The 57,671-nt window shown below is 62.6% G+C and carries 43 protein-coding genes, 1 tRNA gene and 3 pseudogenes (2 of these 47 only partly in view); 28 read left to right on the forward strand and 19 right to left on the reverse strand.

What is annotated here, in order from left to right:
• On the forward strand, positions 1-161 hold the end of the coding sequence (argC, locus tag HQ394_RS18675) for an N-acetyl-gamma-glutamyl-phosphate reductase (RefSeq protein WP_190261447.1). Its footprint begins 904 nt before the window's first position; 161 of the gene's 1,065 nt are visible here — the last part of the coding sequence; its start codon lies beyond the left edge, outside the window; it ends in the stop codon at positions 159-161.
• Between the two features lie 65 nt (positions 162-226).
• Here the strand turns inward: argC and HQ394_RS18680 are convergent, their stop codons facing one another.
• Positions 227-2,023 carry an alkaline phosphatase family protein gene (locus tag HQ394_RS18680; RefSeq protein ID WP_190261448.1) on the reverse strand — a complete coding sequence of 599 codons (1,797 nt, stop codon included), beginning with the start codon at positions 2,021-2,023 and terminating at the stop codon, positions 227-229.
• 456 nt (positions 2,024-2,479) lie between these two features.
• Between HQ394_RS18680 and cysG the strand changes: the two genes are divergently transcribed.
• The 4 genes and pseudogenes from cysG to HQ394_RS18700 all read left to right on the forward strand — a co-directional run.
• Entirely contained in the window at positions 2,480-3,889 is a 1,410-nt protein-coding gene (gene cysG / locus HQ394_RS18685) for a siroheme synthase CysG (RefSeq protein WP_190261449.1), read from the forward strand.
• Between the two features lie 25 nt (positions 3,890-3,914).
• Entirely contained in the window at positions 3,915-4,226 is a 312-nt protein-coding gene (locus tag HQ394_RS18690; protein WP_190261450.1) for a DUF2849 domain-containing protein, read from the forward strand.
• A pseudogene (locus tag HQ394_RS18695) lies at positions 4,213-5,870 on the forward strand (nitrite/sulfite reductase). The gene HQ394_RS18690 and the pseudogene HQ394_RS18695 overlap by 14 nt, the downstream one beginning before the upstream one ends.
• 148 nt (positions 5,871-6,018) lie before the next feature.
• Positions 6,019-7,134, forward strand: a pseudogene (locus tag HQ394_RS18700) (phosphoadenylyl-sulfate reductase); the annotation flags it as partial.
• A 198-nt stretch (positions 7,135-7,332) separates the two neighbouring features.
• Here the strand turns inward: HQ394_RS18700 and glnA are convergent.
• A complete protein-coding gene (gene glnA, locus HQ394_RS18705; RefSeq protein ID WP_317628969.1) occupies positions 7,333-8,721 on the reverse strand; it encodes a type I glutamate--ammonia ligase in 1,389 nt (462 codons plus the stop codon).
• Between the two features lie 122 nt (positions 8,722-8,843).
• Positions 8,844-9,182 carry a P-II family nitrogen regulator gene (locus HQ394_RS18710; RefSeq protein ID WP_190261453.1) on the reverse strand — a complete coding sequence of 113 codons (339 nt, stop codon included), beginning with the start codon at positions 9,180-9,182 and terminating at the stop codon, positions 8,844-8,846.
• 374 nt (positions 9,183-9,556) lie between these two features.
• Between HQ394_RS18710 and HQ394_RS18715 the strand changes: the two genes are divergently transcribed.
• The 5 genes from HQ394_RS18715 to rpe all read left to right on the forward strand — a co-directional run bounded on the left by HQ394_RS18715 (position 9,557) and on the right by rpe (position 13,895).
• Positions 9,557-9,632: transfer RNA gene (locus tag HQ394_RS18715), tRNA-His, on the forward strand.
• 291 nt (positions 9,633-9,923) lie between these two features.
• On the forward strand, positions 9,924-10,871 hold the full coding sequence (locus HQ394_RS18720; RefSeq protein ID WP_223292141.1) for a phosphoribulokinase: 948 nt from the start codon (positions 9,924-9,926) through the stop codon (positions 10,869-10,871).
• A 121-nt stretch (positions 10,872-10,992) separates the two neighbouring features.
• Entirely contained in the window at positions 10,993-13,020 is a 2,028-nt protein-coding gene (tkt, locus tag HQ394_RS18725; RefSeq protein ID WP_223292142.1) for a transketolase, read from the forward strand.
• A gap of 84 nt (positions 13,021-13,104) precedes the next feature.
• Positions 13,105-13,215 carry a fructose-bisphosphate aldolase gene (locus tag HQ394_RS20295; RefSeq protein WP_223291727.1) on the forward strand — a complete coding sequence of 37 codons (111 nt, stop codon included), beginning with the start codon at positions 13,105-13,107 and terminating at the stop codon, positions 13,213-13,215.
• Positions 13,216-13,223: 8 nt separating this feature from the next.
• On the forward strand, positions 13,224-13,895 hold the full coding sequence (gene rpe / locus HQ394_RS18730; protein ID WP_223291728.1) for a ribulose-phosphate 3-epimerase: 672 nt from the start codon (positions 13,224-13,226) through the stop codon (positions 13,893-13,895).
• Here rpe and HQ394_RS18735 read toward each other — a convergent pair.
• The 3 genes from HQ394_RS18735 to HQ394_RS18745 form a co-directional block, all read right to left on the reverse strand.
• The gene (locus tag HQ394_RS18735; RefSeq protein WP_223291729.1) at positions 13,888-14,403 is read right to left on the reverse strand and encodes a universal stress protein; all 516 of its coding nucleotides are present in this window, start codon (positions 14,401-14,403) and stop codon (positions 13,888-13,890) included. The genes rpe and HQ394_RS18735 overlap by 8 nt on opposite strands.
• A gap of 9 nt (positions 14,404-14,412) precedes the next feature.
• Positions 14,413-15,147, reverse strand: a complete 735-nt coding sequence (locus tag HQ394_RS18740) for a TIGR02186 family protein (protein WP_190261457.1) — start codon at positions 15,145-15,147, stop codon at positions 14,413-14,415.
• A 189-nt stretch (positions 15,148-15,336) separates the two neighbouring features.
• Complete coding sequence (locus HQ394_RS18745; protein ID WP_190261458.1) at positions 15,337-15,870, reverse strand: NUDIX hydrolase; 534 nt, start codon at positions 15,868-15,870, stop codon at positions 15,337-15,339.
• A gap of 201 nt (positions 15,871-16,071) precedes the next feature.
• On the opposite strand from HQ394_RS18745, the gene HQ394_RS18750 reads away from it, so the two are divergent.
• On the forward strand, positions 16,072-16,389 hold the full coding sequence (locus HQ394_RS18750; protein WP_223291730.1) for a BrnA antitoxin family protein: 318 nt from the start codon (positions 16,072-16,074) through the stop codon (positions 16,387-16,389).
• A gap of 644 nt (positions 16,390-17,033) precedes the next feature.
• Here the strand turns inward: HQ394_RS18750 and HQ394_RS18755 are convergent.
• The 5 genes from HQ394_RS18755 to HQ394_RS18775 form a co-directional block, all read right to left on the reverse strand.
• Entirely contained in the window at positions 17,034-19,049 is a 2,016-nt protein-coding gene (locus HQ394_RS18755) for a tetratricopeptide repeat protein (protein WP_223291731.1), read from the reverse strand.
• A 647-nt stretch (positions 19,050-19,696) separates the two neighbouring features.
• Complete coding sequence (gene fbaA / locus HQ394_RS18760) at positions 19,697-20,773, reverse strand: class II fructose-bisphosphate aldolase (protein WP_190261460.1); 1,077 nt, start codon at positions 20,771-20,773, stop codon at positions 19,697-19,699.
• A 171-nt stretch (positions 20,774-20,944) separates the two neighbouring features.
• Positions 20,945-21,967, reverse strand: coding sequence for an amino acid ABC transporter substrate-binding protein (locus HQ394_RS18765; protein ID WP_223291732.1), 1,023 nt, complete (start codon positions 21,965-21,967; stop codon positions 20,945-20,947).
• 103 nt (positions 21,968-22,070) lie between these two features.
• Positions 22,071-22,607: a hypothetical protein gene (locus HQ394_RS18770; RefSeq protein WP_190261462.1), complete on the reverse strand. Its 537-nt coding sequence runs from the start codon at positions 22,605-22,607 to the stop codon at positions 22,071-22,073.
• Positions 22,608-22,639: 32 nt separating this feature from the next.
• On the reverse strand, positions 22,640-23,125 hold the full coding sequence (locus tag HQ394_RS18775; protein ID WP_190261463.1) for a hypothetical protein: 486 nt from the start codon (positions 23,123-23,125) through the stop codon (positions 22,640-22,642).
• A gap of 400 nt (positions 23,126-23,525) precedes the next feature.
• On the opposite strand from HQ394_RS18775, the gene HQ394_RS18780 reads away from it, so the two are divergent.
• From HQ394_RS18780 to HQ394_RS18795, 4 genes are all read left to right on the forward strand, one after another.
• Positions 23,526-23,900, forward strand: a complete 375-nt coding sequence (locus HQ394_RS18780; protein WP_190261464.1) for a response regulator transcription factor — start codon at positions 23,526-23,528, stop codon at positions 23,898-23,900.
• A gap of 1,126 nt (positions 23,901-25,026) precedes the next feature.
• Positions 25,027-26,085: a 3'-5' exonuclease gene (locus HQ394_RS21640; RefSeq protein ID WP_456151653.1), complete on the forward strand. Its 1,059-nt coding sequence runs from the start codon at positions 25,027-25,029 to the stop codon at positions 26,083-26,085.
• Positions 26,086-26,149: 64 nt separating this feature from the next.
• Positions 26,150-26,431, forward strand: a complete 282-nt coding sequence (locus HQ394_RS18790) for a hypothetical protein (RefSeq protein ID WP_190261466.1) — start codon at positions 26,150-26,152, stop codon at positions 26,429-26,431.
• Positions 26,428-29,184 (forward strand): sensor histidine kinase, encoded by a 2,757-nt coding sequence (locus tag HQ394_RS18795; RefSeq protein WP_190261467.1) that lies wholly within the window; start codon positions 26,428-26,430, stop codon positions 29,182-29,184. The genes HQ394_RS18790 and HQ394_RS18795 overlap by 4 nt, the downstream gene beginning before the upstream one ends.
• A gap of 31 nt (positions 29,185-29,215) precedes the next feature.
• Here the strand turns inward: HQ394_RS18795 and HQ394_RS18800 are convergent, their stop codons facing one another.
• Both HQ394_RS18800 and HQ394_RS18805 read right to left on the reverse strand, forming a co-directional pair.
• On the reverse strand, positions 29,216-29,857 hold the full coding sequence (locus tag HQ394_RS18800; RefSeq protein WP_190261468.1) for a TetR/AcrR family transcriptional regulator: 642 nt from the start codon (positions 29,855-29,857) through the stop codon (positions 29,216-29,218).
• A 101-nt stretch (positions 29,858-29,958) separates the two neighbouring features.
• Positions 29,959-31,092: an NADH:flavin oxidoreductase/NADH oxidase gene (locus tag HQ394_RS18805; protein ID WP_223291733.1), complete on the reverse strand. Its 1,134-nt coding sequence runs from the start codon at positions 31,090-31,092 to the stop codon at positions 29,959-29,961.
• A gap of 508 nt (positions 31,093-31,600) precedes the next feature.
• Here HQ394_RS18805 and HQ394_RS18810 point away from each other — a divergent pair.
• Both HQ394_RS18810 and HQ394_RS18815 read left to right on the forward strand, forming a co-directional pair.
• Entirely contained in the window at positions 31,601-33,412 is a 1,812-nt protein-coding gene (locus HQ394_RS18810; RefSeq protein ID WP_190261470.1) for an ABC transporter ATP-binding protein/permease, read from the forward strand.
• A gap of 277 nt (positions 33,413-33,689) precedes the next feature.
• Positions 33,690-34,586: a 2Fe-2S iron-sulfur cluster-binding protein gene (locus tag HQ394_RS18815; protein ID WP_190261471.1), complete on the forward strand. Its 897-nt coding sequence runs from the start codon at positions 33,690-33,692 to the stop codon at positions 34,584-34,586.
• Positions 34,587-34,694: 108 nt separating this feature from the next.
• On the opposite strand, the gene HQ394_RS18820 is transcribed toward HQ394_RS18815, so the two are convergent.
• Complete coding sequence (locus HQ394_RS18820; RefSeq protein WP_190261472.1) at positions 34,695-35,795, reverse strand: WD40/YVTN/BNR-like repeat-containing protein; 1,101 nt, start codon at positions 35,793-35,795, stop codon at positions 34,695-34,697.
• The gene (locus HQ394_RS18825; RefSeq protein ID WP_223291734.1) at positions 35,792-36,070 is read right to left on the reverse strand and encodes a MoaD/ThiS family protein; all 279 of its coding nucleotides are present in this window, start codon (positions 36,068-36,070) and stop codon (positions 35,792-35,794) included. Before HQ394_RS18825 ends, HQ394_RS18820 begins: the two co-directional genes overlap by 4 nt.
• A 128-nt stretch (positions 36,071-36,198) precedes the next feature.
• Between HQ394_RS18825 and HQ394_RS18830 the strand changes: the two genes are divergently transcribed.
• Complete coding sequence (locus tag HQ394_RS18830; RefSeq protein ID WP_190261473.1) at positions 36,199-36,564, forward strand: hypothetical protein; 366 nt, start codon at positions 36,199-36,201, stop codon at positions 36,562-36,564.
• Between the two features lie 87 nt (positions 36,565-36,651).
• Here HQ394_RS18830 and HQ394_RS18835 read toward each other — a convergent pair whose 3' ends face one another.
• Entirely contained in the window at positions 36,652-37,743 is a 1,092-nt protein-coding gene (locus HQ394_RS18835; RefSeq protein ID WP_190261474.1) for an AI-2E family transporter, read from the reverse strand.
• Between the two features lie 498 nt (positions 37,744-38,241).
• Here HQ394_RS18835 and HQ394_RS18840 point away from each other — a divergent pair, with 498 nt between their 5' ends.
• The 6 genes from HQ394_RS18840 to HQ394_RS21645 all read left to right on the forward strand — a co-directional run bounded on the left by HQ394_RS18840 (position 38,242) and on the right by HQ394_RS21645 (position 48,743).
• Complete coding sequence (locus tag HQ394_RS18840; RefSeq protein ID WP_190261475.1) at positions 38,242-39,606, forward strand: hypothetical protein; 1,365 nt, start codon at positions 38,242-38,244, stop codon at positions 39,604-39,606.
• On the forward strand, positions 39,603-41,330 hold the full coding sequence (locus tag HQ394_RS18845) for a tetratricopeptide repeat protein (RefSeq protein WP_190261476.1): 1,728 nt from the start codon (positions 39,603-39,605) through the stop codon (positions 41,328-41,330). Before HQ394_RS18840 ends, HQ394_RS18845 begins: the two co-directional genes overlap by 4 nt.
• A gap of 3 nt (positions 41,331-41,333) precedes the next feature.
• On the forward strand, positions 41,334-41,996 hold the full coding sequence (locus tag HQ394_RS18850; protein WP_190261477.1) for an acetyltransferase: 663 nt from the start codon (positions 41,334-41,336) through the stop codon (positions 41,994-41,996).
• Between the two features lie 7 nt (positions 41,997-42,003).
• Positions 42,004-44,406, forward strand: coding sequence for a glycosyltransferase family protein (locus HQ394_RS18855; RefSeq protein ID WP_190261478.1), 2,403 nt, complete (start codon positions 42,004-42,006; stop codon positions 44,404-44,406).
• A gap of 107 nt (positions 44,407-44,513) precedes the next feature.
• Positions 44,514-45,626 carry a DegT/DnrJ/EryC1/StrS family aminotransferase gene (locus HQ394_RS18860; RefSeq protein ID WP_190261479.1) on the forward strand — a complete coding sequence of 371 codons (1,113 nt, stop codon included), beginning with the start codon at positions 44,514-44,516 and terminating at the stop codon, positions 45,624-45,626.
• A 2,370-nt stretch (positions 45,627-47,996) separates the two neighbouring features.
• Positions 47,997-48,743, forward strand: a complete 747-nt coding sequence (locus HQ394_RS21645) for a formylglycine-generating enzyme family protein (protein WP_456151654.1) — start codon at positions 47,997-47,999, stop codon at positions 48,741-48,743.
• A 200-nt stretch (positions 48,744-48,943) separates the two neighbouring features.
• Here the strand turns inward: HQ394_RS21645 and HQ394_RS18870 are convergent, their stop codons facing one another.
• Positions 48,944-49,807: a hypothetical protein gene (locus HQ394_RS18870; RefSeq protein WP_190261480.1), complete on the reverse strand. Its 864-nt coding sequence runs from the start codon at positions 49,805-49,807 to the stop codon at positions 48,944-48,946.
• A 142-nt stretch (positions 49,808-49,949) separates the two neighbouring features.
• Positions 49,950-52,124 carry an alpha-amylase family glycosyl hydrolase gene (locus HQ394_RS18875; protein ID WP_190261481.1) on the reverse strand — a complete coding sequence of 725 codons (2,175 nt, stop codon included), beginning with the start codon at positions 52,122-52,124 and terminating at the stop codon, positions 49,950-49,952.
• 192 nt (positions 52,125-52,316) lie between these two features.
• Between HQ394_RS18875 and HQ394_RS18880 the strand changes: the two genes are divergently transcribed.
• From HQ394_RS18880 to HQ394_RS21650, 4 genes and pseudogenes are all read left to right on the forward strand, one after another.
• Positions 52,317-52,649, forward strand: a complete 333-nt coding sequence (locus tag HQ394_RS18880; protein ID WP_190261482.1) for a YnfA family protein — start codon at positions 52,317-52,319, stop codon at positions 52,647-52,649.
• Between the two features lie 272 nt (positions 52,650-52,921).
• Positions 52,922-54,145, forward strand: coding sequence for an ABC-three component system protein (locus HQ394_RS18885; RefSeq protein ID WP_190261483.1), 1,224 nt, complete (start codon positions 52,922-52,924; stop codon positions 54,143-54,145).
• Positions 54,146-54,204: 59 nt separating this feature from the next.
• Positions 54,205-54,629, forward strand: a pseudogene (locus HQ394_RS18890) (three component ABC system middle component).
• A 1,247-nt stretch (positions 54,630-55,876) separates the two neighbouring features.
• Positions 55,877-56,575, forward strand: coding sequence for a DUF3732 domain-containing protein (locus HQ394_RS21650; RefSeq protein WP_456151655.1), 699 nt, complete (start codon positions 55,877-55,879; stop codon positions 56,573-56,575).
• 569 nt (positions 56,576-57,144) lie between these two features.
• On the opposite strand, the gene kaiC is transcribed toward HQ394_RS21650, so the two are convergent.
• On the reverse strand, positions 57,145-57,671 hold the end of the coding sequence (gene kaiC / locus HQ394_RS18900) for a circadian clock protein KaiC (RefSeq protein WP_456151461.1). The gene runs 1,075 nt beyond the window's last position; only the last 527 of its 1,602 coding nucleotides appear in the window; its start codon lies off the right edge, out of view; its stop codon occupies positions 57,145-57,147.

Genomic DNA, 57,671 nt, shown 5'->3' on the forward strand with positions numbered 1-57,671 from the left:
GCATCGGCGTGTTCGCCGATCGGTTGCCAGGCCGCGCCATCTTGCTGTCGGTGATCGACAATCTGGTCAAAGGTGCGTCCGGACAGGCGGTGCAGAACATGAACGTCGTCTGCGGCCTGCCGGAGACCATGGGCCTCGCGCAGGCGCCAATTTTCCCTTAGCCGCGTGGAACAAAAAAGCCGGCCGACATGAAGCCGGCCGGTGCAGTCGGTCAGGTCGTTTGCGACTAGGCGCGCGGCGGCAGCGGGTGCGGTCGCGGTGCCGAAAAATCGAACAGGTTCATCAGATCACCGATCGCCGGCCCGTTGACCGGAGCGTAGGGGTTTTTGGAACTCTCGACCGGGTTCGGCAGGTTGTCGCGGCTGCGGTTGGATATCGTCGGCAATTGCCAATTCGCCTCGATGAACTTCAGCAGTGAGACGTGGTCGTAATAGGTGTGGTCGACATAACCCGCTTTGCTATAGGGGGAGACGACGATCAACGGAATACGAGTGCCATCACCGAAGAAGTCAAGCGCCTGAATATACCCTGAATCATAGTAGCCGCCGCCTTCGTCAGTGGTGATGAAGATTGCGGTATCACTCCAAATACTCTGGTTTTTCTTTACCTGATCGATCAGATCGCTGATGAATCGCTCGTACTGGTCTGTAGTTGAATCGGCGGGATGACCGGCCAGTGCTTCGAATGGCCGGACGAACGACACCGCCGGCAACGTACCTTGCTGCAGGTCATTGAGAAATGCGCCGTAGTTCTGCAGGTTCGTCGCCTGCTTGGTGGTCATGATGCTGGCATAACCCGTCAGCGGATCGCAGATGCCGCAATAGGAATGAAACAGCAGCGGCACGCCATTGACGTTGGTGGCGAAGACGGTCGTATCGTCGCCGCGGTCGGCCGAGTAGTATTTCCACGAGACGTTGTGCGCGGTCATGACGTTGGCGATCGTCGGAATGGTCTGTGGCGGCAGGACAAATTTGTCCGAGCCCAGCGTCTTGGTTGTCCCGTCCTCGTTCCAATACATGTTGTAGTTGTTGACTAGATAGTAGTGCCCCGGCGCGCAGTTGGCGTTGCTGACATGCTGCGCCTGCAACTGCTCCTTCACGCCGGCGACGCCAGCAGCCCCGTTGTCGGAACAATTGACGTACGAGCCGCCGCTGTAGCCGTCTTGCTTGTAGTAGTTGTTCGTTCCTTTTACCGGGTTGGGATTCTCGATCTGGTTGCCATAAGGAACACCTGCGGAACCGTCCGGATTGGTGAAAAAAGCGGCATCACCTGAAACCAGTGCCTGGAAATTTGCACCGGTGCCACCCATGATCGCCTGATGGTAATTGTCGCTGATGGCGAAACGGTCAGCCAATCGCCTGAAAGTCAGCGCATCCGCGTGATGCGGCTTCCCCGCCGCGTCGACGTAAGGGTTCATGTTGTAGAACCCCATGGAGATTGCGCCTTCTTGCGGATTGAAGCCGCCTGCCGGGGAGGNGCTGCCGTTGGAGCCGGTGCCGATGGTCTCCTCGACCCAGACAAACTTGTCCAACTTGCCGCCATCCACGTCCTGCCACATTTGAAAGAAGCGATGGACGGGATCGCCAGTGTAGGCGGCGTAAGGCACATACCAGCTGATCTGGTAGGGACCGTTTGGCAGGTTGGCCGGGAACCGGGTGTCGGGAACACCCTGCGGCAGGCCGATGCCATAGGTGGTATAGGGCTGAGGCAGTGTGTCGTAGGTCCCGGCCGTCTGCGTCTTCGCCTTATACTTGAGCGTGTCCTTGCCGTAGTTCTGCGCGGCGAGGGCAAAATTTGGGCCGGGGGACCCATCAGCGTTGACGATGCCCTTGCTCAAGAGATTGTCAATGGTCTGTCCCGGCAGCGGCTGATAGGTGCCAAACAGATTGTCGAAGGTGTGATTTTCACCGACAACAATGATCACGTGTTTAATTGGTGTCGTCGTGGCGGCAAACGCGATAGCACAGGGTGAAACAGCGGCGAGCAACGCCGCCGAAAGGCAAACGGGGCTAAGCAATCGCATCCTGAAACTCCTTCACGAATGTGCGAAGCACATCGTATCTGGACGAAATAGATACCCCAGCACCGCAAGAAAACTGCGACCTTCCCCTCCAGGCAATGCTGCAGTAACGCAGCAAATGCCTGTTACTCCCATTTCATATTGACGGAGATACCTGCAGATTAGCCCTGCAATTTCCTTTTGGTTAACATATCTTCATTGTTTGACAGGCCGGCGTCTTCCCGGTGAATTTTCCGTGTCAAGCGATTTGGCATGCGCGATGCTTGGTCGGGTGTGACCTCGGTCGTTTGGCTCTTCGAACCGCACAGAACCCTGTCCCACACGCTAAGCTCGCTAATATACAGTTGATATTTGTACTTGTTACGCAATCTACAGCAAACTATATATAGTTTTGTAACAATCTACGGCGCGCATGGTGTTATTTGCGTGGCCGTCGACTGCTTCTGGAGGTCGAGCGCCATGCGCTATCTGCCAATCTGTCTTGACCTCACGGGCCGCGACACCCTGGTGGTTGGCGCCTCCGATGCCGTCGCCCGCAAGGCACGGCTACTGTTAAGCGTCGGTGCGAGCGTCACCGTGATTGCCGCCGATAAACCCGGCCGCGACATGGCGGCGCTGGTCGATGGGAACGCGCTGACGCTGCATAGGCGTTCATTTACCGAAGCCGATGCCATCGGCCGAGCGATGGTCATCGTCGATACCGGCGATCGGACGCTTGACGCCAGCGTTGCCGCGGCGGCCCGCGCTGCCGGTGCGGCGGTCAACGTCATCGACGCGCCGGCGCTGTCCACCTTCATCATGCCGGCGATCGTCGATCGTGACCCGATCACCGTTGCCATCTCCAGCGCCGGGACGGCGCCGTTGCTGGCGCGGCAAATCCGCGCCCGGATCGAGGCGATGCTGCCGGCGAACCTGGGCCAGCTTGCGCTGTTCGCCGAGCGCTTTCGCCATGCTGTCGCCGCGGTTCGCCCCGATGGCCGGATGCGCCGCCGGTTTTGGGAGCGGTTCTTCAATGGACCGATCGCCACCCTGGTACTCCGTGGCGAGGGCCGGCGGGCACGGGAGCAGATGTTGGCCGCCATCAACCGCGTTGACGAGGATGCGTTGGCCTGCCGTGGGCAGGTTGTCATCGTCGGCGCTGGTCCCGGCGATGCCGAGCTGTTGACGCTCAAGGCCGCACGTGCCCTGCAGGAGGCGGACGTGATTGTTTACGACCGCCTCGTCGGCGCCGACGTGCTGGACCGCGCCCGGCGCGACGCCGAGTTCATTTACGTCGGCAAGGCCAAGGGCAGTCATGCCCGTAGCCAGGCGGAGATCAACGACTTACTAGTAGAGAGGGCGCGTGCCGGTTTGCGCGTTGTTCGCCTCAAGGGCGGCGATCCGTTCATCTTCGGCCGTGGCGGCGAAGAGCAGGCGTTCGTCGCCGAGCGCGGCATCGTCGTCGATGTGATCCCGGGGATCACCGCGGCGCTTGGCTGTGCGGCTGCCGCCGGCATCCCACTCACCCATCGTGACGTGGCGCAGGCAGTCACCTTCGTCACCGCTCATGGCCGCGACGGTGAGCCTGATCTCGACTGGCCGGCGCTGGCGCGCGGCGGCCAGACCCTCGTCGTCTACATGGGTGCCTCGGTTGCCGAGCGGATCGCCGGCCGGTTGCTCGCCGCGCAGGCCAACCCGGCGACGCCTGTTGCGATCATTCACAACGGCACGCTGGCCGATCAAAGGGTCGTTGTCTGTCCCCTGGCCGAGGTGACCGACGCCTGCGTCGACGCCGACGCCAGACCAACACTGATCATCATCGGCGACGTCGTTCGCCGTGCGGCGACCGCAGTGGCTCGGCCCGCTGCGATCACTGCGGTCGCCGGATAGAAAACAGTAAGGAGCCCTTCTGCCGATGCAGATTGTAACCGCGAACCGTCTGGCCGACGGCCTGGTCGTTTTCCTCGCGGCGAACGACGCCTGGTCCGAGGCGCTGGCCGACGCACGGATCGCAACCGATGCGGTTGCGGCCGCGAGCCTGATGACGAGCGCCGAGAGCGCGCTCAATGCCCGGCTGGTGGTCGGGCCCTACCTCATCGAAGTGCGGGAAACGCCGACGGGTATTGCCCCGGTGCAACTGCGCGAACGCATTCGCGCCGCCGGTCCGACGGTGCGATCGGACCTCGGCAGGCAAGCGGAGAAGGACGTCTCGCATGTATCGCTATGACGAATTTGATCACATCTTTGTCGCCGAGCGGGTTGCCCAGTTTCGCGACCAAGTGAACCGCCGGCTGAGCGGTGAGCTTTCGGAAGACGAGTTCCGGCCGCTCCGGCTGATGAACGGGCTGTACCTGCAACTGCACGCCTACATGCTGCGGGTCGCCATTCCCTATGGCATGCTGTCCTCACGGCAGATGCGTCAACTCGCCCACATCGCCCGCCGTTACGACAAGGGCTACGCCCATTTCACCACCCGGCAGAACCTGCAGTACAACTGGCCGGCGCTGGCCGACGTCCCTGCCATTCTCGCTGATCTGGCCGCGGTGGAGATGCACGCCATCCAGACCAGCGGCAACTGCATCCGCAATGTCACCGCCGATCAGTACGCCGGCGCGGCCGCCGATGAGATCGACGACTCGCGGGTCTGGTCGGAGATCATCCGCCAGTGGTCGACGCTGCATCCGGAGTTTTCCTTCCTGCCGCGCAAGTTCAAGATCGCGGTCACCGGTTCGCCGCACGACCGGGCGGCAGTGGCCGTGCACGACATCGGCCTGCGCATCGTCCGCAACGACACGGGGGAGGTGGGCTTCCAAGTTCTGGTCGGTGGCGGCCAGGGGCGGACNCCCTTTATCGCCAAGACGATCCGCGAGTTCCTGCCGCAGCAGCATCTGCTCTCCTATCTGGAGGCGGTTCTCCGCGTCTATAACCTGCTCGGACGGCGCGACAACCTCTACAAGGCGCGGATTAAGATTCTCGTCCATGAGGTTGGAGCGGAACGATTTATTCAGATGGTGGAGGAGGAGTGGGCCTACCTCAAGGACAGTCCGGTCGAGTTGCCGCCGGGCGAACTGGAGCGGATCCAGGCCTATTTTGCGCCGCCGCCCTTCGCCACCCTGCCGGTGAGTTTCGCTGAGCTTCGACGTCACCGCGTCGAGGATCCGGCATTTGCCCGCTGGGCGCAGGTCAACTTGTTTCCCCACAAGCAGCCGGGTTACGCCATCGTCAATCTGTCGCTGAAGCCGCATGGCGGTGTGCCCGGTGACGCCACCGCGGCGCAGATGGAGGCGATCGCCGATCTTGCCGACACCTACAGCTTCGGCGAGGTCCGGGTGACCCACGAGCAGAACCTGACCTTGGCGCACGTCCGCCAGGACGACCTTTACCCGCTCTGGCAGGCGCTGCAGCCGTTGGGACTGGCCACGCCGAATATCGGCCTGCTGACCGACATCATCGCCTGTCCTGGTCTCGACTACTGCAGTCTCGCCAACGCCCGCTCGATCCCGATTGCGCAGGAAATCAGCCAGCGGTTCGATGACATCGATCGCCTGCACGACATTGGCGAGTTGAAGATCAAGATCTCCGGCTGCATCAATGCCTGCGGTCACCACCACGTGGGACACATCGGCATTCTCGGCGTCGATAAGAAAGGCCAGGAGTTCTACCAGATTACCCTTGGTGGCGACGCGACGGAGACTGCAGCCATCGGCAACATTGTAGGCCCGGCGTTTTCGGAAAAAGCGGTGGTCGGCGCCGTCGAACGCCTCGTGGACACCTATCTCGACCTTCGCCACGGCGGCGAGCGCTTTGTCGACACCTACCGGCGCGTTGGTCTCGAACCANNTTCAAGGAGAGGCTCTATGCCACTCATTAAAGACGGCCAGGAGGTCGCCGATCCGTGGCGCTTCGTTGCCGACGGCGAGGCTTTGCCCGCTGACGGTGCGGTGCTGGTGACACTTGCACGTTGGCAGGCGGAGCGTGACGCCCTGCTTTCCCGCGGTACTCCTCTCGGCGTGCAGCTTGCCAGTGGCGACAAGGCGAGCGAGTTGGCCGACGATCTGCCGCATCTGGCGCTGATTGCGCTGGAGTTTCCCACCTTCCGCGACGGGAGGGCCTATTCAACGGCGCGTCTGCTGCGCGAGCGGTTCGGTTTCACCGGCGAGCTGCGCGCGGTCGGTAACGTGCTGCACGATCAACTGTTGTTCATGCATCGCTGCGGTTTCAATGCCTTCGAGGTCGCAGACGCGAGGGCGGTGGAAATCTGGCAGCGAGCGCTGGCGGAAATCAGCGTCTTCTTCCAACCGACCGGCGATGGACGCGCGACCGTCCATGCCAGTCGGCGCCANGGAACGGCGAGCGGCGCCATGAGCCGGTCCTCCCAATCGCTTGCCATCGATCACGGCGGTGAAGTCGCCTCCGTGCGTGGTATCGCGTTGCGTGACACGCTGCTCGCTCGCTATGCCGGCAGCGACACGCTGTCGCTGCTGCAGGCGATGATCTGNCGACGAATTCCGGGGCGAATCGCCCTCATCTCGTCATTCGGCACCGAGGCGGCAGTGTTGCTGCACATGGTCGCGCAGATCGATCCGGCAACGCCGGTGATTTTCCTCAACACCGAGAAGCTGTTCGGCGAAACGCTCCGCTATCGGGACCAGTTGCAGCGCCTGCTCGGCCTCACCGACATCCGCAGCATCAAGCCGGACGAGCGTGAAGTGGAGGCGGTCGATCCCGACGGCATCCTCTGGTACGGCAACCCGGACATGTGCTGCTACGTCCGCAAGGTCGAACCACTGCGACGCGCCGTGCTCGGCTTCGACGCGCTGATCACCGGCCGCAAGCGCTTTCAGGGTGGCGAGCGCACCGCCTTGCCACTCCTCGAACTCGACGACGGTGGCAGGATCAAGGTCAATCCGTTGGCCGGCTGGGACAAGCAGGATCTTGAGGCGTACTTCGTCCGCCATGCGCTGCCGCGTCACACGCTCGAAGCCGATGGCTTCCTCTCCATTGGCTGCATGCCCTGCACCGATCGGGTAAAGCCGGGCGAAAACGCTCGTGCCGGCCGCTGGCGCAACCTGGAAAAAACCGAATGCGGTATCCACCTGTCGCGGGCGCACTGGCGGATGGACGGTATCGACTGATGCCGCAACTGCGGCGCTAACCGATCACGGTCGGCGAGACAGCGAGGGGGTGCAGCTTCGAGCGCGCAGGTACCGTTTAACCGCGGTACGCCCGGCGTAAGGGCCTTCAGGGCTAGGCGCGCATCAGCCGATCGCGGGACGGCGAAGGGGAAGACGTGGGGAGGAACTGCAGACCTCCCCACGTCTTCGGCAGCAGTATTAGGAGCTGTAGTACATCTGGAACTCGACCGGATGCGGGGTGTGCTCGAAGTTGTACACCTCTTCCCACTTGAGCTCGATGTAGCTATCGATCAAGTCGTCGGTGAACACGTCGCCCCGCTTCAGGAAGTCGCGATTGCCGTCAAGGCTGGTGAGCGCCTCACGCAGCGAACCGCACACGGTCGGAACCAGCGCCAGTTCTTCCGGCGGCAAATCGTAGAGGTTCTTGTCGATGGCATCGCCAGGGTGGATCTTGTTCTGGATGCCGTCGAGTCCGGCCATCAGCATCGCCGCGAAGCCGAGGTAGGGATTGCACAGCGGATCGGGGAAGCGGACTTCAACCCGCTTCGCCTTCGGATTCGATGAGAACGGAATGCGGCACGATGCGGAGCGGTTGCGCGCGGAGTAGGCAAGCAGCACCGGCGCTTCGAAGCCCGGGATCAGCCGCTTGTAGCTGTTGGTGCCTGGGTTGGTGAAGGCGTTCAGCGCCTTGGCGTGCTTGATGATACCGCCGATGTAATAGAGCGCCAGATCGGAGAGGTCAGCATACCCGGAACCGGCGAAGAGCGGCTTGCCGGCCTTCCAGATCGATTGGTGGGTGTGCATGCCCGAGCCGTTGTCGCCGGTGACCGGCTTCGGCATGAATGTGGCGGTCTTGCCGTAGGTCTGCGCCACCATGTGGGTGACGTACTTGTAGATCTGGATGTCGTCAGCGGCTTTGACCAGGGTCGAGTACATCAGCCCCAGTTCGTGCTGGCTCGGTGCGACCTCGTGATGGTGCTTGTCCATCTTCAGGCCCATTTCCATCATCACCGAAACCATTTCCGAGCGCAGGTCTTGGCAGGCATCGACCGGAGGGACCGGGAAATAGCCACCCTTGACCGGCGGACGGTGACCGGCGTTGCCCTCGGGCAGAATACGGCCGGTGACGTAGGGGCCTTCGTCGGAACTGAACTCGTAGAAGCAGCCGTTCATCTTCACGTCGTAGCGAATGTCGTCGAAAACGAAAAATTCGGCTTCGGGACCAATGTAGGCAGTGTCGCCGATGCCGCTTGAAATGACATAGGCTTCGGCTTTCTTGGCGATCGAACGGGGATCGCGAAGGTACGGCTCACCCGTCGACGGCTCGGCGATATCGCAGAAAACAATCATCGTTGATTGTGCGAAAAACGGGTCCATCACCGCCGTCGTCACGTCGGGAATCAAGGACATGTCGGAATCGTTGATGGCTTTCCAGCCGGCGATCGACGATCCGTCGAACATGACACCATCGGTGAAATACGACTCTTCGGTGTGTTCCGCGGTCATGCTCAAGTGTTGCCACTTGCCGCGTGGATCGGTGAAGCGGAGATCGACGTATTTAACGTCGTTATCCTTAATCGCCTTCATCACGTCTTCAGCTGTCTTGCAGTTCAAAGCCATAGTGCTAGTTCCCTTGGTCCCTTTGCGTTGCCGCACGAAACATCAACAATGAATGTCGGAATTTCGAGTTTGTATTATCGCGGGCGGTTTTATATCGCTTCGACACCTCGCTCGCCAGTGCGGACACGGATGGCATCCTCAATGGTTGAGATAAAGATCTTGCCATCGCCGATTCGTCCGGTACGTGCCGCTTGCTGGATCGCCTCCACCGCGCGTTCCACCAGATTATCCTCAACAACTAGTTCGATCTTCACCTTTGGTAGGAAGTCGACCACGTACTCGGCGCCGCGGTAGAGCTCGGTATGTCCCTTCTGACGTCCGAACCCCTTTGCCTCCAACACGGTTATCCCTTGCAGTCCAAGCTCATGAAGGGCTTCCTTAACGTCATCAAGCTTGAACGGCTTGATGATGGCTTCGATTTTCTTCATCGGAATTTGCCTCAGTCGCGTTGCTGGCCCGCTTCTCTGCCGCTGCGTCGAAACGGCGGCACGCGCCAGGGCGCCCGTGCTCCGCCGAACCGATATTGGGTAGCTCAAAAGCACAAGCCGTGCCAATCGTTGAGCATACTCCCGGCGCGCCGATTTGTACCTGACCCGCATGCTTTTCAAGCCGCTACAAATCCTTGCCGCCGCACGTGGCTGCATAAAGTCTGGGCATCGGCCTAGAAATTAATCGGAGTGGAAAAGTGGCACAACCTCTGACCTGCGCCGGGTTCGTTGCCACCACGTGCGAATGTGTGGCGTCCTTTGGTTGGTGACCCTTGACGGTTTCGCGCTGACAGGGCTACATCACCCTGCCGATGGCGGGAGTAGCTCAGTTGGCAGAGCACCGGGTTGTGGTCCCGGGTGTCGTGGGTTCGAATCCCATCTCTCGCCCCATCGCGCCCCCCTTTGCCTTGTGGTCGTGTTGCTGCCGCCAACTGGGCGATACAACTTGCGTGCGTGGCAAGGGGACGTGCGGCGAGGCGAGGCGAGGGGAGAAGCGATTTAGGGCGTCCCCGGCGGTGAAGCCTTGGTGCCGCTGGCATCGCGCCGCTGCTTTTGAATCCAACTGTTGCCCATTGTAGCAACACGTGATCGACCGAGGGTTCCCAAACCTCTTATCGGCAGGTATTGATAACATATATTATGGTGCCGCCAATGGTTGGTGCGGCGGCGAAAACGGTGCCCATGCAGCAGACACGAAAACATCCGGTGATTATCGGCATAGTCGGTGATTCAGGAGCCGGAAAATCGACGATGGCGGCAGGACTGGCAGAGGTCCTTGGCATCGAGCGGACGCTGATCATCTGCATGGATGATTACATCAAGCATGACCGGCGGCGGCGGGCCGAACTCGGGGTTACCGCCCACAATCCCGCTGGCAATCACATCGACATTCTCGAACAGCATGTGGGTTTGCTGCGCGACGGCCAGCCGATCTTGAAACCAGTGTACAATCACCAAGGTGGGACGCTTGAACCGCCGGAGTATGTGGTGCCGCGCCAGTTCATCATTCTCGAGGGTCTGCTCGGCTACTCGACGCCGTCGCTGCGCGACGCCTACGACCTGAAGATCTTCCTCGACCCGCGGGAACAGTTGCGGCTGCGCTGGAAGTTCCAGCGCGATACGACGCAGGGCGGCTACACGGTGGAGCAGGTGATGGCGTCGCTCGATCGTCTCAACCGCGACAGCGTCAGCAACGTCCTGCCGCAGCGTGGCTACGCCGATCTGGTGGTCAACTTCTATCCGCCGGATGACAAGCCGGACGAGATCGCCAGCCCGCTGAATGTCCGCCATCTGCTGCGTCCCACACTGCCGCAGATCGATCTCACCACACTTCTGGAACTGTCGCCGCCGCGTGGTCTGGAGATGGAACTCGCCCGCGACGTGGATGGCCGACCGGCAGACGCGCTGCACATATATGGCGAGATCGTTGGCGCCGACAGCGCGGCGATCGAAGCACATCTCTGGCGATCCGTCGCCAATGGCTCGCGCGATCCTTCCCAACCTTTCCCGCGACTTGGCGCCTTCTGTGATGGCCGGTCCACCGTCCAGCACAGTCCGTCGCTTGCGCTGTCGCAGTTGCTCCTGACGCAATACCTGCTTACTGCCGCGTTGGGAACCTATGCGAACTGAAGGAAACCAGCCGATGTCCACCGCGCTTCCCGCTGCTGTTGCCGAGCCGGCTGCCCTTTCGGAGGATGCCCTGGCGGCGGACGCCCTTTCGGCGGAAGAACGCCTGCCGACGCACGATGAAATGGTCAATGCCATTCGCATCCTCGCTGCCGATGCGGTGCAGCGGGCGAACTCCGGTCACCCCGGCATGCCGATGGGGATGGCGAATGTCGCCACCGTGCTCTGGCAGCGTTTCCTCAAGTTCGATCCAACCCGTCCCGACTGGCAGGACCGTGACCGCTTCATCCTGTCCGCCGGACATGGTTCGATGCTGCTCTATGCGTTGCTGTATCTCAGCGGCTACGAAGAGATCACGATCGAGGAAATCAAGCGCTTCCGCCAGTTGGGCTCGAAGACGCCGGGCCACCCGGAGTACGAAGTGTCCTGCGGCATCGAGACCACCACCGGGCCACTGGCCCAAGGGCTCGGCAATTCGGTGGGCATGGCGCTGGCCGAGCGGTTGCGCAACGCCCGCTGGGGCGACGAGATCATCGATCATTACACCTACTGCATCGTCGGTGACGGCTGTCTGATGGAAGGGCTGAGCCAGGAGGCGATTTCCCTCGCCGGGTTTCTGAAGCTGTCCAAACTCATCGTCCTCTGGGACGACAATCGGATCTCGATCGACGGGCCCACCACGCTGGCCACCGCCGACAATCAGCTTGCCCGTTTCGAAGCCTGCGGCTGGGACGCGGCGGTGGTGGACGGCGAGGATCCGGATGCTGTGGCGGCGGCGATCGCCAAGGCACGGCTGTCCGACAAGCCATCGCTGATCGATTGTCGCACCACCATCGGCAAAGGCGCGCCCACCAAGGCCGGCACCTCTGCCACCCATGGGGCGCCGCTCGGCGATGAAGAGATCGCCGGGGTGCGGCGTGCCCTCAATTGGCCTTATCCGCCCTTCGTCATTCCGGCGCACATCCTCGACGCCTGGCGTGCGGCGGGTCGCCGATCGATCGGCGAACGTGAGGCCTGGGAAGCGCGCTTCGCCGCGCTGCCGGCGGACAAGCAGGAAGCCTTTCGGCGCACCAGTAGCGGCCGCTTGGCAGCCGGTTGGCAGACGCCGTTGAACGCGTTCAAGCGCAAGCTGGCAACCGACCAGCCGAAATGGGCCACCCGTAAGGCATCGGGCGAGGCGCTGGAGATTCTGACCGCCACCTTCCCCGAGATCATCGGCGGCTCGGCCGATCTCACCGAGTCCGTGTTCACCAAGACGAGCCATNNCTCGACGACATTGACCCCCGGCAACTTTACCGGTCGTTATGTGCATTACGGCGTGCGTGAACACGCGATGGCGTCGGTGATGAACGGCATGGCGCTGCATGGTGGGTTCATTCCCTTCGGCGGCACTTTCCTCGTCTTCGCCGATTACATGCGCGGCGCCATGCGGATGTCGGCACTGACGCGCCAGCGGGTGATCTATGTGCTGACCCATGATTCGATCGGCGTCGGTGAGGATGGCCCCACCCATCATCCGGTGGAGACCCTGGCCGGTCTGCGGGTGATGCCGAATCTCCTGGTCTTCCGCCCGGCGGACGCCATCGAGACCTTCGAATGCTGGATTATCGCCATCACCGAGAGCGATACGCCGTCGTGTCTGGTGCTGAGCCGGCAGGCGCTGCCGGCGGTGCGAACCGAGCACGTCAGCGTCAATCTCTCCGCCCGCGGCGCCTACGTTCTCCACGAGGCCGAGGGCGGCGAGCGCGAAGTCACCCTGTTCGCCACCGGCTCGGAAGTCCATCTGGCGGTGGAAGCGCGAAACCGTCTGCAGGCCGACGGCATTCCGACCGCGGTGGTCTCCATGCCCTGCTGGAAGCTGTTCGACATGCAGCCAGAGAAGTACCGCCGCGAGGTGCTCGGTCCTGCTTGGCCGGAGTGCGTCCGTGTTGCGGTGGAAGCGGCGATCTCTCCCGGCTGGGACCGCTATATCGGCTCGGAAGGCATTTTCGTCGGCCTGAACGGGTTCGGCCTGTCCGGTCCGGCCGAGGTGCTGTTCAAGCATTTCGGGATCACCGCCGATAACGTGGTCACCCAGACGAAGCTGGCGCTGGGCCACCGCGGCGAGTTGACCCGGCGGCGGCGGCGGTTCGGCATGGATGTGGTCGGCTAACTGTCCTTCCGGGCAGAGAGGTCAAAGCCAGGGATCAAGCACCGCAGCACGGGAAGGGCACGCAGGACGGGAAGAGCCGGCGCGATGACGAGCGGCGAATTGAAAGCAACGGCACAAAGTCTGGTCGCCGATGGCAAGGGGCTCCTCGCCGCGGCGCGTGGCACCTTTGCCGGCGAACCGGCACCCTTGGTATGAATGCACCGATGATCAAGATTGCCCCTTCCATCCTCTCGGCCGATTTCGCCCGCCTGGGCGAGGAGGTGCGGGCGCTCGACGCCGCCGGCTGTGATTACGTGCATGTGGACGTCATGGACGGTCACTTCGTGCCTAACCTGACCATCGGGCCGCTGGTGATTCGTGCCCTTCGGCCGCATACGGCGAAGCCCTTCGACGTGCATCTGATGATCGATCCGGCGCAGCCTTATCTTGCCGCCTATGCGGAGGCGGGCGCCGACATCATCACCGTGCACGCCGAGGCCGACCGGCATCTGGATCGCAGCCTGCAGATGATCAAGGCGCTCGGCAAGCGGGCAGGGGTTTCGCTCAATCCGGCGACGCCGGCCGCGGTGATCGAACACGTCCTCGACCGTCTCGACCTGATCCTGGTGATGACCGTCAATCCCGGCTTCGGCGGTCAGGGTTTCATTCCGGCACAGCTCGACAAGATCCGCCGCCTCCGCGCCATGATCGGCGACCGGCCGATCGAGCTTGAAGTGGACGGTGGCGTCAACGCCGAGACTGCGCCGCTGGTGATCGAAGCCGGTGCCGATGTCCTGGTCGCCGGCAGCGCCGTGTTCAGCGGCGCCGACTATGCCACCAGCATCGCTGCCCTGCGGCCGCAGCGCCAACGTTGCGTGGCGGCGGCGCTCAGCTGATCGCGTCGATCTGCTCGTCGGACAGCCCGCCTGGCACGATGGTGACCGGAATGCGCAACCGCCCCAGGCGCTTGAAGATGTAGGAGATCACCCGGCCCAGGCCTTCGGTGCCGGTGGAGGCGCCGAGCACCAGCACCGACAGGTCCGGCTCCGCTTCGATCAGCTGCATCAACTGCTCGGTGAGCTTGCCTTCGCGGATGAAAACCACCGGCGTTACGCCGGACAGCTTCTGCACCACCGAAGAGACCACCTGCAGCATTTCTTCCGCCTGCTCGCGTCGCTCCTCGGCCATCAGGTGGCCGACCGCCATCCAGTGCTGAAATTCCACCGGCTCGATGACGTAAAGCAACGCCACCCGGCCGCCGGTGTTGTGGGCACGGCGGCAGGCATAGCGTAGCGCCTGATGCAGCTCCTCAGATTCATCGACAACGCAGAGAAAGGTCCGCTTTGGCATGTCGCGCGAGGCTTCGCGTGCCACAGCGAACTCACGATCCTCGGAATTTCCCACAGCCGCCGCTCAACCTTTGCGGAATACCAGATTAGCGATCCATCCCGCGATCGCCGCAATACCGATGGCGAGGATACCATAGGCGACCGCGTAGTCATGGGCGAATTCGAAGACCCGCGCTTCGAAGCCGACACGACTGACGAGAAGCGGGGTTATCTCGGCGCTGACGATCTCGTTATCGCGCAGCAGGTAGACGCTGACGGAGTAGGTGCCGACTGGAGCGTTGGCGGGGATCCACATGTCGGTGCGGAACAGCCGATTGCCGAGGAACTGAATCTCACTGATTTCCTGGCTGTAGACCGCGTCGCGCTGTTTGGCGCGAATCAGCGCCGAACGAAATTCCTGCGCCACAGCCGGCGCCTCCGGCCGCTGCGGTAACAGCCGCAGCTGGTCGGTGCCGATCTGGTACAGCCGTGCCACCTCCGGCGGCACGTTGCTCAAGGGCGGGCGGCTGCTGGCGACGGCGAAAAAGCCGGGGACATTGTCGAAGACAACCTCCGCCTCGTTGATCCAAATGCCAAAGGTTCTTGCCTTGCGCCGCACCACCTCACGCGATTCCGGTCCGCGAACAACCACGATCACGTCGCCGCCACCGTCGGTGGCGCCGAATACCAGCACGTTTGAACCGGTGAAACCGGTGGTGATCGCCACTAGGCTGTTGGACAGCGAGGTGATCAGATCGGCCGCCGCGGCCGGGCTGGCAAGCAGCGCGAGCAAGCCGGCGATCAGGTTGCCAATCGCCAACCAACGCGCGGGAGCGTCTTGTGGTGACTCGGCTGATGCGTCGGGTCATATGGCGGCGCCTTGCGCGCGAGAGGAGGCCAAGGACAATCCACGTTATCATCCGCCATGGACGCGGCGATGCAGCGCATGGCGGAGGCGACACCATAATCAGCTGTGCGCCAGGGCTCAACGCACTCGATCAGGCACGGCTCAGCGTTGGAGATGGGGCGGGCAGGGTTGGGAGGAGTCGGCGCGCAGGCGCGTGGCCTCGGCGATCACCCGCTTCGTCTCCGCCCACATCGGCAGTGCCGCCACGTCGCTGAGCGGCGTCCAGGCAACGGCGGCGGCGTCGCTGCCGGCGACCGCCTCGCCGGACAGCCATTCGGCGGCAACGTCGATCAAGGTGTAGTGGTAGCGAACGGCGCTCGCCGCATCCACGTCGATCAAATCGATCACCGCGGCGACACCGAGAACGGCGATCTCGACGCCGGTCTCTTCCATCACCTCGCGCGCGGCGGNCGCAGCCACAGTCTCCCNCAGCTGCTGCAGGCCGCCCGGAATGCTCCATTCGCCCTGTCTAGGCGGCGTGGCACGAACGATCAACAACACTTGGTCGTCGCGAAAGACGATGGCACCGACGCCCACCTGCGGCCGGGCAGGGTAGTGCCGGCTGGCGTCTGCCGCCGCCTCGCCTGGGTAATGGCTATCATCGCCATGCTGATGATCATTTCCGCTGTCATGCATTCGCCGCGTCCTGATGAGCGCCTCGCCAGGGGTGCTGATGTGCCCGGCTCTGTGCCGGCAATCAATCTATGCCTGCGACTTCACTGCAACGATCGGTAACAAAACGTCGCACCGGCCAAGAAATACCTCAAATATGCCAATATTGGCTCATAGAGGTGTACACAGTTGTAATCGCGCGGGCTGATTGAGGATCGACAACCGGTGCGCGCCGAACATCAACCTGACGGGCGACGGCCCGCGATGAAAGGCACAGCGATGAAGTATGACGCCATTGCCCAACTCAAAGACCACGAGTGCCAACGCTCGCCGGAAGATTCGGATGTCGATATCAGGCAACTGCCGGAGGATTCGTCCCTGGAGCGAGCGGTGAACCGCCGCTTCTTCCGCGCACCGAAGCAAAGCGTCACCATCCGCCTCGATGCGGACGTGGTCGCCTGGTTCAAGGCCCAGGCGGTGGAGCGCGGCTATCAGACGGCGATCAACCGTGCGCTCCGCGAATATATGGACCAGCACCGCTGAAATCTTCGCGTCGGAAGCTGGCATTGTCCGCAATGTCGGTCATTCACAGGGTGATCTTCCCCGGAAATGTGGATGCCTGGTTATGCGGCGTGAAGCTCGGCTTGCTCGGGAGTCCGGGTCCCGAGTGCGGCGTGGAGCCATTGACGGTTGTCGTATCTTTGCCAGCGTGAGGGGGCGGATCGGCGCTGGCCGGCCTCCCCTGCCTCCGCCGTCGCCCTCACCCTCCCGCCGCTGCCGCGCCGGGCCCTTTCCTCTCCCACGATGCGGGCGAAGGGAATCATAACCTCTCCCTCCGGGAGTGGTCGGCGCGAATGCGCCGGGTGAGGGTGACCGCGGCCGAAGGGAATCATAACCTCTCCCTCCGGGAGAGGTCGGCGCGAATGCGCCGGGTGAGGGCGACCGCGGCCGAGGGGAATCATAACCTCTCCCTTCGGGAGAGGTCGGCGCGAATGCGCCGGGTGAGGGCGGCCGCGGCCGGAGGGGGAATCATAACCTCTCCCTCCGGGAGAGGTCGGCGCGAATGCGCCGGGTGAGGGCGACCGCGGGCGAGGGGAATCATAACCTCTCCCTCCGGGAGAGGTCGGCGCGAATGCGCCGGGTGAGGGCGACCGCGGCCGAAGGCGGTGTCGGCCGAAACAAGAAACCTAATCGCTGATTTCCGCGATCCGTGCCTCGAACCAGGCTTTCGTCTCCGCGAAGCCGGCATGGTCCGGGGCCAGCGCCGTCAGCCGCTGCATGATCGCCAGCCCACGCCGCCAGACGCGAAGCGCACCCTCCCGATCGCCGTTGGCTGCGCCGATCAGGCCTATCCGCCCGAGCGACAGCGCCACGTCATACTGCCATCCGGCGTTGCCTGGGTCGGCGTCTGCGAGGCGTTGGGCGATGGCGAGGGAGGCGTGGTAGCTGTCGAGGGCCTGGGCGAGGTTGCCCTGGTCTTTGAGCACGTCGCCGATCTTGTTATGCGAGACGGAGAGGTCGTGTTGCCATTCGGCGTTCTGGGGTTCGGTTGCGGCGAGGCGTTCGGCGATGGAGAGCGAGGTCCTGTAGCTGTCGAGCGCCGCTGCGACATTGCACTGCTGGCGGAGCATGTCCCCGATCCGGTCATGCGAAATGGAAAGGTCACGCTGCCATTTTGCGTTTCCAGGGTCGGCTTGCGCGAGGCGTTCTCTGATGGCGAGGGAGGCCCGATAGCTCTCTAGCGCTTGCGTGAGGTTTCCCTGATCTTGGAGCACGTCGCCGATCCGGTCATGCGAGACGGAGAGATCACGTTGCCATTTTGCGTTTCTTACGTCGGCTTGGACAAGGCGTTGTCTAATGGCAAGGGAGACTTTGTAGCTGTCGAGAGCTTCGGCCAGTCTTCCCTGTTGTCGGAGCACATTGCCGATATTGCTATGGGAGACGGCGAGGTCACGCTGCCGCCTTGCGTTTCCGGGGTCGGCTTGGGCGAGGCGTTCTCTGATGATGAGCGAGGCGCTGTAGCTGTCGAGAGCGTGGGCGAGGTCCTTCAGATTGCGGAGGGCGTCGCCGATCTTTTTATGTGAAACAGCGAGGTCGCGCTGCCACTTTGCGTTTGCTGGGTCGGCTTGGGCTAGACGCTCTCTGATGATGAGCGACGCCTTGTAGCTGTCGAGCGCTTGGGCGAGCTTCCCTTGGTCGCGAAGCGCATCTCCGATATTATTATGTGAGACAGAGAGGCCACGTTGTCCGTTGGCGTTTCCGGGGTCTTCTTTCGCAATGCGTTCTCTTATGGCTAGGGAGGCCTTATAGCTGTCGAGGGCCTGGGCGAGATTTCCCTGATTGCGGAACACATCGCCAATATTGTTATAGGAGATGGAAAGGTCGCGCTGCCACTCACGGTTGCCAGGGTCGATCTTGGTGAGGCGTTCGATAATGGCGAAAGCGTCCCGGTAGCATTTGCTGGCTGCCCTCAAATCACCTTGGTCAAACAAAATGTCGCCTAGCTCGTCGTTGGCCACCTTTACATCTCGTTCGACACCCTTCAATTCCGCTTCCAGCTTGGCTCGTTGTGCCGCTGCAGCGGCAGCGTCCAGATCTCCCCGCTGCCATTCCAGTTGGGCAACGTGAATCCAGATCGAGGTATCGGACGGATCGAGCTCTGCAGAGCGGCGGAAGGCGGCTAGCGCTTCGAGCGTGTCGTCAAGCATGGCAAGCGTCCCAAGATGCCGGGCAGCCTCTGCGGCAGCTTGCGCCGAACTTCGACTTTCCGCCGCCTTCCGCTGTAGTATTTCGGCGAGCACGCCCTTGGCCTCGGCCGTACGGCCTTCAGCAAGGCTGCTCAAGGCAAGTTCGATCGTCGCCTCACGGTCGGCTTCGCCGTCAGATACCCTTGCTTCCGCGGCAATAGCATCAACCGCTGCACTGATCTTTTCGCCCATGTGCTCGGCGCCCAGCACTGCTGCAATCGGCTCTTGCTGTACGCGAATGGCTAGAAGTTCTTTGGCGCGGGCGGCATCGATCCGCTGGCGGAGGATGCGGAACAGGTGCGACTCCAGTGTCGATGCAAACGCCGCCGGTGTCTCGTAGGGATTGAAGCCGCGGATCGCGGTTTGACCCGCTTCGAGCCGGGCGAAGTAATCCGCGACGCGCTGGAATTGTTGCCGCTTGTCGAGCAGCACCGACTCTGGGTCGCTCAGGTCCACGCGCGGCGTCTCGGTGCGGCGGTAGAGAAGAATGTCGGGAAGCGGGCGCCCGTTGAGCGCGTCCTCGATCTCCCATTCGGTGCCGGAGAGGTAGGGTTTCGTTGGGCTTCCGCTCTTCCTTCAGCGGCGTCCCCATCCGCCCCCAGAAGACGACGATGACGATGTCGCAGTCAGCGGGGCGGCCGCGAAATCGCGTCACGCACTGCTGCGGCGAAAGCGTCCCCAGCATCGGCGTGCCGTGGTCGTCGTCCCAGGCGATGACCTTGAACGTGACGAGATCTTCCAGCATCGGATGGCGCTGCAATCCATCGAGGACATCGCGCGCCCGCGTCCGCTCTTCCCGCACGTCCCCGGGCGAGGCGAGGAAGACGCGCAGATACTGTGGAGGCGGTTGTGCGATGATCGACTGTTGATCGGCCGGTCCGGCCATGCCTCGTCCCCCCTTGCGGGTCCCTATGGTGAGTATGCGCAGCGAACGGCGCAACCGCCAGGGAAAATCAGCCGGCGAGCGCTGGGCGAGGGGGCAAAAAAAAAGCAGCTCGCGGCAGGCGAACTGCTTCAGATCAGACGAACAATCTTGCTTTGAAGGCGAACCATGGCCGGCCCGAGGTTACGGGCCGGCGGGTTCGCATGTCGTTGTTTCGGTCTTACGCCGCCAGTGTCTTGCCAGTGGCGCCCAGATCGTGGAACGCTTCGCTGAGGCGATCGACCAGGCCGACCTCGGCGTCGCGCAGCCACTTGCGCGGGTCGTAGTATTTCTTGAACGGCGTGCCGTCCTCCGGGTCGATCTGGTATTTGAACGCCTTCGGATGCGCGTCGACGAACTTGCCGACCGGCTCGGAGAAGGCGAACTGGGTGTCGGTGTCGATGTTCATCTTGAACACGCCATAGCCGACTGCCTCGGTGATCTGCGCCTTCTCGGAGCCAGAGCCGCCGTGGAAGACGAGGTTGAGCGGGTTGGCGCCGGTGTTGTGGCTGCGCGAGACCAAGTCCTGCGACTTCTTCAGGATCTCCGGCCGCAGCTTGACGTTGCCCGGCTTGTAGACGCCGTGGACGTTGCCGAAGGACGCGGCGACCGAGAACATGCCGATCTCGGANNAGAGCTTGTCGAAGGCCTGCAGCACGTCTTCCGGCTGGGTGTAGAGCTTGGCGTTGTCGGCGCTCTCGTCGAACTCACCGCCGATGCCGTCTTCCTCACCACCGGTGACACCCAGCTCGATCTCCAGGTTCATGCCGAGGGGCGCCATCCGCTGCAGGAACTTGGCACACTCGTTGAGGTTCCAGTCGATCGGCTCTTCCGACAGGTCGAGCATGTGCGAGCTGAACAGCGGCTTGCCGGTCTCCTTGAAGAAGGCCTCGCCGTGATCGAGCAGGCTCGCCACCCACGGCAGCAGCTTCTTGTTGGCGTGGTCGGTGTGGAGGACGACGCAGACGCCGTAGTGCTCGGCCAACAGGTGCACGTGCTTCGCCGCCGAGACCGCGCCCAGAACCTTGGCCAGGCTGCCGTTGGGGAGGCCTTGGCCGGCGTAGAACTGCGCGCCGCCGTTCGACAGCTGGATGATGACGTCGGATTTGTTCTTCGCCGCGGATTCGAGCACGGCGTTGATGGTGTTGGTGCCGGTCACGTTGACTGCCGGCAGGGCGTAGCTGCCCGCCTTGCATGCCGATACCAGCGTCTCGTAGTCCTTGCCGGTGACCACACCTGGCTTCAGTGTTCCGCTCATGGTTAGTTCTCTCCTCCGTGGAAGATTATGGGGGCCTCACCCGTCGAGGTGCGGTACCGTTCTCGTTCTCGGTTGGGCGCACCGGTGATGCGACGCACCGGTTATATCAGCTTGCTTCGGCGGGGTGGACTCGATCGCGAGCTTGGAAGCAGCAAAAGCACGCTCTCGCTGCTAGCGCAGCGGCATCGGATACATCAGCCCGCCGTCCGTCCATAGTGCGTTCAGCCCCCGCGGCAGCTTCAGCTTCGAGCCGGCACCCACATTGCGCTCGTAGCTCTCTGCGTAGTTGCCTACCTGGCTAATAATGGCATAGGCCCAGCCTTCTGCAATGCCGAGCGCGGCGCCCAGGCCAGGGGTGACACCGAGCATGCGTTTGATCGCCGGATCGGCGCTGCTGCGCATCGCATCCACATTGGCTGCGGTCAAGCCGCGGGCTTCCGCCTCGATCATCGCGAACTGCGACCATTTGACGATATCGTACCATTGATCGTCGCCCTGACGCACCGCCGGTGCCAGCGGCTCGCGCGAGATGATATCGGGCAGGATGAGGTGGTCGTCCGGGTTGGGGGTGTTCTCGGCGCGGATGACCGCCAGGCCGGAGGCATCGGCACTGAAGGCATCGCAGCGACCGGCGACGTAGGCGGACACCGCCTCGGCGAACTTCTCGAAGGTCAGCGTCCGCGCCTCGATGTTCTGCGCGCGCAGGTAATCCGCGACGTTGAGCTCGTTGGTGGTGCCGGTCTGGACGCAGATCGTTGCCCCGGCGAGCTGGTTCGCCCGGCTGACGCCCAGCTTCTTCGGCACCAGGAATCCCTGGCCGTCGTAGAAGTTGACGACGGTGAAGTTGAGGCCGCCGGCGGCATCGCGGGTCAGGGTGTAGGTGGTGTTGCGGGCGAGGAGGTCAATTTCGCCCGACTGCAGCGCCGTCAGCCGCATCTGGGCGTTGAGCGGCACGAAGCGGACCTTGCCGGCGTCGCCGAGGACGGCAGCGGCTACCGCACGGCAGACGTCCACATCGATGCCGTGCCAATGGCCTTCGCCATCCGGCGCACTGAAGCCGTAAAGATCCTCGGTGACGCCGCAGCGGATCTGCCCGCGCTGACGCACCGCATCCAACGTCGCCCCGGCCTCGGCCTGCGGGTGGACGAGGATGAAGGCGAGCAAAACCAAAAGAAGTGCGCTGGCTGTTCGCATGGTCGCCATCCGCCATCTGGCGCCGCGTCTGCGGGCGTCGATGTACCCACGTCCCCCGACGGCGCTGTATCCTTCGTATCCATCACCCGTTTCGGCACCGCGGTCAACCGGGCGCACGCGGGACGTCACCACTGCCAGTCGTGCCGTCAGCGGCCGCCGCGCGGGTGCCGGTGAAGGCATCGATGATGCGGTCCATGGCAGTGAATAGGAGCTCGACGCTATAGCCGGCGACAAAGGCGAGCGCCCATGGCCCCAACTGATTGAGAACGTCGCCTTGCTGTTCGCCCTGAACCCAGCCGATGGCGAGCCCGGCGAGCATTCCGAGGGGGATGCGCACTCCTGCGCTGACCAGGCCGGTCACCGTCAGCCTGCTGTCGCGAATATCTTCCGCCAACGACCGCAGCAGGTAGGCGATGGTGCCGAGCAAGCCGAACAGCAGCGGCAGGACATAGTCCTGACGCGCCTGGCGCAGAATTCTGGCGTTTCCCATCACATAGGCGCGGATCGCCATGGTGCGCTCAAGGCTGGTTTCGCAGCCATCCTTGCTATCGGGCATCGTCGCAGCATCGGGGATATGCTTCGACAGCAGCAGGAAGCTCTCGCGTCCCACCCGCTCGTTGAGGACCTTGTGCAGCGCCATCAACTGGACGCACTTGGTTTGCAGGTCGAGCGTCAGTGCGTCGCGCTCGGCACGTGCTTGCAGTGACGGCTCCGACGCATCGCTGGCGCGGGGGCATTCGCTGGTGTCGCCATCGCCGGAATTGTTGGGAGCCCGGCGTCCGCCTTCCCCTGTAGGGTGAGCAGACGCAACCTGTCCCGTGCCGCCCCCAGCTCGCCGTCTAGGGCGTCGATCTGACGGACGGTGGAGTCGAGTCCGGCCCAGAAGCTCAATTGGGCAACGAGAAGCACCAGGACGACGATGCTGAGCAACGCGGCGCCCCAGGCGATGCAGCGGGTCCATCGCCGGCTGAAGATCAGCGCATCGATCGGCACACCCGTGCGGGCGACGAAGGTGTGGTAGGCAGGCCAGAAGGCCTGTTCGTCGGCCGTTTGCCAGCGATCGGCGATGTAGGCATCGCGCAGGATCACCAACTGGCGCACGAGGTCCGCATCCATCTCCAGCTGCCGGCTGGCAACATAGGCGATGATGTTGGTCACCCCTGCATGGCGGCGTCGAGATGACGCCGGCGATCATCGGCGAGATGCGGGGCGCATGCCGGCCGGCCGGCCGCGGTGACATCAATAGCCATGGCGGGGCTCCCCCTTGAACGGCGCCCATATGCGGGCAGAAGCGCACGCGGCGGGCAGCTCGCCAGTAGATCAACAGCTGCGGATTATAGCCTGAAGAGCCCAAATGGGCCAATTGATCCGTGATGCCGGTGCGGCCTATCCATCGCCTCGGTCAAGGCTCTGTGCGCCGACTTCGGCGCTGGCGGCAGCGTAACTCCATGCTGCGGGCGAAATCGTGCTATACTTCGCCTTCGCCATCGCCTAAAGGAGGCAAATCGAGGCTTGCCCGGTTTCTCTTGAAGAACCATCCCAAAGGGGAGAAGTGGGAGTGCCGAAGTCCATTCTCGTCGTGGAAGACGAGCCAAATATCGTCCTTTCGTTGCAGTTCCTGATGAAAAAGGCTGGGTTTGACGTGCGAATCGCCAGGGATGGCGAAGAAGCGTTGAGTGCTGTCGAAGCGCGCGCCCCCGACCTGATTTTGCTCGATGTGATGATTCCGAAGCGCGATGGCTACGACGTCTGTCAGACGGTCCGGGCTAATCCCGATTGGAAAAACGTCTACATCATCATGCTGACCGCCAAGGGTCGGGACGTGGATCGGGAGAAGGGGATCGCTCTCGGTGCCAATGATTACGTGACCAAGCCATTTTCGACCCGTGACCTGACCGAGAAGGTAAAGCAGATTCTCGACGGTATGTCCTGACGCCCAAGGAAGTTGCCCAGGGAGGTTGCTCAGGATTGGCGAGGGCCCCGTGTTGAATCCGCGAAACGTCCTGGCCATCTGCTTCGCCGCCTTTGCCGCGGCAGTGATCGCAGCGGTGGCGGTGGCTGTTTTGCTGGTCATCGTCCGGCTGCCGGAGGCAGCAGCCCAACTGACCACGATCATCGTTATCTACGGCGGCGGTTTGGCGGTGGTCCTGGTGACCGTCATCGTCCTGCTCTGGGCCTACATGGACCGCGCCTTTACCCAGCCGCTGGTGAGCATGGTCCGTGGCATCCAGACCGCCATTCATGCCAACTATCAGCATCGCATCAATATTGAGGAGGGCCACCAGCTGGGTGGCCTGCCAAGCGCCGTCAATGAGCTGATCCGGCAGATTGCGCTCGCCCGGATCAGCACCAGCGAGGCGATTGCCGCGGCGACGACAAAGGTGGAGACGCAGAAGAACCAGCTGGCGACGGTGCTTCGCGACCTGCACGAGGGGGTGATCGTCTGCTCTCTCGATCATCGCATCCTGCTCTACAACGCCCGTGCGTTGGCACTCCTGCATATCGGCGGGGATATCGGGCTTGACCGCTCCATGTTCCGCTTCATGACCCGCCAGCCGATCGAGCACGCGCTCGGCGGATTGACGCGCCGGCTCAGCGATGGCGACTACCGCGGTCATGCCGATCGGTTGACTGCCCCCTTTGTCGTTGCCACCACCGATGGCCGGCACATGCTGCAGGGCCGTATCGGCCTGATCCTTGATGCCGAAGGCAAAGCGTCCGGCTATGTCCTCTCCTTCGAGGATCGCACCGACGATCTGGCGACCATCGGCCGCCGCGACCGGCTTCTGCGCGATGCGACCGAAGGGTTGCGCGCACCCATGGCCAACCTGCGGGCGGCGGCGGAAATTCTGTCCAGTGGTGCGGCGATGGCACTCGATGAACAAGATGGTTTCAAACGCGTGGTGCTGCAGGAGAGCTATCAGCTGTCATCGCACGTTGAGCAGTTGGCGTCGCAATATCGGGATTTGGTCACGGGGCATTGGCCAATGTCCGATATTTATTCGCCGAACCTGTTGCATAGCCTGGAGCGGCGATTACGCGAACAGCGCGATATCAGCATGACAATCGTCGGGCTGCCGGCTTGGCTGCGCGGCGACTCCTATTCGCTGTTGGAATTGCTCGATCGGCTGATTGTCCGGGTGGGCGGCTACATCGGCGCAGGGAGCTTTGAAGTGGAGGCTACCGCCGGCGATTCGCACGTCTACATCGATGTCATTTGGAACGGCAAGGTGGTGCCGACGCACGAACTCGGCCACTGGCTTGCCGACACTGTCGATGACGCGTTGGGTGGGCTCAGCCTTGAGGAAATTCTGCAGCGGCACCGCACCGACGTTTGGAGCCTGGCGTACGATGCCGATCGGGCGCAGCTGCGGCTACCTCTGACGCCAGCTAACCGCAAGCCGCGGACGCGGCGCGCCGAGTTGCCGCAGCGTCCCGAGTTTTATGACTTCGATCTGCTGCACCGGGATCTGCTGCACCGGCCGGCAATCGCGGACGCCCGTGGCAGTCTGCCGCTGACGTCGCTGAACTACGTTGCCTTCGACACGGAAACCACCGGTCTCAAACCGCTGCAGGGGGATGAGATCGTCTCTATCGCTGGCGTCCGCATCGTCAATGGACGCATCCTGACCGGGGAAAGCTTTGAGCGGCTGGTCGATCCGAAGCGACCGATACCANNGCAGGAGTCGATCCGTTTTCACGGCATCACCGAGGCGATGATCGCCGACAAGCCGCCGATCGCCGTCGTGCTGCCGCAGTTTCGCGCCTTCGTTGGCGATGGCGTCCTTGTTGCCCATAACGCCGCCTTCGATATGAAGTTTCTGCAGCAGAAGGAAGCCGAGAGCGGAATTGCCTTCACCGGGCCAGTGCTCGACACCCTGCTGCTGTCAGCCTACCTGCATGATCACACGCATCAACACGGTCTCGATGCGGTGGCGGATCGTTTCGGCGTTCCGGTGCAAGGGCGTCACACCGCCCTCGGCGACACGCTGGTCGTCGCCGGCATATTCATTAAAATGATCAACCTCCTGGCGGCACGGGGAGTCGTCACCCTCGACGAAGCGCTCGCCGTATCGGAGAAGATGGTCGAGATCCGCAGGCGGCAGGAGGCCCTGTAATCTGCTGGCGGCTGCAGGCGTTGACGAGGACGTATCGGCGGTGAACCGGCAAGGAGAGACAGCGATGGAAGAGGACAATCGGGTCAACGAAGCTTTTCTCGCAGTGTTCTGTCTCGGACTGGTCCTGTTCAGTCCGCTGCTGCTCGATATCTTCGATGGGCCGCAGCATCTCGATGGCGCGGCCAGCACTGTTCCTGCCTTCGTGTTCGGCGTTCCTCTTCTCTATTTCTATCTGTTCGTTTCCTGGGCGGTGTTGATCGCGCTCATGGCGCTGGTGAGCCGCCGCGCCGGCGTCGCCAGCCAAAGGACCGCATCCACCATCGGCCCGCACGGGGACAACGAATGAGCGGCACCGTTGCCCATCTCCCCAGCTGGATCATCATTGCCGTTGCGCTCTGTTACGTCAGTCTGCTTTTTGCGATCGCCTATTATGGCGACAAGCGCGCCCGCGCCGGGCGAAGCCTGGTCGCCAATCCGACCATATATGCCCTGTCGATCGCGGTTTATTGCACCGCCTGGACCTTCTACGGCAGCGTCGGTCGGGCGGTGGAATCAGGGTTCGGCTTCCTGCCGATCTACCTCGGTCCTACCCTCATGTTCGCCCTGGGGTGGCTGGTGCTGCGCAAGATCATCCGCATCTCCAAGCTGCACCGGATCACCTCGATCGCCGACTTCATCTCCTCGCGCTACGGCAAGAGTCACCTGCTGGGAGGCTTGGTGACGATCATCGCTGTCGTCGGGATCATGCCTTATATCTCGCTGCAGTTGAAGGCTGTGGCGACAAGCTTCGACTATCTGGTCAAATACCCCGATCTGACACCGCCCGCGGTGGCGGCGCCTGCCGTGGTCGGCGACACGGCGCTGTGGGTGACCGGGCTGATGGCGCTGTTTTCGATCCTCTTTGGCACCCGCCATATCGATGCGACCGAACATCATCAGGGGATGGTGGCGGCGATCGCTTTCGAATCCGTTGTTAAACTGGTGGCTTTTCTTGCCGTCGGCTTGTTCGTTACCTTCGGCATGTTCGACGGTTTCGGCGATCTGTTCGGCCAGGCGCTGGCCAGGCCGGACATCTCTTCGCTGATGACGATGGAGTCGGCTGGCCGGGACTGGATGCCGCTGGTGCTGCTGGCGTTCCTGGCCGTGATCGGCCTGCCGCGACAGTTTCAGGTCACCGTCGTCGAAAACACCGATGAGCAGCACCTCAACAAGGCGATCTGGCTGTTTCCGCTTTATTTGCTGTTGATTAACCTGTTCGTACTGCCGATTGCGCTGGCGGGGATGCTTGTCTTGCCGACGGGGGCCGCCGGTGGCCCGGCCGTATCCCCGGACACCTTCGTCCTGGCGTTGCCGATGGCAGCGCACCAGGAGGAGATCGCCGTCCTCGCCTTCCTCGGTGGATTATCGGCCGCCACCGGAATGGTGATTGTCGAGACGATCGCGCTGTCGACGATGATCTGCAATGATCTGGTGATGCCCATTCTGTTCAAGTGTGCCTGGCTGCATCTGGGGGAACGGCGAGATTTATCGAAATTGCTGTTGAATATACGTCGCGGTGCCATCGTTATCATTCTTGGCATCGGCTACTTCTACTTCAGATTGATCGGTGAATCTTATGCACTGGCGTCGATCGGCCTGGTCGCCTTCGCCGCCGCCGCACAGTTTGCCCCCGCCGTGCTTGCCGGCATTTATTGGAAGCATGCTACCCGTCGCGCTGCCCTTGCCGGGATCAGTCTTGGCTTTGTCATCTGGACCTACACGCTCCTCTTGCCGTCGTTTGCGCTTTCCGGCTGGCTCCCGCACAGCTTCGTCGACCACGGACCATTTGGCTGGGAGCTGTTGATGCCCTATGCGCTCTTCGGGCTCAGCGGCTTTGATCCGGTTCCGCATTCGCTGTTTTGGAGCCTGTTCGCTAATGTGGGCGCGCTGGTGATGGTCTCGCTGTTCGACCGGCAGGCGACGATCGAACGCATTCAGGCGACCTTGTTCGTCGAGGTCTTCCGCCAGCAGCGTCCTAACGTCGCCGCCGGTTACCTGCAGGAAACGGTACAGGTGGGAGCCTTGCGCACCCTGGCCGAGCGCTTTCTCGGCCGCGAGCGCACGGACGAGGTGTTTACCGAGTACGCTCAGCAGCGGCGGATGCTGCTCGATGCCAACATGCGCGCCGATGGCGACTTGGTGCAGTTCGTCGAGCGGCGGCTTGCCGGTGTCATTGGTGCCGCCTCGGCACGGGTGATGGTGGCAAGCACGTTCAAGGGCCAGGGGTTCGGCGCCGAAGAGATCATGCAGATCCTCGACGAAACCTCGCAGGTTCTGGAGTATAGTCGCCAGCTGGAACAGAAGTCGCACGAACTGGAGCGGGCGACAGCAGAACTCAAGGCAGTGAACGCTAGACTAACCGATCTCGACCGGATGAAGGACGACTTCCTTTCGACCGTGACCCATGAACTTCGCACACCCTTGACCTCCATCCGCTCCTTCTCCGAAATTCTGCATGACTCGCCCGATCTTGACATCGGCGAGCGGCAACACTTCCTCACCATTATCATTCGCGAGAGCGAACGGTTGACCCGCCTGATCAACCAGGTTTTGGACCTGACCAAGATCGAGACAGGGCGGATGAAGTGGCAGATGACCGACGTCGATCTGCGCGAAGTGATCGACCACGCGGTCACCGCCTTGCACCAGCTATTCGACGAACGGCGGATCGCCCTTGAGGTGCAGCTGCCGGAGCTGGTGCCGGCCATCCGCGGCGACCGTGATCAATTGATCCAGCTCACCATCAACCTGTTGTCGAACGCGCAGAAGTTCTGTCCGCCGGACGTGGGCAGGGTGGAGGTGGGCCTGAGGATCGCCGACCATGAGGTGACGGTCAGCGTTGCGGATAACGGTCCTGGCATTCCGTTGAACGAGCAGGAGGCGATCTTCGAGAAGTTTCACCAAGTGCGCAGCGGCCAGACCGGCAACCCAATGGGCTCAGGCCTGGGGCTCGCGATCTGTCGCGGCATCGTTGAGCATCTGGGCGGCCGCATCTGGGTTCGCAGCCGGCCCGGCCACGGAGCGACGTTTTTCTTTACCGTGCCCTTCGCCAAGGCGTGAGCGTGCCGCATCGAAGCGAGGAAGGGCTCGCTCAGTCGGTCCTGCTATTGACGACGAGCCGGGCAATGACGGTGGCGATGTAATCAGCCATCAACTTGCGACTGCTGCTGGCGAAGAGACGGATACGCCCGGAGTGTTCGAGGAGGAGGAGGCCGGCGGCGTGGGCGAAGGCGTCGGCGATCAGTGCCGTTGCCGCCGTCGCATCGGCGCCGAGCGCCCGGGCGGCGGTGCCGATCGGTGCCAAGCTTGCGGTCAATCGCGCATTCAGCCGTGCATCGAGGTCGCGCGACAGGCCCCGCGGGCGGACGCCACCGCGGAAGAGATAGAATCCCAGATCAAGGTCGCGGGGGTTCTCGGCATAAAAGTCAAAGAAGGCAAGCGCCGCCGCCGGCAATTGCCGTGCCGCATCGTCGCCGGCAAGGCTGACTGCCCTGTCGACTGCGGCGACCAGCCGGTCGAGCGATTCCTCCAGCACCTGGGCGTAGATCGCCTCCTTGTTGGCGAAATGGAAGTAGATTGCCCCGGCAGTATAGCCGGCTTCCCTGGCAATCGCCCGCACGCTGGCACCTTCCAATCCGTCCGCTTCGAAGACGCGCCTCGCTGCCGCGACGATCAAGGCGCGCTTCAGTTCGCTCACCGCTTCCTGGCGGCCGCTGCGGGCGGCATCGGTCATTCGGCAGGCTCTCCCTGGCGGCGAAGATAGCGCCAACGGCAGCAAGCCGGAAGCAGCGGCGCCGGCCTCGTCTTGCGTCGTAGAGCGGCGGGATGCGCGCGTCAGATACTGAACAGGTCGCGGTATTGATGCGGCTGCGAACGCAGGTATTGCGGCGGAGCCTTGACCCGTGCGCCGAGATGGGCGGCGGCATGCCAGGGCCAGCGCGGGTTGTAGAGCATGGCGCGGGCGAGGGCCACCAGATCGGCATCGCCGGTGCCGACGATCGCCTCGGCCTGCTCGAATTCGGTAATGAGACCCACCGCCACCACCGGCATTGTCGTTTTAGCCTTCACAGCGCGGGCCAGCGGCACCTGGTAGCTCGGCCCGAGTGGAATCTTTTGCTCGGGGCTGAGGCCGCCGCTCGACACGTGGATCGCGGCGCAACCGCGGGCTTCCAGTGCCTCGGTCACGGCTATGCTTTGCTCCACGTCCCAGCCGCCGGGCACCCAGTCGGTGCCGGAGACGCGGACCGATACCGGTACCGTGGCGGGGGTCGCGGCGCGGACCGCATCGAAGACCTCGAGGAGAAGGCGCATGCGGTTTTCCAGGCTGCCGCCGTAGGCGTCGTCGCGCTGGTTCGACAGCGGTGACAGAAATTGATGCAGCAGGTAGCCGTGGGCAGCATGGATCTGGATGAACTGCAACCCCAGCCGCACCGCTCGCCGGGCGGCGGCGACGAATGCCTCGCGGATACGGTTTAAGCCGTGGCGATCGAGCGCCTGCGGGGCGTCTTCCCCTGGTGCGTANNAGGCGATTGCCGATGGCGCTTGCGTCTGCCAGCCGTTCACCGCGTCGGGTGGGATTTGCGCGCCGCCTTGCCACGGCAGGTCCGTCGATGCCTTGCGGCCAGCGTGGGCGAGCTGGATGCCGATCGGCATATCTGACCAGCGCCGCACGCTTTCGAGGACACGGCGCATTGCCGCCTCGTTTTCATCCGACCATAGACCAACGTCGGCGTAGGTGATCCGCCCCTCCGGCACCACCGCCGTCGCCTCGATTGTCAGCAGCGCCGCCCCGGACAGTGCCAGCTGACCGAGATGGATCAGGTGCCAGTCGGTCATGCAACCGTCTACCGCCGAGTACTGGCACATGGGGGCGATGACGATCCGATTGGTTAATGTCATGCCCCCGACCGAAAGGGGCGTAAACAGCACCGACAAGAGACGTCTCCTTCGCTGACAACGGCATGACACAGCACTTAATCAGGATGGGCACCGAACGGCCTGGGTGGCACGGTGCGCAGGGATGGCTGCGAGTGGCATGTGCGCAGCGGTTATCGCCGCGTCAAGACCTGCTGCACCCTGACAGACCGCTGTGCGCCACCAATCGCTGCTTGGGCGACGCCTTCGTGGCGAAGTATTCGACCGCGCCATGAGCTGATCAGCTCGACGCCGTGCCCACGGCCGGACACCGCCCGGTCGTGGGTCGGCGCGGCGGCAGCACGCTGCCCGCCCCATTCTCATCTCCGCCATTTATCGTTACGCCTCGGGCGTCGGGCGCTCCGTGCCGCCGGCTCACGGCTGCGTGACGCCGGAGATCGCCGCGACCGCGGAGGTGGCATCCCCGGGCCCGTGGCGGTACAAGAGCGGGCTTCGCCTTGGCGCCGGTCTTTGCTGGGCTGGTCCGGGGAGGCGGGTGGCGATCTGATCGCGGGCGGGCCGGCACGGGTGCCGGCGCCGGCGCGCTGGTAAAGGCAGGGGCATGGGCCAAGATTTCCTGAAGCGGTTGAGCGCAACGCCGCAGTTTCTCGGCAAGCTGTGGCGGCTGGCGGCGCCCTATTGGTGGGCCGAGGGCACGGCGGAATTCCCGCTTTTCGGCCGCACTGTGCGGCTGCCGGAGCGCTGGCTGGCGCGCGGGATCTTGGCGCTGGTGATCTTTCTGAACGTCATCTTTGTCTGGATCCTGAAGCTCGCCAACGACTGGAACGCCCGTTTCTTCAATGCGCTGCAGGAGAAGAACGTCGAGGCGTTCTGGGCCGAACTGCGCTACTTCGTCATCATCGCTACCGCATTCATCCTTATCGCCGTCTACCGGCTCTGGTTTCGCCAGATGCTGCAGATNCGCTGGCGACGCTGGCTTACGGGCGTGTACGTGGGCGAGTGGCTGCGGGAGCGAACCTACTACCGGATGGAATTGACCAGCCACGGCACCGACAACCCGGAGCAGCGGATCCAGGAGGACTGCGACAATTTCACCCAGCAGACGCTGGCCATCGTTCTCGGCCTGATTTCGGAGGTGCTGACGCTGGTCACCTTCACCATTGTCCTGTGGAATCTCTCCGGCAGCATCACCGTGCCGATCATGGGTGGCATCGAGGTGCCGGGCTACATGATGTGGGTGGCAATCGTCTATGCGGCGGTGGGGTCGTGGCTCACCTACAAGATCGGCCGGCCGCTGGTGCGGGTGAACTTCGACCTGCAGCGCTACAATGCCGACTTCCGCTACCGGATGGTGCGCGTGCGCGAAAACGCCGAGAGCATCGCCCTCTACAACGGCGAAAAGGACGAGGAGCGGACCATCGGCGGCGCCTTCGAACGGATCTACAAGGTCTGGTGGGACTACATGCGTTACAACAAACGCCTGACGTGGTTCACCGCCTTCTATGGTCAGGCGGCAGACGTCTTCCCACTGGTGGTTGCCTCGCCGCGCTACTTCGCCGGCGCAATTCCGCTGGGTGTGCTGACCCAGACCGCCGGCGCCTTTGGTCGGGTGCAGGGGGCGCTGTCCTGGTTCGTTGACACCTTCACCACGCTGGCTGACTGGAAGGCGACGATCGACCGGCTCACCGGCTTTGGTGAGACGATGGCGGCGACGAAGCGCGCTGCCGCCAGTGAGCACGCCTTCGAGAACGACGCCGCGGCTGACTTACTGCGGCTCAACGACGTGGACGTGGCGCTGCCCGACGGACGGGTCCTGTTGCGTGACGTAAATCTGACGATCCGCGCCGGTGAAAGCGTCCTGGTGCAGGGGCCGTCCGGTAGCGGCAAGACGACGCTGTTCCGGGTGCTCGCCGGCATTTGGCCCTTCGGCCGCGGCCGGATCAGCCTGCCGGAGGGCGCCCGCGTTCTGTTCCTGCCGCAGCGTCCCTATCTGCCCTTGGGCAGCCTGCGCGAGGTGCTGTGCTACCCGGGGGCGCTCGACTTGGCAACGGACGCAGCGGTTGCCGAGGTCCTGGCCCTCTGCCGGCTGCCCCACCTGGGGGAGCGGCTCGACGAGGCCGGCAACTGGGCGATGGCGCTGTCACCAGGGCAGCAGCGGATCGCTTTCGCTCGGGCGCTTCTCTATCGGCCGGATTGGCTGTTTCTCGACGAGGCGACGTCGGCGCTCGATGCGGCGACCGAGGCTGATCTGTACCAGCTGCTGAAGGAGCGGCTGCCGGCGGCGACGCTGGTCGGCATCGCCCACAAACCGGGTCTCGCCCGCTTTCACAGTCGTCGGCTTCTCATCGATCCCGCCGCCGGCAGCGTGCGCGTCGAGGCGATCGATGGTGCGGAGGAGGCTGCCGCCATTTAATCGTTCCGTTTTGTCCGATTCGCGACACCGCCGTCTGGCGGTTGTCGCCGCGACTGTTGCCCTGGCGACAGGGCACTGTCGTCGCCTGTAGTTTAACTGTCTGATATCAGGCGATTTTCTGCCCGCTTCGGCGCTGGCATACCCATTGCAAATATATGGCCTAGCGGGGCCGACTTGGCTCACCGACTGCCGACGCGCACCCCGGACCTCATCCAGGGCGGCGGCGTGTGCGCTCGCGTCGCCGCCTCAAGCGATCATAACCAGGGAGAACCAGTTCATGGCCAATATTACCTTTCGATCCCCGGTGATGGCGAAAGACATCACCGTTTACGGCGTCGCCGGCGAGCGCGGCACCCTGCTGTCCCTCGCCAAGGCACACAAAGTGCCGATTCCCTTCGACTGCGGCGATGGCGAGTGCGGCTCGTGCCTGGTGCAGGTCCAGTACCAGGGTGAAAATGGACCGATGAGCCTGACGGTGACGGAAAAGGAAAAGGAGGTCCTCCGCCAATTGGGCAAGATCACGCCCGCGGAAATTGAGAATGCGGAAGTCAATGACATGCCGCCGCCGCATCGCCTCGCCTGTCAGTACATCATTCGCCACGAGGACATTCTCGTCTCCTTCGAAGGCGACCAGGTACTACCGGCGAAAAAGCCAGCGATGAGTGTCTCCGCCCACACCTTCACCGGCGGGGTGCGGATGAAGAGTGTCGAGATGTTCCTCGCTTACGCGATCAAGGTGGAGGAAGAGGCGGCACTCCACTTCGACGAACTGGCGGATGCGATGGAGGCGTGCAAGAACGACGAGGTCGGAAAGCTGTTCCGTCAGCTTGCCGGCTACTCCCGTCTGCACTGGGAGGAAGCCAAGCAGCGCGCCGCAGACTTGGAGACCGCGCAATTCACCCCGGAAGACTTCATGTGGCCGCACTTCGAAACACCGGAAGTCACCGGACTTTGGGCTGGCGATCCGGCAATGTCGAAGCGCGATGCATTGAAGGCGGCTCTTGATGGCGAACGCCGCGGCTTCGAATTCTATCACCATGTCGCCGAGACGACCAACGACAAGGAGATCAAGGCGATGGCGAAGGAGTTCGTCAAGGAAGAGTCCGAGCACGTCGCCATCCTCGAGCGCTGGATCGAGGGTGAGGAGACCTATCTGAAATCGCTGGCCGTTTGAACGGTTCAGCGGTGCGGGCCGGGCGGCCGACGGTAACCCCGTCGGCCACGCGGCGTCAGGCATGACCGTGCCGCCGCCAGATGTGCCAGCCGGTCGTCCAGGCGTGGCTCAGGCGAAGCGGACACAGTAAACCGGCGGCAAGGTGTGACTGACGCAGGACCAGTTGTCGCCCTGGTTTTCGCTGATCCACAGCCCGCCCGTGGTAGAGCCGAAAGCAAGCTGCTCGCCGGTGGCGTCTATCGCCAGCGCATGGCGATAGACCACATCGTAAGCGTGGGTCTGTGGCAGGCCATCGCGCAGGACGTCGAAGCTGCGGCCACCGTCGCGGGTGCGGGTAACCACCAGCCGGCCGTCGCAGGGAATGCGCTTCTCGTCCTTCACTCCGGGAACGAACCAGGCGGTCTCAGGATCGCTTGGATGGACGACCACCGGGAAGCCGAACACCGATGGTTCGACGTCGGTGATTTCGCTAAATGTTCGCCCCTCGTCGGAGGAAACGAAGATGCCGTTGTGGTGTTGCACCCACATCCGTTCCGGCGCACTCGGGCACTGGACCAGGCAATGGACGTCCTGCGCAATCGGATCGTGGGTCAACTCTGGTGGTACGTGATCGGCACGCATGCCTTCGCCTCGCTGCGACCAGCTGGCGCCGGCGTCATCGGTGAACCAGATGCCGCCGGTGGAGACCGCGATCCACAGCCGTTGCGGCTCACGCGGATCGACGCAGATGGAATGAATGCCGGGAAGGTCAGCACCACCGCCCATCCACTGCCGACGTTTCGGATGCTGCCACAGGCTATCCACCAGCGCCCAGCTGTCGCCGTGATCGGTCGAGTGAAAGAGGCCGCCGGGGATAGTGCCGCACCACAGCACGCCCGGCTCCTGGTTGCCGCCAGCAGCAAGCGCCCAGATGCGCACAGTGTTCCACGGTAGCGGGCGGCCCCACATGTCCGCTTCCTCATAGCCCTCCGGCTTGGGCGGATAGGCGGGAACGGCGATCTCCTGCCAGCCCGATCCGGTCGAGCGATGCAGCTTGACGCCGAAATGACCGTGATCAAGGGCGGCATAGTCCCGGCCATCGCGGCGGTCGCTCAGCGTCAGCGTCACGTTGTCGCCTAGGAAGTCGACACCGGCGATCTCCCATTGCCGCGCTGTGCGGGCGACGGTGAACAGGCCCTTGCGGGTCGCAACGAGCAGCCGCTCGCTCATGACGCCCCTCCCGACAAGGCCTGGAAGACGTAGATGGTGCTATCCTCGCTGACCGCATCAGCAAGATCGACGCGGTCGCGGATCGCGTTGCCGTCGACGAAAACGGTCATGTGTTTGCGCAGCGCCGACTGATCGTCGAGGACATAACCGCGGGCGCGTGGATTGGCGGCAAAGATGCGCTCCAGCACCTCACGTACCGTTGCGCCGGCAGCCACGGCTTCCGGACAGGCGACGTGGCGCTGGATGTTGGGGGTAAAGAAGACCTTTGCCATCATACGCCCTCTCCTGTGGATGGGGGCTGCCGCGTGCGTCGTCGCAACACCGCAGCAATCACTATAACCTTTAACGCGAAGGATTATAATGAACTGCCTTGGGATGAATATTCGGATGAGGATGAAAACGCATGAAACGGCTAATGGTTGCGCTCTGCCTGCTGCTGCTCGCGGGATGCCGGGTATTTAGCGATGACGATTCGCTGTCTTCGGTCAGCCTGACACCAGACGAAAAACCGACGGCGACGATCAGCCTGCAAGCGGCAACGGCGGCTTTCATCGGCAGCGGCCAGGGCGGCGAGGGGACGCTGTACTTTCGTGGCAAGTCCTACCCCTTCTACGTCGGCGGCCTCGGCATCGGCGGCATCGGTGCGTCGACCATTGAGGCGACGGGCGAAGTCTATCGGCTAAAAAACATCGACGCCTTTCCCGGCGCCTACAGTCAGGTGCGCTACGGTGCCGTCGCCGGGACGGCGAGTACGGGGAGATGTGGCTGAACAACCCCGAGGGCGTCATCATTCATCTGGACGCGCGGCGCGCGGGGCTGATGCTCAGCCTTGGCGGCGATGCGATGGTGATCACGCTCAAGTAGTTGCCGTTGGGTTTGCCTCGGCAGGCTGGCGGCGATATTCGCCCGGACTCCACTCCCGCATCAGGGCGTAGAGAACGGCGAGGATGGTGGGGCCGAGAAAGATGCCGATGAGTCCGAAGGCGATGGCGCCGCCGAGAATGCCGATCAACACCAGCAGCAGCGGCAGGGCACTGCCGCGGGAGACGAACAGCGGCCGGATGACGTTATCGATGTTGCTGACGATGGTGGCACTCCAGATGACGATGAAGATGCCCCAGGCGGTGTCACCGGAGCGGAACGTCCAGAAGGCGACCGGTAGCCAGACGATCGCCGGGCCGCCGGGGATGATGCCGAAGAAGCCGGTGGCAAGGCCGAGGAGAAAGGGGGCGGGTACCCCCGCCAGCCAGTAGCCGAACACTGCCAGCGACGCCTGCGCCAGCGCCGCGCCGATGACGCCATAGACGACGCCCTTCAGCGTGCCGTAGGCGACGGTGAGCAGATGCCTGCCCCGGTCACCGGCGATGTGGGCGGCAAGGTCGGTCAGCCGCCGCAGCGCTGCCTCGCCGTCGCGATAGAAGAAGAAGGTGCAGAAGATGCTGAGTGCCAGCTGGGCAATGCCGCTGCCCAACGCCGCGGCGATCTTCAGCAGCCATTGAACGGCGGCGCGCAGCAACTGGCGCGCTTCGTCGGAGAGTTCGCCATCGGCGACCAACGCCTGCCAGCGCTCGCTGAGGCTGTCGCCGATCAACGGGATGTGGGCGAGGAAATCAGGCGGCGTCAGGCCGTCCTGGATGGCGGCGCGAAGCCGGTCGCCGAGAACGACGACATTTTCCGTCATCACCGCGCCGATCAGCGCCAGCGGGCCGAGGAGGACGAGGGCGAGCAACACCGTCATCAGCGCTGCCGCCAGTGTATTGCGGCCGCCGAGGCGTCGGCGGAACCAAGTGAAGCCCGACCAGGTGGCGACGGCGAGGATCAGTCCCCACAGCAGCGGCGCCAGGAACGGCCGGGCGATGACGAAGGCGACGCTGCACAGGATGACAACGACGATCACCGCCAGGGCGATGGCGATATAGCTGGTGCGTGGGCTTTGCGTCGGGTCCATGATAACCGCCGGTTGGGGCGGCGCCACAGGATGCCGCTACGGTACGGAGTTCCTAGGCGACCGGACGGCGGCGCGTCAATGCCGGTGAGGCGGCGCGGCCGCGCCGCGCCGTGGAACAGACCTAAACGCGCGTGTACACGGCAATTTTCCGCTGTTCGCGACTGGTTCGGGGGTTGTTCACCACCCCTTCACACGATGCTAACTGGTTGTAATAAAATGATTTAATTCTGTTGGCCGGCAAAAATGTCGGCATTTGTCGTCAAATGTTCTCATTTGTCGTCAAAACACGTTAACGCCCAGCGGCGAACCGATCGAACATATGGCGAACATAATCCTGGCGGCGAATGCGGTCAAGCCATCAATCGGCCGTCAGCCGCACGGGGAGGGTGATTGCGCCGCAGAGCCCTCGTCCGCCATCATCGTTACCGGCACGCACCTGCTGTCCGCGGCGGCCGTTCAGCGATCGTGTCGAACAGTCGGTCCATTGGGGAGGGCGAAATGCCAGCGGAAGGCCACCCGCGACCCGCGCAGACGTTGCAGGAAATTTCGGCGCAGACCCTGCAGGAGCCGTTGAAGAGCGGCGATCCGCGTTACGCCGACGTTTCCGCCGGCCGTGGCACGCGCGAGCTGCAGAAGATGCGGCTGTGCATCGAAGATCACAGAGCGCGCGACAACCGCTACGCAAAGATCGCGTTCACCGGTCACCGCGGCGCTGGAAAGTCGACCGAACTGCTGCGCCTGGAGCATGACCTCGGCGACCGGTTCACCTGCCTGCACCTATTTGTCGACGAAAACCTGATCCGTGACTGCGACTATACCGATTTGTTGCTGTGGATGGTCGATGCGGTAGTGGATCGGTTTGCCAGCGACAGACATCCGTTAAAACAGCAGCATGTGGAGTCGGTCGAATGGTTTGCTGAGAAAACGCTCGAAGATACCAGTACGGTGAAGGCGGAAATTGCCGCCGAAATGGAATTGAAAGGACAGACAAAGGCCGACTGGTGGGTGGCGAGCCTGCGACTGCTTGCCCGTATCAAGTCACGCATCCAAGGTAATATTGAACAGCGCAAGGTTATTCGGCAGACGCTGCAAAATTACGGCCGAGAACTGGTTGATAGAGTCAATATCCTTCTTGATCAGGCGCAAAATGCGCTTGAAAAGGCGAATAAGGCACCCGACTTGCTGATCGTTCAGGATAATCTCGATCGTTTGCCGGAAGAAGTCTGCCGCCGCCTGTTCTTTCAGAACGGCGATCTCCTGAAGCAACTACGCGCGCACGTTATTTTTACCGTGCCGATTGCGATGATCCTGGCGCCATGGAATATCGGCACCGTGTTCGAAAACCGGTTCACGATGCCGATGATCAAAATCAGCAATCTTGACAACGAAGCTTATCAGCCGGGTATTGACGCGCTCGTCCGGCTGGTTGCGGCGCGGGCAGACGTGGACGCGGTGTTTACCTCCAACGATATCGTCGCATTTCTCGCCAGGATGTCCGGAGGCAGCGTGCGCGATCTGTTGCGGCTGATCAATTACGCGCAGTTGGAAGCGCGTACCGACGGCAAGACGCAGATCGACCAAGCGAGTGCTGACGCGGCAGTGAAGGAACTGCGTATTGACTTCGAGCGGCTGCTGATCCCCCGCCATGTCTATTTTCCGCTCTTGCGTGAGATCCATCAAACCAAGGCGGATTGGGAGTCGCCAGAGCAGAAAACGGACGCGACCAGTGTCAAACAGCAACGCGAATTTTTCAGTGAGTTGCTGCTGAATGGCAGCGTGCTCGAATACAACGGCGACCGGAGTTGGTACGATGTTCACCCCATCGTCCAACGGATCGACACATTCAATGACAACGCGGAATGACGACGACGCTCGAAGCATGGAATGAAAGGCTTCCGGCCGCAACGATTTCGCATGAGATAGAGCGGGAGATCCGCCGCCTGTCTCTTGCCATCGCTGATGCGCGCGGCTTTCAACTCTATCTCGCGACATATAACGACAGAACACTACGCGACTATAGCATTCGACGCCTCGCCGATGCGCAGCAAGCGAGCGGTATCGTTATTTCCGTGCTTGATCTGAGCTCGGTCAGCAGTCGGTTCGTCCTTCTCGAAGCGCTCCACAACCACCTTGGCCAGGTGCAGGACGGTGACGACGCCCGCGCGGCGATCATGGTAACTGGGCTCGACTTGCTCCTCTCCGACCGCCCAGCGGTGGGTACCGAGGCGCTCGAAACCGCCAATCTGCAGCGGGACCGTTTTCCTCTGGTCTGTCACGCGCCGGTGGTCTTTTGGCTGTCGCCGTATGCAACCTCGCTGTTTGCGAGGCTGGCGCCCGACCTCTGGCACTGGCGGGCAGCGACATTCCAGATCGAGGGTGAAGCAGCGCCCAAAACTGTCCCCGGCGTCTCCGAACCTTCGCTTGATGCTTTCCCTGAAGCATTGACCGCGGATGAGGTGCGAGCGCTCGAACAAGAGATTCAGGAGCTCAGCTCTGCCGCCGCCGACCAGTCACCGAGAGCAAAGGCTTACCGGGCACGCAGACTGATAGCCCTGGGGGATGCCTTGTACGTTCGCGGCGAGTGGGATCGTGCCCTCAACCTCTTTCGCCAAGCTGCATCCATTGCCGAGGAACTGGGAGACGACGCTCTGCGCGCCCACGCCCTCGGCAGGGTTGCGGATATCCTTGCCGCTCGCGGCCAGTTGGACGAGGCGCTGCGCATCCGCCGCGAGGAGGAACTGCCGGTCTACGAGCGCCTGGGCGACGTGCCCTCGCGCGCGGTGACGATGGGTCAGATCGCCGACATCCTGCAGGCGCGTGGGCAACTGGACGAGGCGCTGCGCACTTTCCGCGAGGACGTTCTCCCGGCTTTCGAGCGTCTGGGCGACGTGCGCTCGCGCGCGGTGACGATGGGGAAGATCGCCGACATCCTGCAGGCGCGTGGGCAACTGGACGAGGCGCTGCGCATCCGCACCGACGAGCAACTGCCGGTCTACGAGCGTCTGGGCGACGTGCGCTCGCGCGCGGTGACGATGGGGAAGATCGCCGACATCCTGCAGGCGCGTGGGCAACTGGACGAGGCGCTGCGCACTTTCCGCGAGGACGTTCTCCCGGCTTTCGAGCGGCTGGGCGACGTGCGCTCGCGCGCGGTGACGATGGGTCAGATCGCCAACATCCTGCAGGCGCGCGGGCAACGGGACGAGGCGCTGCGGATTCACCTGGAAGAGAGGCTGCCGGTGGCGGAGGCGATGCAAGACGCCGACAGCATCGCCAACGTTCGGTATCGATGCGCTCGTATCCGTCTGGATCGGGGTGGACTGCAGTCCGGCGAGGCGCAAATCATCTTCGATGAATTGGCCGAGAGCTTTGCGATCTATCAACAGCTTGGCCGGGCCGACGGCATCGGCCACGTCGGTCTTCTGTTTGCCCAGGTTCTGGCGCAGGCGGGCCATCCGCAGGAGGCGCTTACCGTCCTCGACGCGGCGGCGGCGGCGTTCACGACGTTGCAGCAGGCGGAGAGCGTCGCCCGGGTCCGGGCGTTGCAGCAGCAGATCCGGCTGGCCGACCCGGCCACCGCGGGAGGCTGAGGCTTGGCAGCATCCCCAGACCCGGCGTCGCCCGTCCCCCTCGTCATCATCGGCGGCGGCGGCCATGCCAAGGTGGTGATCGAGATCATCCGTGCCATCGGCGGCTATCACATTCTCGGCTGCACCGATGCCGCCGCGACCGCTGCCGAGGTGATCGGTGTGCCGGTGCTTGGCGACGACGACCAGTTGCCGCGGCTGTTTGCCGCGGGCGTCCGCCACGCCTTCGTCGCCATCGGCGCCAACCGGCTGCGGCTGGCGCTGGGGCAGCGGCTGCTGCAGCAGGGCTTCACCCTCATCAGCGTGTTGCACCCGGCGGCGGTGGTGTCGCCCACCGCGGTGGTTGGCCGGGGCGTCGCGGTGATGCCGGGGGCGGTGATCAACGCCTGTGCGGTGATCGGCGATTTCGCCATCATCAATACGCTGGCCGCAGTGGAGCACGATTGCCGGCTGGGCGAGGGGGTCCACGTGGCGCCGCGGGCGGCGCTCGCGGGAAATGTCACACTCGATACTTGCGTCAGCGTCGGTATCGGTGCTGTGGTGAAACCGGGTGTACGCATCGGGGCGTATACCCAGGTGGGTGCAGGGGCCGCGGTGGTGAGCGATCTTGCCGCCAACTGTCTCGCCATGGGGGTGCCGGCGCGGCCGCGAGCGCCACGGCCGGCATGATGCGGCAGTGCTGGATGCTTTCATGGTCAAGTGGTTACCCAATCGCCGCCAACGCGTCGCCATCCTGTTTCCCGGCAACTATGCCCTCAACAGCGGGATGGCGCGGACGGCGATCCAGCTCTGCCGCTATCTGCTTGACCTGACGCCGGCCAAATCGGGCGCCTATGATGTGGTCCTCGGGGCGAATCTCGCCAACGGCGGCGAACGGCGGTTCGCGCAACTGAGCGGCCAGCCGCGCTTTCAGCTGGTGGATCTGCAGTGGACGGTGGCCGCCGAGGTGAACGGCATCAAGTATATCCGTCCCTACAGCCTTGCCGGCTTCGATTATCTCAGCTGCGATGCGTGGATCCTGTTTGGCTGTCCTGGCGGTGGCGCCGTCGCCCACCTGCGGCCGTTTGCGGTTTTCTGTGCCGACTGGGTCGTGCACGTGGTCCCGCACGCGGCCGAATATTTTCCGCACGCCCGCAACCCGATCTGGGAAGACATTGCTTACATGATCGAGTCTTGCCGGCAGGCGGATGTGGTCTTCAGCACGACACCGCGGACGCTGGAGGACGACATCGCCTTTGCCGGCGTGCCACGGTCGAAGACACGGCTGGCGCCGCTGTTTTCCATCGAAGATTTTTCGCGTCTGCCGACCTCGCCGGAGGAGCTTCCCTTCAGCCGGTATTTCATGTGGACGACCAATGACACTGCCCACAAGAACCATAAGCGGGCGCTGGACGCGCTCGATCTTTACTATAATAAGTATAGCGGGTCACTGCCGGTGGTTATTACCGGCTGTGCATCAGAATATTTCGACCCGAAACGAGGGAGCAATCTGAATGCAGGCTATACGCAGCCATTGCAGGACAGGATCGCACGCTCACCGCAGTTGCTGGCGAACTTATATTTTCCCGGTCCGTTGCCGGTGGAAAAGTATGCGTTTATTCTGAAAGGTGCGTGTTTCCTGTGGCACAACGTCATTTATGATAATGGCACCGCAAGCTGCTTCGAAGCGGCGCAACTGGGGGTGCCGTCGCTGAGCGCAGACTATCCACAGATGCGCTACTTCACCGAATTGTTCGGCACCAACACGCGTTTCTTCTCCGCCTTCGATATCGAGGCGAGCGCCGCGGCGCTGAAGAGCATGGAAACGGCAACCGCAGCGGGGCTGCGCGCCTGCAGCGACTCGCCGGTGGATGACCAAGGCCGGGTCAAGGCGTTCTTCGCCGAACTGATCGACGATCTGCTGCAAAGCGACAAGCTGGCCGGCGACACCACGTCATCGCCGGCGCGACCACTGACGCGGCGGCAACGGGCTGCCGCCATTCTCCGCCTGCACTTGCGCGAGGCACCGCCGCTTGCCGCACCGCGGGCGCCGGTGATCCGCAACTACCTGGACGACTTTCCCTTCGAGTCTGTCCCGTGTCTGTTCGTTAGCGTCGACGACGCGGTCAGCGAGGCGGCATTGCAGCGCCTGGTCGCTGCCCTGACCAGCTTGCTGCGCGAGCGGTTCTGCTCCTTCAAGGTCCTGCTTGATGTGACGCGGCTGGGGCAGGCGTTGCTGGCGCGGCTCAATGACTGGATCGATTCCCTTGTCCTGCATCATGATGTCGTCTTGATCGGCGAGGCGCCACCGGTGGTGTGGACCAGCCTGCATCTGCTTGCCGACCTGCGGATCCTGCTCCACGCGGCCGCGTCGGCGACCGATGCGGCGCAGTTGCAAGAGGACTCCCTGCGCTGCGGTGTCCCCGTGGTCAGCATCAGTGACAACGGCGGCGAACTCCGGGCCAGCGGGATCGACGGGCTGGCTGGCCAGTGCTGGGGCGACAGCTTGATGGACGACCTGATCATCGCGCTCAGCGAGCGGGGACGATTGCTCAATCGCCAGCGCCTTGCGCAGGCGGTGGTCGATCGGCAGGACTATGCGGACGTGTTCAGCGTTGCCGAGGCGCAGCTCTACCGCCAGCCGCTGCAGCTGCCCGACGACCTACGGCCCGTTCCCAAAGTGCCACGGCTTATCGACCTGCGATCCGCCGATGGCCACCCCTTCCTGACCGATGGCTTCTATCCGAAGGACGGTGACGATGCCAAGCTGCGCTGGGCGCGCAAGGAAGCGAGCCTGGTCCTTGGTCGGTGGTCGAAGCGCTTGGTTCTCAACGCTTTAGTCAGATCGGAAGTGGCGAATGCGGGTATCAGCAATCCGGAACTGACGTTGGCAATCAATGGCCAGGTCATTGGCTCGGTCAAGCTGCAGATTGGCGAGCATCACTATAAAATACAGTGTGCAACCGTTAACACCAGAACGAAGATAAGTAACAAGATCAATATTTCAGCCAATTATGATTATAAGGCTGGTGGTCCGGCAAGTAGTGATCAGCGACGAATCGCATGGGGCTTGATATCGATTGGCTTTGCTGATAGTTGAAGTGCCTACTGCGACTGAAATAAAAATATACTTGTCGCGGGCCTGGCCGTTGGTTGAGGACGGTCGCTGGGAAGCTCCGCGGGCCGGATCGTTCTTGAGGGAAACAGATGAGCAAGCAACCGTTCCGCATTCCAGTCTATCAACCGGATCTGCGTGGCAATGAACGCGCGTATGTGGATCAATGTCTCGACAGCAGCTGGATATCGTCGAAGGGACGCTTTATTCCGCTGTTCGAGNNCACTGCCTTTGCCGAGCGCGTGGGCGTCACCTACGCTACCTGCACCTGCAATGGCACCGTCGCACTGCACCTCGCCCTGGTAGCACTGGGGCTTGGGCCGGGTGACGAAGTCATCCTGCCGACGTTGACCTATATCGCCTGCGCCAACGCTGTAACTTATACCGGGGCGGTGCCGGTCTTCGTCGATTCCCTCCCGGATACCTGGCAGATGGATCCGGCGGACGTGCTGCGCCGCATCACCCCGCGGACGCGGGCGATCATGGCGGTGCACCTTTATGGCCATCCCTGCGACCTGCCGGCCTTGGTCAGGATCGCCAAAGAGCACCGGCTGTTCCTGATCGAGGACTGCGCCGAAGCCTTCGGCAGTTATTACGACGGCACACACGTGGGCAGTTTCGGCGACATTGGTATCTACAGTTTCTTCGGCAACAAGACGATTACCACCGGCGAAGGCGGCGCAGTGGTCACCAACGACCTGACGCTCTATGACCGGGCCACCCATTTCAAAGGGCAGGGCCTGGCAGCGCATCGCGAATACTGGCATGATATTGTCGGCTACAACTACCGGATGACGAATATCTGCGCCGCGATCGGTCTGGCGCAATTGGAGCGTGCCGACGATATCCTGCAGCGCAAGCGCAACGTTGCGCACTGGTATGCCCGCTCCCTTGAGGGCGTACCGGTGCAGGTGCATGGCGAGGTGGGACCCGTCGTCCACAGCTATTGGATGGTCTCCATCCTGGTGGAGGCGGTGGCAGACAGAGATCCGCTGCGCTGCAAATTGGCCGAAGTTGGGATCGAAACCCGGCCCGTGTTCTATCCGCTGCATACGATGCCGATGTATGCGAGCCGCTACCAGAAGCATCCGGTGGCGGAAGATCTCGGCTGGCGCGGTATCACCCTGCCCAGCTACCCGGAACTGAAGGAAGACGAGGTGGCGTCCATCTGCGACGTCATCCGTCGCTACTACGCGGAGAAATAGGCAGCGAGGGCGGGCGGGCAGCGGCGCTCCTGCTTTATTTTTCGCCTCGCTCCCGGCAATAATTCCTGCACAAGACCCGTGCATGGGGGAACGCGCATGGCCAAACCGGCCGGCGACAGTGCGCCAATCGTCCGCATTTTTCTGTCCTCGCCAAGCGATGTGGCGGAGGAGCGGAACATTGCCCGCGGGCTGATCGAGGGCGAGCTGCAGAAGCATCCCTCTTTTCGCCACCTGAAGCTGGAGGTGATCGCCTGGGACGATCCCGCCGCCCGCATCCCGATGCTGGCGAACTTGACCCCGCAGGAGTCGATCAATAAGGGCCTACCGCCACCATCCCTCTGCGACATCGTCATCGTCATCCTCTGGGCGCGGATGGGCACGCCGCTGCCGGAGACGATCCACAAGCCGGACGGCGAGCGCTACCTCTCGGGGACGGAGTGGGAGTACCTCGACGCGATCAACTCGACCCGGGAGCCGAAGCCTGAGGTGCTGGTCTACCGGCGGACGCAAACACCCCAGGTTGGCTTGGATGACGATGANCTACGCCGACAAGCTTGCGCAGTACAAACTGGTCAAGTCGTTCTTCGCCCGGTTCCGCAACGCCGACGGATCATTGGCTGGTGGTGTCAACGAGTATCCAAAACTGGACGAATTTGGGGGCAGTTACGGCAGCACCTCGACGAATTGATGCATCGGCGTTGGCCGGCACCTGTCATTGAAGACCCGGCCGTCACGTCCCAGCCGAAAATCTCGCTCGAATACATCGAATGGCTGCGCCGTGAGTACGCCGATGTTAGTCTCCTCGGCCAAGAGCGGCATGAAGCTTTGGCACTGAAGCTTAACTATGTGTACGTGCCAGCGTTGGTTAAAGTAGAGAGCCAATTTCCTAAATCGGATGTTCCTCCTGACTCAGCGGAAGACGCGTCCGGGCGCGTGATCGTCGATACAACAGCCGCTAGGACCTTAACCCAACAAATTCCCCTGCTGAAGCTGCTCGATCAGGAGTCGCTCTACGTCCCCGCTCCGGCTGGTTCGGGCAAATCGACCTTCTGCGGCTGGACGGTACTGCAGAGCATTGCGACCAACGAGCTTTCGCATTGCATCCCGACGCCAAACGAGTTTGCTGAGACGACTCCCGAGAGCCTGCGTAAGAGACTGCCGCTCTTGATTCGGCTGAACGATTTCCATGGAGACATCGACTGTGGCCGCGGTCGCCAAGCCGGAAGTCGTCAACAATTGGAGGACGCGCTTGCGGTGTGGGCGCGCCGAATGTTTGGGGAGCGATTGACGCCCGAGAACCTTCTCGCCCACCTTCACGCTGGCAAGGTCCTTCTGCTGCTGGATGGCTTAGACGAGGTGCCGATCTCGGACACGCGCGACGGGGTGGAGGCCTACCCGCGCGACCTGCTGGTGAGCAGCCTTGCTGACGCATTGCCGGAATGGTTGAAGGTTGGCAACCGGGTGCTCTTGACTAGCCGACCCTACGGGCTCGATGACGAGGGCCTACGCAGGCTAGGTTTGACGCAGGCGCCGCTGGAGCCATTACCAAAGCAACTGCAAGATCTGTTCATCGCCCGCTGGTTCCATGCCCTCGACAAACCGGAGCAGACAAAGGACCTGATCGCTACCATTCGCGAACGTGAGTACCTAGCGCCTCTGGTCGAAAACCCGATGATGCTGACGGCGCTCTGTATCCTCTACGACAGCGGCGGCAAGCTGCCAGAGGATCGCTATGACCTATACCGGCGGATTGTTAACAACGTCCTTTTTCACCGCTTCCGCGACGAGGCGCGGCAGCGGGAACCGGCGCGGGCTAGGCTGGAGGCGATAGCATATGGCATGCACGTAGGTGACAAGGATGCACCGCGCGAAAGCCCGGCGGCCGAAATCAGCTACCTGGAGATCGAACGGATCCTTCGGGCTTTCATGGCGGAGAGTCCCTACGAGCAACGTGGCAGACTCGAACCAGTGGAACAGCGTGATCAACTATTGAACCAATCTGGCGTACTAATCCCAAAGTCAAAACACCGCGCCACCTTCTATCACCTAAGCGTGCAAGAGTTCCTCGCTGCAGAGCGGATCTTGCACACCGAGGATGACCTGCTCCCGATATTCCGTGCCCGCAGTGCTATTGCTGAATGGCGGGCAACCCTAATGTTTTTGTTCGCTGGACAGATCGCCGCTAAGACGCCCCGCTGGGGTACTGAGATGCTCGCCAAGCTGATCGAAGATCTGATCCGCTGCGACTTGAGAATAAAGTTACCGTCAGCGGCGTTCATAGCGGAAGCGATCGATCTGTGTGTCGCTAAGAATTATGACGTGCCGATGAAGCTGAAAAAGTTACTTTGTGGGCTTGCGATTAAGGACGATATGGATCTGCAGGTGCGGCAAGCGTTGGGGCTTACCCTAGGCCGGGTGGGCGATCCGCGGATCTTCGATTTATCCGATCCGGCCGGGTATGTCGAAATACCGCCTGGGACTTATCCTTATGGGCCGAAGGGAGAGGCAATCGAGATCACGGCGCCGTTCCAGCTTGGGCGCTACCCCGTGACAAACGGTCAATTCGTGGCGTTTATAGACGCCGGGGGATACGATAAACAAGAGTGGTGGTCTGAGGACGGCTGGAATTGGCTTCAGGGGAGGAAAGTGGTGAAACCGCGCTTCTGGAGCGACGGGCGCTGGAACGCGCAAAATCAGCCTGTCGTGGGGGTAAGCTTCTGGGAGGCCGAGGCGTGTAGCCGGTGGGCGGGCGGCCGGCTGCCCAGTGACGGGGAATGGGAAGTTGCCGCCCGCGGTCCGAATAGCCTTGAGTATCCCTGGGGCAACTTTTGGCGAGACGGCATCTGCAATACGCGGGAGGCTGGTCTTGGCGTCACGTCGCCGGTAGGGCTGTTCCCAGGGGCACGACAGGCAGATCGGACCATCGATGATCTAGCGGGCAATGTTTGGGAATGGTGCGATACTCTCTACAACTCAGCTGACAGGAGTTCGCCAAGCGATCGAGTGCTGCGTGGTGGGGCTTGGAACTACGATCAGGCTCACGCCAATTCTCTCGTCCGACACAATTCGAAACCGTTCAACCGATTTGACTGTGTTGGTTTTCGAGTGGTGCGTTAGCCGCCCATCTTCGACCACTGACTTTCTGAAATTACCGCGCCCCGCGGCGCCAGCCAGCGTTACTTCCGCAGCAACAGGGGAATCACGCCCAGCGCTGCGGCGAGGTTGAAGCCGATCTTCCATTTGACGATGGCGAGGTCGGTTTCTGGGAAACTCAGCGACGCCGGGGTTATCGGCCGGGTTCGCCGACGGCGGAGCGGCTATCGGGCGATGCCACCGGCGGCTTCCAGGGCGCGTTGCACCCGGGCGTCGACGCGCTCGGCCGGGTTGAGCATCGACGTCGGGTCGACGTAGAAGCCGGTCGCCACCATCCGGTGCCCGGCGTAGATTTCGTGCGAGTTCAGCCGGGTTTCGCACAGCCAGACGTCGCCGGGGGCGAAGTGGACGAAGTGGCGGTCCATGGTGCCGGGCGCAAACTTGTTCATCGGGTCAAACACGCGCTTGTTCAGTCGGGAGCAGACCTTGTTCGAAGGCGCATGCCGCACCTCGCCGAGACCTGCCTGGTCGTAATGGCGGCGGATCAGCTCTTCCAGCGAATGGCTGAGCGTCCAAACCCGCGGCTGTTTGTCGACGTTGATGAAAATCCGTACGTAGTGGAGATCCTCGTCCTTGCGGAAATAGTCGACGTGCAGACCTTCCTGCGTGGTCTTAGTAAAGCGCCAACTGACGCCCTGTTTGAGATAACGGTATGGCCGGAAGACGTCGCGGGCAAAGTCGCGCAGACAGGCGCTGACGCGATCGACTTCGCGGCGGAAGCGGAGATAGAGCAGTACGTCGTTGCCGAATGCGGCGCGGAACACCTTGCGCGGATCGGCGCGGCAAAGGCTGGTCAGCCGAAACGTGGTGTCGGCGAGCTTCTGAAACTGCTTGCCGCTCGGCAGCGAGACCCTGTTGAGGAGGTCGAGGTCGATCTCGAACGGCGCGTTGCGCAGAATCAGCACGTCGCCGGCCTCGTAGTGGTGCACCAGCGCAGTCCGGAAGCCCTCCGGATCATCCTTCTCGTCGCGCCAGTCGAGAACAACGAATCGATCGGCGACGCGAGGGTTCAGCTCGATATCCGCCACCCTGTTCACGCCCCATGTAAAGGAAAACGCGTGTCTCACGACACGCGTCATCACTAGTCGCGCGAGCGAACGCTGTCTATGCTTTTATCGCGCCCTAGGCCGCGCCGGAGTGGGGACAATCTGCACGGCGGATCCTTGCCACTTACCGTAGGTACGCTCCGTCGACGCCGATCTTGCCGGGACCGTTGAGGACGTAGATCCCGGCCGAGTTGCCGCGGACGTGGAAGGAGATCGAACCGCCGTCGCCGGTGCCGACCTCGCGGCCGGTCACCGCATCGCGATACGTCCCGCCGCGCAGACCGCCCACCGTCACGTCCTGGTCGCCGCCGATGGCGAGGCCGACGACGGCGTAGCTCTCGCCATTGTTCCAGTCGCGGATGAAGGCCATGCCGGAGCCCCACTCGCGGATGTCGCGCATCTGCCCCTTCTGCAGCGCCGGCACCGCCTTGCGGATCTGATTGAGGCGCTTGATGTGCTGGTAGAGCGGGTGGGCCTGGGTCTGGCCGATGGTGGCGTCGGTGATGTGGTCGCCGAAGTAGGCGCGGCCGGTGGAATCGAGGGTGTCGTTGTTGCCGATGACGTCCTGCGGCGCCCCCTTCATGAACTCGATCTCCTCGCCGTAGTAGAGGCAGGGGATGCCGCGCACCGTCCACAGAACGTTGTAGGCGGATGCTGCCATCCACTGATCGCCCTTGAAGCGGAAGCGGAAGTCATTGTCGGGGCCGACGTCGTGGTTCTGCAGGAAGGTGATCAGCGTCGTCGGATCACCGTAGATCCAGTCCATCGACATCGCCTGCGCCATGCCTTGGAAATGGCCGCGGCTGACGTTGTCACGGAACGACGAGAACAGGCCGAAGTCGAGCACGGCGAAACCGCTGTCGCCACCGGAATTGGGATTGCGCGGATCGTTGCCCAGCCGGGTGTACCACCAGGGGCGGATCGGCGAGGGGCCGTTGTCGCCGCCGCCCATGTCGCCCCAGCCGTAGCCCTTCACCAGGTTTTCGCCGAAGACGAACAGCCCCGGCTTGTGCGCCTTCCAGGCGTTGACGTACTCGAGGAGGTTGTTGCGCTCCAGGTGCTTGACCGTATCGACGCGGATCGCATCGACGCCCATGTCGAGATAGCGGTTGATAGCGTTGTTCAGGTAGTCCTTGACGTTCTGCCGCTCGGTGGCGAGGTCGATGCAGTCGCCGGCGATGTGCTTCTGCTGCAACGGCCAGGCACTCTCCCAGTCGCCACCCATGATGAAGCCGTCCTGGTGGTACCAGTTGGGATCGAGCGAGCCGGCGTCGATGCCGAAGAAGCGACCGGGGTTGTAGCCCGGCCGCGGCACCGTCTCGCCGGTCTTCGGATCGACCAGCGGCTCGATACCGTCCGGATCGCGGCCGTGGCGCTCGCGATACCAGGCGGGGGCGACCGGGTTGTCGATGTCGTCACGGTTCGGCCAAGTGTAGTTGCCGAGGTTGCCCTTGTAGGGGCCGTTGTTTTCCTGCCCCTGCTCGCGGCCTTGCGGCACGTAGTACTTGATCGGCAGGTGGTCGATGTGGACTTGACCACGGATGCCGTACTGGCAGGAGTGGTTGATCACCACGTCCTGGATGATCTTGATGCCGCGGGCGTGCGCCTCGTCGATCAGGTCCTGATAGGTGGCATCGGGGCTTTCAAGCCGGGGGTCGATCCGGTTCCAGTCGTAGGCGTGGTAGCCGTGGTAGTCGAGGCCGGAGCGGTTCTCCACCGGGGNGGTGATCCAGATCGCGGTGAATCCCAAGTCGCGGATGTAGTCGAGGCGCTGGATCAGCCCCTTGAAATCGCCGCGCCAGTGCGGATCGGTCGGGTTGCCGGCAGCATCGAAGGCGATGCGGTCGCGGCAGAAGAAGTTGTTCGACGGATCGCCATCGTAGAAGCGGGTGGTGATCAGGAAGTAGATCGTCTCCTCGCGGAAGTCGGGGTTGCCGTAGCCGTGCGAGCCGATGCTGGGGGCGGGGGCCGGCGCGGTGGGCGCAATGGTGCCGCCCGGGCGTTGCGGCGGATCGACGTCTTCGGCGGTGGGCTCCGTGTCGTACCAGCGGCCGTTGCGGTACCAGCCGCCCTGCTCGCGATGCAGGTCGACCGACTGGTGGCCGGCGCCGTCGTGGAAGACGAGGTTGGCCGAGGTGATGCCGGTCAAGGTGATCGAGAACCAGCCATCGCCGCCATCGGTCATCGCCACGCCCGGCCAGGTCGTCCCGCTGCCGCCCGGCTGCGCGTTCCAATAATGGATGCGGACGGACGCGGCCCATTCGGCAGGCTTTTGCAGGCGAAGCACGAGGTCGGTCATGACGCGATCTCCCTGAGGCTGTTTGATTTTTTCGGGCTGGGGTTGGCAGGCGCACGGTGCAGCAGGCCCGCAGGCATGCCTCAGCACGCGCGTTCTTATCGTTCCGCGCGGAGATTAGCCTAACGCAGCATGATTGGCGCGGTTAATCTGGTCACCGCCGCCTCGGGCCACGCGACGTCCGGAGACAGAGCCATGCGATGGACCCTGCCGACCTACGTCCTGGCTGCCTTCGCCGAGATTGGCGGCTGCTTTGCCTTCTGGGCGTGGTTGCGCCTGGAGAAATCGCCGTGGTGGCTGCTGCCTGGCATGGCGAGCCTGGCGCTGTTCGCGTGGGCGCTGACCCGCATCGACGCCGACTTCGCCGGCCGTGCCTATGCGGCCTACGGCGGCATCTACATTCTCGCCTCGCTGGTCTGGATGTGGGCGATCGAAGGCTCGCGTCCCGACCGCTGGGACATGATCGGCGCCGCGCTCTGCGTCGCCGGTGCAATGCTGATCCTCTTCGGCCGTCGCGCCGGCGCATGAGCCTCAGAGACAACCGAACCGTGGATGGGTGGCGCAGCTTGAATTCACGCGTTTCGCCAGGAGCGACGTTTACGGCCTCGGTCACGCTCGTGTCCTCTATGGTAGCCATTGCGACGGGTAGCGGGGATATTCTCCGGCGCGGCTTTCGGGTTGAGGTGGAACAGGCCCTTCATTGCTCATCGCCCCAAATGAAGCCCCTCTTGACGCGAGGGAGCGTATCGCGCTTTGAATGCGTTCGGAAAATCGCAATCACGCCTCGGTTGAACTTGTCCATGAAAGACCCGGCTAACGACAAGTTCTCAGCCGCCCAACAGGGCCTGGGCTACCTCTACCAGTCTCGCCTCGCCCTACTCCGGCTGCTGGAACTGCCCGAAAACACCGCCGTCTTTTTGGAGAAGGACGACGACCTGGATTTTGTTGATACCGATGGAAGTAAGTCCCTCGCGTCGCTCAAGCACAAGGCCGCCGGTGACCATCTGACCGACCTGTCGACTGACTTCTGGAAGTCAGTCCGGATATGGTTGGCACGTTACAAGCGCGACGGTCTTAGCGTATCGAACCTGCGCTTCTTCCTGTTCACCACCAGTACGGTGCCGAACACGTCGTTCCTCAAAGGGTTCCTGCCGGCTCAGGCACACGCGGGCGACGAAGCCAAGATGCTGGCCGAACAGGCGGATGAAGCCTTACGCAGGTCGAAGTCCGGTCTTGTCGGTGGAATCGCAGATGAGTTCGACAAACTGACTCCCGCCGAAAAGCGGGACTTTCTCGCCCGCATCCTGATTCTCGATGGCAGCCCCCGGATCGAGCACATTCCAGAGGCCATTAAGGACAGGCACATGCGCAGCATCCGGCGCGAACACCGGATCGCCGTGTTCGAGCGGCTTGAGGGATGGTGGAACGACGAAGTCATTAAGCAACTGACCGGCGGCAGGGACGAAGGAATCTTCGGCTACGAGGTATCGGACAAGCTCACTGTCTTGGCGGAGGAATACAAGCTCGACAACCTTCCCATCACTTTTCGTGGCAAGGAACCGGCAGGCGAGATCGACACCGAAAACGACCCCCGGGCCTTCGTGGTGCAACTGCGCGAGATCGGAATCTCCTCCAGCCGCATCCGCAACGCGATCCTCGACTACTATAGGGCATTCGAACAACGCTCGCAGTGGGCGCGCGAGAACTTGCTGGTGTCAGGAGAGATCGAAAGCTACGAAGACCGCCTCGTCGACGAGTGGCAGAGATACAGGGATGTCGTGTTTGAGGAGCTTGACGGCAACAGCGCCGAGCATTTGCTGCAACAGGCCGGCAGAGAACTCTACAAGTGGGCAGAATTTGTGAGCGGCAACATTGAATCGCTGCGCATTCGCACGCGCGTCACCGAGCCCTATGTGACCCGCGGATCCTTCCACATTCTGGCCGATGTTGCCTCTCAACCCAGGGTCTACTGGCATCCAAGGTTCCTCGAACGCGTCGGCAGAGTGCTGGAGGTGTCTACGTGAAGCCCTGGAACCAGCGCCCCTTCGAGATAAGGCACCTGTTCAACCCCGCCTTCTGCGGCGTGGTCCTGTTCCGTGCCATGCAAGGCTACGAGGAGGAGGACATCCGTGGAATGCCCTTTTCGCTCTCCCTGCTCATCCTGCCCCTCTGCCTGCACAAAGATTGCGCGAAGTGATCGCCGCCAGTAGCCGGAGCTACCTTCTGAAGGTTGCGGAGAAATATCCGCAGGTACAGGTCGGCTTAGCCGCCAGGGTCACGGCGATGCTGCCTTATTCGTTCGAGGGCTTCGGCCTGCTGATGGAGAGGGGCTGCATTTCGGTCGAAGATGATGGACGTTTGCAAACCGTCCCTGACAAGGTTCGGAAGTCGGTTACGGGAACTGACGAGACCATCTCCTGCCAGCGCGTGGCGCGCTTTGTCGGCAGGCAGTTCGCACGAATAGGCGACCGAGTGACAGTATATACGACCTTCGGAATCCGTCCATGAAGATCAAGTCCATCCACATCTATAGCCATGACGGGCAGCGCCGCGACCTGCAGTTTAAAGTGGACGGTCTGAACGTCATCACCGGCCGCTCCTCCACCGGTAAGTCGGCGCTTTCCGAGATCGTCGAATACTGCATGGGGCGCTCCTCGTTCAACGTTCCGGAAGGCGTTATTCGAGACAAAGTCGCATGGTTTGCTGTGATTTACGCCTTCGATGGCGAGCAGGTTCTGGTCGCCAAGCCCACGCCTCACGGCGGTGGAGCGAGTTGCAGCACCGCCATGGTGCGCCGGGGTGCCGAGCTGCAGGCACCTTCGTTCGGGGATTTGGTCGAGAACTCGGACGACGATGCCATCGTCGCCCTGCTCTCGCGCTTGCTCGGGATTCCNGAGAACCGCACCGATGTCGCACTTGAACACAGCCGAGACAGCTACGACGCGAACGTCAAGCACACCTTCTATTACTTGTTCCAGAAACAAGGGTTGGTCGCCAACAAGGATCAGCTCCTCTATCGCCAGAACGAAGACTTTCAGAAGCAGGCGATCCGCGACACGCTGCCAATCCTGCTTGGCGTCTCCTCCCAAGACCGCTACGAACTCGACGCCAAGCTGCGCGTTGCACAACGCGACCTCAAGCTCAATTTGAAATTGCGTGAACAGTCGCGCCATGCCATTGACACGTCGCAAGAGAAGGCGATCGGCCTCCACTCCGAGGCAAAGGCCGTTGGGGTTATCGCCGGCACCGGCCTCGACCCTAGTGCGGATGAGATCATCGAGACCTTAAAAATTGCCCTCTCCTGGAAGCCCGAGAAAGTTCCAGAAGACGACGGGAGCCGGATTTCGCGTCTCGAAGAAGAACTGAGCAATTTGCGCAAGGACCGCCGCGAAGCGCAGTCCAGGATTGACGCCGCCCGTCAGTTCTCCAGGCGCGCTGGCGGATACGAGAGCGAGGCCGCCGAACAATTGGACCGACTGGCCTCGATTAAGGCCCTGCCGAAGAACCCGGATAGTGGCGAGTGGCAGTGGCCGTTCAGCGAGCAAAACTTGGCGCTGGAATCCCCAGTCGCCATGGTCCTGCTCGCTGAACTTGAATCACTCGACGCGCAGTTGCGCATCGCCATCGCGCAACGCCCCAAGCTCGAAGCTTATCTGTCCGATCTGGATGGCGAAACACAGGAAATCGCCCGCTCCATTAAAGAGAAGGAAGCCGAGTTGTCCGCGGCGATCGCGGCTAACGAAGTGATCGCCGAGATGGGGACGCGCAACAACGCCGCCGCACGGGTGGTCGGCCGCATCAGCCTGTTCCTGGAAGATCTCGCACCGAACGAAGAAGTAGCCCGGCTTGAGGGTGAGCATCGCCGGCTCAAGCTGAAGGTCGAGGATCTGGAAAAACGCATCGGCACCGACGACAGTAAGGATCGGCTCAGCTCGATACTGAACATCATTTCGACGTATGTCTCACAGTACATCCAGAAGTTTGAGGCTGAATTCCGAGACTTCCCGGCGCGATTCGACCTGGCCAACATCACAGTGGTCTTCGACCGTCCAGAACGACCCGTCCCCATGAGCCGCACAGGCGGCGGCGAGAACCATCTAGCCTACCACCTCTCGGCTCTGCTCGCCCTGCATCTGTTTGCGGCCAAGAACAACCGTCCGATTCCGCGGTTCCTGCTGATCGACCAGCCGTCCCAGGTCTACTTCCCTTCCGAGCAGGTCTACCAGGAAGCCGACGGCTCGATCCAGAAGACGGAGGCGGATGCCGATCTGAACGCAGTCCGGCGCCTGTTCAAGTTGCTGCTCAATTTCACGCAGGACGACGCACCCGGGTTCCAGTTAATCGTCACCGAGCACGCGAACCTTCGCGAGCAATGGTTTCAGAACGCGTTGGTAGAACGTCCTTGGACAAAGCCCCCGGCCCTGGTTCCGGAAGACTGGGGCGTTGGGGAGTAACCTTGGAACCGTTGGTGCGCCGTGCGCTATTCGGTTCCGCTTCTCCCCGTTCCCAACGCTTGCGGCAGTCTCTTTCGCGCACCCGCCATGTCTCTTTATGGGATAATTCGTCGGATCGCGGCGGGGCGTTCGGAAGCAGCGCGTAGCCGGGGTTAAGTTGTCGCAGGGCGGGTCTAAAGCGCAGCGTGACCTGCCGAATGCGCCGGTGCATCCACCGCGTGCGGCGGGTTGCGCTTCGCTTCAAACCCACCCTACAAAATTACCCCGGCTACGAGCGCTGTCGTTTTCTGGCACGTCAAGGTTCCGGCCAACCTCATCCTGGTTCGGCTGCCGCCTTATATTTACATGGACTTGCGTCGAACAGTGCCTTCCCACGCCGGCCAAGCTGTCGCGATCCGGGTCCGCTTCGGAGGCGCCCGTTGGCTGTCGGCCATGTCCACAGTGCGGAAAATTGAAGGGCGACCGCCGATCGACGTTGATGACCCGTCAGACCCGACGTCCGCCGCTCCCCGTTTGCGTTGCGCTTACGGGGGCTGCGCTGCGCCGGCTGTCGCTACCGCCTGTGCGCTTCATTCGACCGACTCGTGCTCTTCGTGCCAGTCTTCGATGACCTCGGCGAGCTGCTTGCCTTCCAGGTCCGGGGTCGATGTCGGTGCCGGTCCACCGAGCACTATGTTCGAAGCGTTGACGAAGGGGGCGCCGATGATCATGCCACGGGCGTCGATCTTGAACTCGTGGATCGACTTGGCATGCTGCGATCCGCGCATCTTGATGACCGAGATGCCGCGCCGCAGTTCGCCGCCGACCTCGACGTAGCGCAAGAGGACGATCGCGTCGGTGATCGTCGAAATGTGCGCTTCGGTGATCGAGTCGCCGCCGGACAACCGTGGTGTTGCGCTGGTGAACAGGCTGCACAGCTCCTTCTCCCGGGTGTGCGAGGTCAGCCCGATGACGAACTCGCGGAAGTAGCGCACGGCGCCGACGCGCTCCAGCGCCGACAGGCTGTCGACAACCAAACGCGCAGGCTTGAACGCCTCGATCTCTCGCTGGATCATCAGCAGATGGTCCTCGAGGCCCATCGCCTCGGGGTACTGGC

Source organism: Defluviicoccus vanus (genome assembly GCF_014672695.1).
In the GTDB taxonomy this organism is placed as follows: domain Bacteria; phylum Pseudomonadota; class Alphaproteobacteria; order Rhodospirillales; family Defluviicoccaceae; genus Defluviicoccus; species Defluviicoccus vanus.

What these genes read in the sequence shown, in the direction of transcription:
- cysG (WP_190261449.1), top strand. Translation starts at nt 2,480, where the DNA reads ATGCGCTATCTGCCAATCTGTCTTGACCTCACGGGCCGCGACACCCTG.
- HQ394_RS18690 (WP_190261450.1), top strand. Translation starts at nt 3,915, where the DNA reads ATGCAGATTGTAACCGCGAACCGTCTGGCCGACGGCCTGGTCGTTTTC.
- glnA (WP_317628969.1), bottom strand. Translation starts at nt 8,721, where the DNA reads ATGAAGGCGATTAAGGATAACGACGTTAAATACGTCGATCTCCGCTTC.
- HQ394_RS18710 (WP_190261453.1), bottom strand. Translation starts at nt 9,182, where the DNA reads ATGAAGAAAATCGAAGCCATCATCAAGCCGTTCAAGCTTGATGACGTT.
- HQ394_RS18720 (WP_223292141.1), top strand. Translation starts at nt 9,924, where the DNA reads ATGCAGCAGACACGAAAACATCCGGTGATTATCGGCATAGTCGGTGAT.
- HQ394_RS20295 (WP_223291727.1), top strand. Translation starts at nt 13,105, where the DNA reads ATGACGAGCGGCGAATTGAAAGCAACGGCACAAAGTCTGGTCGCCGAT.
- rpe (WP_223291728.1), top strand. Translation starts at nt 13,224, where the DNA reads ATGATCAAGATTGCCCCTTCCATCCTCTCGGCCGATTTCGCCCGCCTG.
- HQ394_RS18765 (WP_223291732.1), bottom strand. Translation starts at nt 21,967, where the DNA reads ATGCGAACAGCCAGCGCACTTCTTTTGGTTTTGCTCGCCTTCATCCTC.
- HQ394_RS18770 (WP_190261462.1), bottom strand. Translation starts at nt 22,607, where the DNA reads ATGGCGCTGCACAAGGTCCTCAACGAGCGGGTGGGACGCGAGAGCTTC.
- HQ394_RS18790 (WP_190261466.1), top strand. Translation starts at nt 26,150, where the DNA reads ATGGAAGAGGACAATCGGGTCAACGAAGCTTTTCTCGCAGTGTTCTGT.
- HQ394_RS18795 (WP_190261467.1), top strand. Translation starts at nt 26,428, where the DNA reads ATGAGCGGCACCGTTGCCCATCTCCCCAGCTGGATCATCATTGCCGTT.
- HQ394_RS18800 (WP_190261468.1), bottom strand. Translation starts at nt 29,857, where the DNA reads ATGACCGATGCCGCCCGCAGCGGCCGCCAGGAAGCGGTGAGCGAACTG.
- HQ394_RS18815 (WP_190261471.1), top strand. Translation starts at nt 33,690, where the DNA reads ATGGCCAATATTACCTTTCGATCCCCGGTGATGGCGAAAGACATCACC.
- HQ394_RS18820 (WP_190261472.1), bottom strand. Translation starts at nt 35,795, where the DNA reads ATGAGCGAGCGGCTGCTCGTTGCGACCCGCAAGGGCCTGTTCACCGTC.
- HQ394_RS18825 (WP_223291734.1), bottom strand. Translation starts at nt 36,070, where the DNA reads ATGATGGCAAAGGTCTTCTTTACCCCCAACATCCAGCGCCACGTCGCC.
- HQ394_RS18830 (WP_190261473.1), top strand. Translation starts at nt 36,199, where the DNA reads ATGAAACGGCTAATGGTTGCGCTCTGCCTGCTGCTGCTCGCGGGATGC.
- HQ394_RS18835 (WP_190261474.1), bottom strand. Translation starts at nt 37,743, where the DNA reads ATGGACCCGACGCAAAGCCCACGCACCAGCTATATCGCCATCGCCCTG.
- HQ394_RS18840 (WP_190261475.1), top strand. Translation starts at nt 38,242, where the DNA reads ATGCCAGCGGAAGGCCACCCGCGACCCGCGCAGACGTTGCAGGAAATT.
- HQ394_RS18845 (WP_190261476.1), top strand. Translation starts at nt 39,603, where the DNA reads ATGACGACGACGCTCGAAGCATGGAATGAAAGGCTTCCGGCCGCAACG.
- HQ394_RS21645 (WP_456151654.1), top strand. Translation starts at nt 47,997, where the DNA reads ATGGATCTGCAGGTGCGGCAAGCGTTGGGGCTTACCCTAGGCCGGGTG.
- HQ394_RS18880 (WP_190261482.1), top strand. Translation starts at nt 52,317, where the DNA reads ATGCGATGGACCCTGCCGACCTACGTCCTGGCTGCCTTCGCCGAGATT.
- HQ394_RS18885 (WP_190261483.1), top strand. Translation starts at nt 52,922, where the DNA reads ATGAAAGACCCGGCTAACGACAAGTTCTCAGCCGCCCAACAGGGCCTG.
- HQ394_RS21650 (WP_456151655.1), top strand. Translation starts at nt 55,877, where the DNA reads ATGGGGACGCGCAACAACGCCGCCGCACGGGTGGTCGGCCGCATCAGC.